At 38.7% G+C, this 57,671-nt stretch carries 57 protein-coding genes and 2 tRNA genes (1 of these 59 running past the window's edge); 24 read left to right on the top strand and 35 right to left on the bottom strand.

What is annotated here, in order from left to right; all coding sequences use genetic code 11:
• From fbpC to ACWIT3_RS06285, 5 genes are all read right to left on the bottom strand, one after another.
• On the bottom strand, positions 1-83 hold the 5' end (the start) of the coding sequence (fbpC, locus tag ACWIT3_RS06305; RefSeq protein WP_457161917.1) for a ferric ABC transporter ATP-binding protein. It extends 967 nt beyond the left edge of the window; only the first 83 of its 1,050 coding nucleotides appear in the window; its start codon is at positions 81-83; its stop codon lies off the left edge, out of view.
• Positions 84-100: 17 nt separating this feature from the next.
• Complete coding sequence (locus ACWIT3_RS06300; protein WP_457161916.1) at positions 101-2,158, bottom strand: ABC transporter permease; 2,058 nt, start codon at positions 2,156-2,158, stop codon at positions 101-103.
• Between the two features lie 169 nt (positions 2,159-2,327).
• Positions 2,328-3,362, bottom strand: a complete 1,035-nt coding sequence (locus ACWIT3_RS06295) for an ABC transporter substrate-binding protein (RefSeq protein WP_457161915.1) — start codon at positions 3,360-3,362, stop codon at positions 2,328-2,330.
• Between the two features lie 12 nt (positions 3,363-3,374).
• Positions 3,375-4,397 (bottom strand): ABC transporter substrate-binding protein, encoded by a 1,023-nt coding sequence (locus ACWIT3_RS06290; protein ID WP_457161914.1) that lies wholly within the window; start codon positions 4,395-4,397, stop codon positions 3,375-3,377.
• A 22-nt stretch (positions 4,398-4,419) separates the two neighbouring features.
• Entirely contained in the window at positions 4,420-5,457 is a 1,038-nt protein-coding gene (locus ACWIT3_RS06285; RefSeq protein ID WP_457161913.1) for an ABC transporter substrate-binding protein, read from the bottom strand.
• A gap of 250 nt (positions 5,458-5,707) precedes the next feature.
• Here ACWIT3_RS06285 and udk point away from each other — a divergent pair, with 250 nt between their 5' ends.
• The 5 genes from udk (at position 5,708) to ACWIT3_RS06260 (ending at position 9,893) form a co-directional block, all read left to right on the top strand.
• The gene (udk, locus tag ACWIT3_RS06280) at positions 5,708-6,358 is read left to right on the top strand and encodes a uridine kinase (RefSeq protein ID WP_457161912.1); all 651 of its coding nucleotides are present in this window, start codon (positions 5,708-5,710) and stop codon (positions 6,356-6,358) included.
• A gap of 21 nt (positions 6,359-6,379) precedes the next feature.
• A complete protein-coding gene (gene dcd / locus ACWIT3_RS06275; protein ID WP_046338807.1) occupies positions 6,380-6,964 on the top strand; it encodes a dCTP deaminase in 585 nt (194 codons plus the stop codon).
• Position 6,965: 1 nt separating this feature from the next.
• Positions 6,966-8,180: a hypothetical protein gene (locus ACWIT3_RS06270; protein WP_457161911.1), complete on the top strand. Its 1,215-nt coding sequence runs from the start codon at positions 6,966-6,968 to the stop codon at positions 8,178-8,180.
• Between the two features lie 3 nt (positions 8,181-8,183).
• Positions 8,184-9,368 (top strand): sugar transporter, encoded by a 1,185-nt coding sequence (locus tag ACWIT3_RS06265; protein ID WP_457161910.1) that lies wholly within the window; start codon positions 8,184-8,186, stop codon positions 9,366-9,368.
• A gap of 192 nt (positions 9,369-9,560) precedes the next feature.
• A complete protein-coding gene (locus ACWIT3_RS06260) occupies positions 9,561-9,893 on the top strand; it encodes a hypothetical protein (protein WP_457161909.1) in 333 nt (110 codons plus the stop codon).
• Positions 9,894-10,028: 135 nt separating this feature from the next.
• Here the strand turns inward: ACWIT3_RS06260 and ACWIT3_RS06255 are convergent, their stop codons facing one another.
• The 15 genes from ACWIT3_RS06255 to ACWIT3_RS06185 form a co-directional block, all read right to left on the bottom strand.
• Complete coding sequence (locus ACWIT3_RS06255; protein ID WP_457161908.1) at positions 10,029-12,230, bottom strand: DUF927 domain-containing protein; 2,202 nt, start codon at positions 12,228-12,230, stop codon at positions 10,029-10,031.
• Between the two features lie 11 nt (positions 12,231-12,241).
• Positions 12,242-12,553: a hypothetical protein gene (locus ACWIT3_RS06250; RefSeq protein ID WP_279895106.1), complete on the bottom strand. Its 312-nt coding sequence runs from the start codon at positions 12,551-12,553 to the stop codon at positions 12,242-12,244.
• Positions 12,553-12,762, bottom strand: coding sequence for a hypothetical protein (locus tag ACWIT3_RS06245; RefSeq protein ID WP_457161907.1), 210 nt, complete (start codon positions 12,760-12,762; stop codon positions 12,553-12,555). Before ACWIT3_RS06245 ends, ACWIT3_RS06250 begins: the two co-directional genes overlap by 1 nt.
• Positions 12,762-12,956 carry a hypothetical protein gene (locus ACWIT3_RS06240; protein WP_457161906.1) on the bottom strand — a complete coding sequence of 65 codons (195 nt, stop codon included), beginning with the start codon at positions 12,954-12,956 and terminating at the stop codon, positions 12,762-12,764. The genes ACWIT3_RS06245 and ACWIT3_RS06240 overlap by 1 nt, the downstream gene beginning before the upstream one ends.
• The gene (locus ACWIT3_RS06235; protein ID WP_457161905.1) at positions 12,950-13,273 is read right to left on the bottom strand and encodes a hypothetical protein; all 324 of its coding nucleotides are present in this window, start codon (positions 13,271-13,273) and stop codon (positions 12,950-12,952) included. Before ACWIT3_RS06235 ends, ACWIT3_RS06240 begins: the two co-directional genes overlap by 7 nt.
• On the bottom strand, positions 13,266-13,865 hold the full coding sequence (locus ACWIT3_RS06230) for a host cell division inhibitor Icd-like protein (protein ID WP_457162015.1): 600 nt from the start codon (positions 13,863-13,865) through the stop codon (positions 13,266-13,268). The genes ACWIT3_RS06235 and ACWIT3_RS06230 overlap by 8 nt, the downstream gene beginning before the upstream one ends.
• 64 nt (positions 13,866-13,929) lie before the next feature.
• Positions 13,930-14,160 carry a hypothetical protein gene (locus ACWIT3_RS06225; RefSeq protein ID WP_014667886.1) on the bottom strand — a complete coding sequence of 77 codons (231 nt, stop codon included), beginning with the start codon at positions 14,158-14,160 and terminating at the stop codon, positions 13,930-13,932.
• Between the two features lie 9 nt (positions 14,161-14,169).
• Entirely contained in the window at positions 14,170-14,364 is a 195-nt protein-coding gene (locus ACWIT3_RS06220) for a helix-turn-helix transcriptional regulator (protein ID WP_457161904.1), read from the bottom strand.
• A gap of 160 nt (positions 14,365-14,524) precedes the next feature.
• Entirely contained in the window at positions 14,525-15,631 is a 1,107-nt protein-coding gene (locus tag ACWIT3_RS06215) for a hypothetical protein (RefSeq protein WP_457161903.1), read from the bottom strand.
• Positions 15,632-15,663: 32 nt separating this feature from the next.
• On the bottom strand, positions 15,664-15,879 hold the full coding sequence (locus tag ACWIT3_RS06210) for a type II toxin-antitoxin system Phd/YefM family antitoxin (RefSeq protein ID WP_457161902.1): 216 nt from the start codon (positions 15,877-15,879) through the stop codon (positions 15,664-15,666).
• Positions 15,880-15,990: 111 nt separating this feature from the next.
• A complete protein-coding gene (locus ACWIT3_RS06205; RefSeq protein ID WP_457161901.1) occupies positions 15,991-16,980 on the bottom strand; it encodes a P2 family phage major capsid protein in 990 nt (329 codons plus the stop codon).
• Between the two features lie 9 nt (positions 16,981-16,989).
• Positions 16,990-17,658, bottom strand: a complete 669-nt coding sequence (locus tag ACWIT3_RS06200) for a hypothetical protein (RefSeq protein WP_457161900.1) — start codon at positions 17,656-17,658, stop codon at positions 16,990-16,992.
• A gap of 4 nt (positions 17,659-17,662) precedes the next feature.
• On the bottom strand, positions 17,663-17,869 hold the full coding sequence (locus ACWIT3_RS06195) for a helix-turn-helix transcriptional regulator (protein WP_457161899.1): 207 nt from the start codon (positions 17,867-17,869) through the stop codon (positions 17,663-17,665).
• A gap of 427 nt (positions 17,870-18,296) precedes the next feature.
• Positions 18,297-19,514: a tyrosine-type recombinase/integrase gene (locus ACWIT3_RS06190; RefSeq protein WP_457161898.1), complete on the bottom strand. Its 1,218-nt coding sequence runs from the start codon at positions 19,512-19,514 to the stop codon at positions 18,297-18,299.
• Between the two features lie 200 nt (positions 19,515-19,714).
• Positions 19,715-19,804, bottom strand: a tRNA-Ser gene (locus tag ACWIT3_RS06185).
• Between the two features lie 136 nt (positions 19,805-19,940).
• On the opposite strand from ACWIT3_RS06185, the gene dauA reads away from it, so the two are divergent.
• The 3 genes from dauA to ACWIT3_RS06170 all read left to right on the top strand — a co-directional run bounded on the left by dauA (position 19,941) and on the right by ACWIT3_RS06170 (position 23,094).
• Positions 19,941-21,683: a C4-dicarboxylic acid transporter DauA gene (dauA, locus tag ACWIT3_RS06180; protein WP_457161897.1), complete on the top strand. Its 1,743-nt coding sequence runs from the start codon at positions 19,941-19,943 to the stop codon at positions 21,681-21,683.
• A 13-nt stretch (positions 21,684-21,696) separates the two neighbouring features.
• Positions 21,697-22,338 (top strand): bifunctional 4-hydroxy-2-oxoglutarate aldolase/2-dehydro-3-deoxy-phosphogluconate aldolase, encoded by a 642-nt coding sequence (locus ACWIT3_RS06175; RefSeq protein ID WP_457161896.1) that lies wholly within the window; start codon positions 21,697-21,699, stop codon positions 22,336-22,338.
• A gap of 111 nt (positions 22,339-22,449) precedes the next feature.
• Positions 22,450-23,094: a tellurite resistance TerB family protein gene (locus ACWIT3_RS06170; protein ID WP_457161895.1), complete on the top strand. Its 645-nt coding sequence runs from the start codon at positions 22,450-22,452 to the stop codon at positions 23,092-23,094.
• 73 nt (positions 23,095-23,167) lie between these two features.
• On the opposite strand, the gene cysS is transcribed toward ACWIT3_RS06170, so the two are convergent.
• Entirely contained in the window at positions 23,168-24,547 is a 1,380-nt protein-coding gene (cysS, locus tag ACWIT3_RS06165; RefSeq protein WP_457161894.1) for a cysteine--tRNA ligase, read from the bottom strand.
• Positions 24,548-24,694: 147 nt separating this feature from the next.
• Between cysS and ACWIT3_RS06160 the strand changes: the two genes are divergently transcribed.
• From ACWIT3_RS06160 to ACWIT3_RS06150, 3 genes are all read left to right on the top strand, one after another.
• Entirely contained in the window at positions 24,695-25,204 is a 510-nt protein-coding gene (locus ACWIT3_RS06160; RefSeq protein WP_457161893.1) for a peptidylprolyl isomerase, read from the top strand.
• Between the two features lie 43 nt (positions 25,205-25,247).
• Positions 25,248-25,799, top strand: a complete 552-nt coding sequence (locus ACWIT3_RS06155) for a peptidylprolyl isomerase (RefSeq protein WP_457161892.1) — start codon at positions 25,248-25,250, stop codon at positions 25,797-25,799.
• Between the two features lie 64 nt (positions 25,800-25,863).
• A complete protein-coding gene (locus ACWIT3_RS06150) occupies positions 25,864-26,655 on the top strand; it encodes a TatD family hydrolase (protein WP_457161891.1) in 792 nt (263 codons plus the stop codon).
• 31 nt (positions 26,656-26,686) lie between these two features.
• Here the strand turns inward: ACWIT3_RS06150 and nrdG are convergent, their stop codons facing one another.
• The 7 genes from nrdG to ACWIT3_RS06115 form a co-directional block, all read right to left on the bottom strand.
• Complete coding sequence (gene nrdG / locus ACWIT3_RS06145) at positions 26,687-27,151, bottom strand: anaerobic ribonucleoside-triphosphate reductase-activating protein (protein WP_457161890.1); 465 nt, start codon at positions 27,149-27,151, stop codon at positions 26,687-26,689.
• A gap of 61 nt (positions 27,152-27,212) precedes the next feature.
• Positions 27,213-29,354: an anaerobic ribonucleoside-triphosphate reductase gene (nrdD, locus tag ACWIT3_RS06140; RefSeq protein WP_457161889.1), complete on the bottom strand. Its 2,142-nt coding sequence runs from the start codon at positions 29,352-29,354 to the stop codon at positions 27,213-27,215.
• Positions 29,355-29,650: 296 nt separating this feature from the next.
• Entirely contained in the window at positions 29,651-31,057 is a 1,407-nt protein-coding gene (locus ACWIT3_RS06135) for a cytochrome-c peroxidase (protein WP_457161888.1), read from the bottom strand.
• 200 nt (positions 31,058-31,257) lie between these two features.
• Positions 31,258-32,556, bottom strand: a complete 1,299-nt coding sequence (gene purA, locus ACWIT3_RS06130) for an adenylosuccinate synthase (RefSeq protein WP_457161887.1) — start codon at positions 32,554-32,556, stop codon at positions 31,258-31,260.
• 178 nt (positions 32,557-32,734) lie between these two features.
• Positions 32,735-34,087: a lysine-sensitive aspartokinase 3 gene (lysC, locus tag ACWIT3_RS06125; RefSeq protein WP_457161886.1), complete on the bottom strand. Its 1,353-nt coding sequence runs from the start codon at positions 34,085-34,087 to the stop codon at positions 32,735-32,737.
• Between the two features lie 129 nt (positions 34,088-34,216).
• Positions 34,217-35,479: a glutamate-5-semialdehyde dehydrogenase gene (gene proA / locus ACWIT3_RS06120; RefSeq protein WP_457161885.1), complete on the bottom strand. Its 1,263-nt coding sequence runs from the start codon at positions 35,477-35,479 to the stop codon at positions 34,217-34,219.
• Between the two features lie 15 nt (positions 35,480-35,494).
• Positions 35,495-36,175 (bottom strand): trimeric intracellular cation channel family protein, encoded by a 681-nt coding sequence (locus tag ACWIT3_RS06115; RefSeq protein ID WP_457161884.1) that lies wholly within the window; start codon positions 36,173-36,175, stop codon positions 35,495-35,497.
• Positions 36,176-36,306: 131 nt separating this feature from the next.
• On the opposite strand from ACWIT3_RS06115, the gene ACWIT3_RS06110 reads away from it, so the two are divergent.
• Positions 36,307-37,116 carry a hypothetical protein gene (locus tag ACWIT3_RS06110; RefSeq protein WP_457161883.1) on the top strand — a complete coding sequence of 270 codons (810 nt, stop codon included), beginning with the start codon at positions 36,307-36,309 and terminating at the stop codon, positions 37,114-37,116.
• Positions 37,117-37,188: 72 nt separating this feature from the next.
• Here ACWIT3_RS06110 and dcuC read toward each other — a convergent pair whose 3' ends face one another.
• From dcuC to fbp, 4 genes are all read right to left on the bottom strand, one after another.
• Entirely contained in the window at positions 37,189-38,583 is a 1,395-nt protein-coding gene (dcuC, locus tag ACWIT3_RS06105) for a C4-dicarboxylate transporter DcuC (protein WP_457161882.1), read from the bottom strand.
• A 12-nt stretch (positions 38,584-38,595) separates the two neighbouring features.
• Complete coding sequence (locus ACWIT3_RS06100; RefSeq protein WP_457161881.1) at positions 38,596-39,717, bottom strand: M20 family metallopeptidase; 1,122 nt, start codon at positions 39,715-39,717, stop codon at positions 38,596-38,598.
• A 287-nt stretch (positions 39,718-40,004) separates the two neighbouring features.
• Entirely contained in the window at positions 40,005-40,493 is a 489-nt protein-coding gene (locus ACWIT3_RS06095; protein WP_457161880.1) for a hypothetical protein, read from the bottom strand.
• Between the two features lie 122 nt (positions 40,494-40,615).
• Complete coding sequence (gene fbp / locus ACWIT3_RS06090) at positions 40,616-41,617, bottom strand: class 1 fructose-bisphosphatase (protein WP_457161879.1); 1,002 nt, start codon at positions 41,615-41,617, stop codon at positions 40,616-40,618.
• Positions 41,618-41,762: 145 nt separating this feature from the next.
• Between fbp and mpl the strand changes: the two genes are divergently transcribed.
• Positions 41,763-43,145 (top strand): UDP-N-acetylmuramate:L-alanyl-gamma-D-glutamyl-meso-diaminopimelate ligase, encoded by a 1,383-nt coding sequence (mpl, locus tag ACWIT3_RS06085; protein ID WP_457161878.1) that lies wholly within the window; start codon positions 41,763-41,765, stop codon positions 43,143-43,145.
• A gap of 159 nt (positions 43,146-43,304) precedes the next feature.
• Here the strand turns inward: mpl and ACWIT3_RS06080 are convergent.
• Positions 43,305-43,381 (bottom strand) — tRNA-Met (locus ACWIT3_RS06080).
• A gap of 236 nt (positions 43,382-43,617) precedes the next feature.
• Here ACWIT3_RS06080 and mltA point away from each other — a divergent pair.
• The 3 genes from mltA to znuA all read left to right on the top strand — a co-directional run bounded on the left by mltA (position 43,618) and on the right by znuA (position 46,658).
• The gene (gene mltA, locus ACWIT3_RS06075) at positions 43,618-44,712 is read left to right on the top strand and encodes a murein transglycosylase A (RefSeq protein WP_457161877.1); all 1,095 of its coding nucleotides are present in this window, start codon (positions 43,618-43,620) and stop codon (positions 44,710-44,712) included.
• Positions 44,712-45,473 carry a tRNA cyclic N6-threonylcarbamoyladenosine(37) synthase TcdA gene (gene tcdA, locus ACWIT3_RS06070; protein WP_457161876.1) on the top strand — a complete coding sequence of 254 codons (762 nt, stop codon included), beginning with the start codon at positions 44,712-44,714 and terminating at the stop codon, positions 45,471-45,473. Before mltA ends, tcdA begins: the two co-directional genes overlap by 1 nt.
• A 144-nt stretch (positions 45,474-45,617) precedes the next feature.
• Positions 45,618-46,658 (top strand): zinc ABC transporter substrate-binding protein ZnuA, encoded by a 1,041-nt coding sequence (gene znuA / locus ACWIT3_RS06065; RefSeq protein WP_457161875.1) that lies wholly within the window; start codon positions 45,618-45,620, stop codon positions 46,656-46,658.
• Positions 46,659-46,718: 60 nt separating this feature from the next.
• On the opposite strand, the gene ACWIT3_RS06060 is transcribed toward znuA, so the two are convergent.
• The gene (locus ACWIT3_RS06060; protein ID WP_457161874.1) at positions 46,719-48,548 is read right to left on the bottom strand and encodes an AMP-dependent synthetase/ligase; all 1,830 of its coding nucleotides are present in this window, start codon (positions 48,546-48,548) and stop codon (positions 46,719-46,721) included.
• Positions 48,549-48,800: 252 nt separating this feature from the next.
• On the opposite strand from ACWIT3_RS06060, the gene ACWIT3_RS06055 reads away from it, so the two are divergent.
• Positions 48,801-48,932 (top strand): entericidin A/B family lipoprotein, encoded by a 132-nt coding sequence (locus ACWIT3_RS06055; protein ID WP_457161873.1) that lies wholly within the window; start codon positions 48,801-48,803, stop codon positions 48,930-48,932.
• Positions 48,933-49,112: 180 nt separating this feature from the next.
• On the opposite strand, the gene gap is transcribed toward ACWIT3_RS06055, so the two are convergent.
• Complete coding sequence (gap, locus tag ACWIT3_RS06050) at positions 49,113-50,117, bottom strand: type I glyceraldehyde-3-phosphate dehydrogenase (protein WP_457161872.1); 1,005 nt, start codon at positions 50,115-50,117, stop codon at positions 49,113-49,115.
• Positions 50,118-50,362: 245 nt separating this feature from the next.
• On the opposite strand from gap, the gene msrB reads away from it, so the two are divergent.
• The 7 genes from msrB to murI all read left to right on the top strand — a co-directional run bounded on the left by msrB (position 50,363) and on the right by murI (position 57,390).
• Complete coding sequence (msrB, locus tag ACWIT3_RS06045; RefSeq protein WP_457161871.1) at positions 50,363-50,755, top strand: peptide-methionine (R)-S-oxide reductase MsrB; 393 nt, start codon at positions 50,363-50,365, stop codon at positions 50,753-50,755.
• Positions 50,756-50,853: 98 nt separating this feature from the next.
• Positions 50,854-51,480 carry a guanylate kinase gene (gene gmk / locus ACWIT3_RS06040; RefSeq protein ID WP_457161870.1) on the top strand — a complete coding sequence of 209 codons (627 nt, stop codon included), beginning with the start codon at positions 50,854-50,856 and terminating at the stop codon, positions 51,478-51,480.
• Positions 51,481-51,546: 66 nt separating this feature from the next.
• A complete protein-coding gene (rpoZ, locus tag ACWIT3_RS06035) occupies positions 51,547-51,816 on the top strand; it encodes a DNA-directed RNA polymerase subunit omega (protein WP_046338779.1) in 270 nt (89 codons plus the stop codon).
• A gap of 56 nt (positions 51,817-51,872) precedes the next feature.
• Positions 51,873-53,996: a bifunctional GTP diphosphokinase/guanosine-3',5'-bis pyrophosphate 3'-pyrophosphohydrolase gene (gene spoT / locus ACWIT3_RS06030; RefSeq protein WP_457161869.1), complete on the top strand. Its 2,124-nt coding sequence runs from the start codon at positions 51,873-51,875 to the stop codon at positions 53,994-53,996.
• On the top strand, positions 53,993-56,074 hold the full coding sequence (gene recG, locus ACWIT3_RS06025; protein ID WP_457161868.1) for an ATP-dependent DNA helicase RecG: 2,082 nt from the start codon (positions 53,993-53,995) through the stop codon (positions 56,072-56,074). Before spoT ends, recG begins: the two co-directional genes overlap by 4 nt.
• A complete protein-coding gene (locus ACWIT3_RS06020) occupies positions 56,067-56,588 on the top strand; it encodes a chorismate lyase (RefSeq protein WP_457161867.1) in 522 nt (173 codons plus the stop codon). Before recG ends, ACWIT3_RS06020 begins: the two co-directional genes overlap by 8 nt.
• Positions 56,581-57,390: a glutamate racemase gene (gene murI / locus ACWIT3_RS06015; protein WP_457161866.1), complete on the top strand. Its 810-nt coding sequence runs from the start codon at positions 56,581-56,583 to the stop codon at positions 57,388-57,390. The genes ACWIT3_RS06020 and murI overlap by 8 nt, the downstream gene beginning before the upstream one ends.
• Positions 57,391-57,671 lie beyond the last annotated feature (281 nt).

Raw genomic sequence — 57,671 nt, 5'->3', positions numbered from 1 at the left:
TTTAAATTTAAATTATCAATGACAACCGCTTTACCGAAAGCTTTTGTGATATTTTTTAATACTAAGAAATCATTGTTACTCATATTTTACTACCTATCAATTAATTCATTTTTTTCGCTTTAGAACGTGAAATACGTGTGTCACCTACAATCCAGTCGAAGAACAAAATGATTGCCATCATGACAACGATGAGGATTGAGCCATAAGCAATTGCAATACCATATTCGCCATCTTCTACTCGGTTCAAAATATAAGATGTTGCAACACGCGTATCGGCGGTCACTAAGAAGATAATCGCGCTGACCGTTGTCATTGAGCGGACGAAGCTGGTGACGAGCGCAGATAATAATGCAGGTTTTAGTAATGGGAAGACAATATACCAAATCGTTTTGAAAGAGCTTCCTTTTAAAGAGAGTGAAGCTTCATCAAGGGATTTATCTAATTGTCCTAATCCTGCAATCGCAGCACGCATCCCAACAGGCATATTCCGCATGACCATAGAGAGAATAATAATCATCGCAGTACCCGTTAAATAAATTGGCGCACTGTTAAATGCGATGATGTAGGATACCCCCGCCACTGTACCTGGCACAGCGAAACAAAGTAGTGTTAAGAATTCGAGTGTTTTCTTACCTTTAAATTCACGACGTACAGTGATGTAAGCAATTAGCAAACCGAATAGTGCGGTAACTGGCGCGGCACTGGCGGCAAAGATCACTGTTTGAATTAAGGATGGCCATGCACCATCGCTGAATCCTTGTCCAAATAAGATTTCATAATTTTTTAAGGTTAAAGTGTAATCTACCCCCCAGTTTACTGTAAAGCTACCGTAGAAAATACTACCGTAGAGGATGATGTTAAAGAGCGTCCAGAAGCCGAGGAAGAACACGATGAGTCCTTTTAACCCATTCGGGAGTTCTTGAACATCACCACGGTAGGATTTACCTGATACTGTTACGTAAGAGCGTTTACCGATCCAGAGATATTGGATGACAAAAATCGCCAAGGAGAACATTAATAGAATTGTCCCTAAAGTACTGGCTGACGCATAATCAAGTTGTGAACCCGCAATATAGAAGTAAATTTGTGTTGCAATCACGTCAAAACTTCCGCCCAAGACGAGTGGAGTACTGAAGTCCGCGAGTGATTGGATCACGACGACTAAGAACGAGTTGGCGAGAGCTGGTTTTAACAGTGGGAAAATAATATGGAAAAAGGCTTGGTAGCGATTTGAACGCAAGGTATAAGCCGCTTCTTCGATAGACGGATGGATCGATTTTAAAGCGCCTTCAAGAATCATAAAGGACATCGGTGTTAAGGCTAAAGTATGTGCAATGACAATACCCGTAAAACCATATAACCAGTTACTGCTAAAACCTAAATATTCGACTAAGAAAGCGGTCACATAGCCTGAACGTCCAAGCATCAAGGTTACCCCTAAACCGACAACGAAAGGTGGGGTAACAATAGGTAAGATCGAGAAGATTTTACCGATAAATGCGGTGCGTTTAGCAATCCGTGTTGTATAGAGTGCAAAAGCTAAACCAAAGATCGTAGAAAGCACCCCGACGACAGAGGAGACGGCGAGAGAGTTACTGACAACACGTAATACATAAGGCTGTTGCACAATATCAACGACTTGTTGCGGGGCAAATTTTCCATTATCAAAGAACATGGAAAGTAAGATCGCTAAGGTTGGATAGACGATAAAGAAGAAAATTGTCATCACGATAGCGATGAGAGAGGCGATGACAAATTTATCACCTTGCATAATTTTTAATTGTGCTAAGGCATTGGTTGCTAAGGCTAAGAGTGCGATCATCAGTACAATGACCGAATAGCCCATGCTGTATTTCGCCACGGTAGCAGAGACAAAAACAAATAAGAAAATCGTGGCTATCAGCCCTAATTCTATTTTTGCACGCTGTGTGTTTGATTGAGGTGCAAAAAACGTGAGGAAAGGAAAGGCGAGCATAGGCAGGAACCATGCCCAACTTAAGTTAATATTATACCACCCCATCGCTTCGATTAATTCATCGGAAGTGGAATCCCAAAGACCATAATCTAATGCTTTTGATGGGAGTAACGCAAAACCAAGTAAGGCGAGTAACACCCAAAGCAAAGGAGAATGAAACGAAAATAGTTTTTTCTGCTCCATAAAAAACCTCTAATTAAGCAGGAAGCTATCATTCAATCGTAAAACGACGCGATTGAATGATAACGTTATCAAATGATGTTGAATATATTACCAAATCGTTAGATAGAAAAACGTGTTTTATGATAAAAAAAACATCGCGTTAGTCTGATGACTGTAGTTATGTAATCAGCTATTTTGCTAATTTCACGTCATCTACCCATTTTTTAATTAAGCGTTTACGCTCATCTGAAGCACCATATTTATCGAAATCATAATCAATTAAATTAATGGATTTGAAATCGAGAGAATAAGGCGATTGTTTTGCTTCACTATTAGTGAGTATCTGGTGGGTTTCCCCTTTTTGCCAAGACAATTCTTGCGCTTCTTTCGATAATGCCCAATCTACGAAGCGTTTAGCATTGTCCAAGTTTCTAGCACCCTTGATGATACTCACCCCACCAATTTCATAGCCTGTTCCTTCGCATGGAACCACTAATTCTACTGGCGCACCTTTTTCTTTTTCGATGGAATGTTCATGTAAGAACCCTATACCGATGGATGCTTCTCCTCTTGCGGTATTACGTGTTGCAGTATTACCTGATTTAGTATATTGCGAGACGTTTTTATGTAACGCTTTTAAATACGTGAACGCTTTTTCTTCCCCCCAGAGTTGAATAAAAGTTGCAAGCGCAGTATACGCTGTACCAGAACTTTGTGGGTCTGCGGATTGAATTTCATTTTTTAGGCGAGGATCAGTGAGATCCTTCCAGCATTTTGGAACGGGAATGCCTAATTTTGCTAAACGCTCTGTATTGACACCAAAACCAAGTACGCCTAAATAAATGGCAGACGTATAGTTGCCTTTCATTTTAGCGGGGTCTTTCAGTTCATCAGGAATATATTGCAGATTAGGTGATTTATAAGGGGTCAGTAGCCCCATTTCTCCTGCTTGAGAGTGGGGATCTAATGTCCCACCATACCAAACATCGCCCTGAGGATTAGATTTTTCTGCATCAATACGTGCAAGAATACTGCCTGTGCCTGCACGGATATGGCTGACATTCACATCATATTTTTTACCAAATGCTTCGACTTCTTGTTCGCACATCGTATTTTGCGCACTACAATAAACCGTTAAACGACCTTCTGCTAACGCATGGTAAGAGGCGAATGCTCCACCCAGTAAAAGTGCGGTTGAAATCAAGGATGTTTTGACGTGTTTCATACTTGCTCCTCGCTATTTATTGAGTTTAATTTTATCGACCCATTTACCAATAAGGCGACTACGCATTTCATTAGAACCAAATTTATCAAAATCGTAATTAATTAAATTAAGATCTTTTGGATTGAGGGCATAAGGCGACGGTTGAGCATTTACGTTAGTTGGAACGTGGTGAGATTGTGCTTCTTTCCACGATAACTCTTGTGCTTCTTTAGACATGACCCAATCAGCAAAAAGCTGAGCATTTTCTAAGTTACGTGCGTTTTTGATGACACTGATTCCACCAAGCTCATAGCCTGTTCCTTCACAAGGCACAACCAATTCAATTGGGGCACCGTTTTCTTTTTCAAAAGAATAGTTTTGTAAGAAACCAATCCCAACAGTTGTTTCGGCACGTGCCGTATTACGTGATGGGGCTGTCCCTGCTTTTGGGTATTGTGAAATATGTGCATCTAATTTTTTTAAGTAATCAAATGCTTTCTCTTCTCCCCAAAGTTGCACAAAAGTAGCAATCGCCGTGTAGGCTGTACCTGAGCTTTGTGGATCCGCAATTTGAATTTCATTTTTTAAACGAGGATCAAGTAAATCGTTCCAGCATTTCGGCACATCTTGAATGCCAAGCTTTTTCAACCGCTCAGTATTCACCCCAAAACCTAATACGCCCATATAAACAATCGAACTATAGCCATTGCCGAGTTTTTGGAATTGTGGCATGACTTCTGTGAGTTTAGGTGACGTATAAGGGGTTAACAATCCTAATTCAATCGCCTGAAGATGCGTATCGAATGGACCACCATACCAGACATCTGCTTGAGGATTATTTTTTTCTGCTTCAATTTTGGCAAGAGTACTGCCAGAACTATTGCGAATAAAAGACGTTTTGACATCATATTTTTGCGCAAAACCTTGTACTGCCTTTTCACACACAATATTTTGTGCACTGCAATAGACCACCAGTCGACCTTCCGCTATCGCCATATTACTGGCAGCGAATCCTGCCAGTAACATAGTAGATAGGGCAATGTGCGTTATTTTCATAAGACGCCCTCTTCAACTTACATTATTTTGATAATTTAATGCTTTCAACCCATTTGCTGATCAAACGTTTACGTTCTTCAGCCGCACCATATTTTTCAAAATCATAGTTAATGAGGTTTAACGTCGTTGGATCAAATGCGGTTGGCGATTGTTGTGCCGTGGTATTTGTTAAAATTTGTAAACTATTGCCTTTTTGCCATGCAAGCTCTTGACCTTCTTTTGATAACACCCAGTCAACAAAAAGTTTTGCATTGTCTAAGTTACGTGCACCTTTTAAGATACTTACCCCTCCTAATTCATAACCAGTACCTTCACATGGCACAATCATTTCAATTGGTGCGCCTTGTTGTTTTTGTAACGCATAGTCATGTAAGAAGCCGATACCAATTGTGGTTTCACCGCGAGCAGTGTTATTGGATGGAGTGATACCTGATTTAGTGTATTGAGAGATGTTTGGATGTAATTGTTTGAAATAATCAAACGCGGCATCTTCACCCCAAAGTTGAACAAAAGTAGCGATCGCGGTATATGCAGTACCAGAACTTTGTGGGTCCGCAATTTGAATTTCATTTTTCAAACGTGGGTCGGTGAGATCTTTCCAACATTTTGGAACCTCATTAATGCCGAGTTTTTTCAAACGTTCTGTATTGACACCAAAACCTAAAATACCCATATAAATAGCTGAAGTATAGTTACCTTTTATTTTCGCAGGGTCTTGGAAACGTGGCACAATTTGATCAACATTGGGTGAGCGATAAGCTTGTAATAAACCCAGTTCACCAGCTTGTGATTGTGGATCGAAAGTTCCGCCGTACCAAACGTCTGCTTGAGGATTATTTTTTTCTGCTTCAATTTTTGCAAAAGTACTGCCCGAACCATTGCGAATAAAAGATGTTTTCACATCATATTTTTCACCAAATGCTTTAATTTCTGCCTCACACATTTCGTTTGTCGCGCTACAATAAACAACGAGGCGCCCCTTTGCGATTGCTTGTGAAGTCATGAGTCCAGCAGTTAAAAGTGCGGTTGAAATAGCGAGAGAAAGTGTTTTGTATTTCATACTGAATACCTCTTAGTTGTAGATAAATAAATGAGCACAATATGTATTGTGTGTTAGGAAATCATCCTACCTTAAACCAATAGCGAATACCGTGAGAACTATCACAAAATAGAGATTCTTTATTTTAAACTCAAATAAATGGTGAAAAACCTCGCTTTCTAGCGTTAGCGTTTGAATTGTTGCTATTAAAATCGTATTTTTTTCTTTATAATTTGATGTTCAAATCAACAGCTTTTTTAGGTTATTTACTATGTTAAACTCATCCAATCAATCCTGTATTATTATCGCAATCGCTGGTGCTTCTGCCTCGGGGAAAAGTTTGATCGCCTCAACGGTTCACCGAGAACTTTGTGATGAGTTAGGCTGTGAAGAAATTGGTATTATTTCGGAAGATTCCTATTATAAAGATCAGAGCCACTTGGACATGGAGGAACGAATTAAGACCAATTATGACCATCCCAATTCCATGGACCGCAACTTATTAATTGAACATCTCAAAACCCTCAAATCTGGCCAACCTGTTGATATTCCTGTTTATAGTTACGTTGAACATACCCGAACGGGTGAAGTTATCCATTTTGAACCTAAAAAAGTGATCATTTTAGAAGGCATTTTGCTACTTACCGATGAAAAAGTACGTGATGAAGTCAGTGTTTCTGTGTTTGTTGATGCGCCGCTAGATATTTGTTTTATTCGTCGTTTACAGCGTGATATGAAAGAACGAGGTCGTAGTTTAGAATCTGTTGTAGAACAATATCGCAAAACGGTACGTCCTATGTTTTTACAATTCATTGAACCATCAAAACAGTATGCGGATATCGTGATTCCACGAGGTGGCAAAAACCGTATCGCAATTAATATGTTAAAAGCGCAAATTCGACAGCTTTTAGGAAAACGTTAATTTACAGAAAAGGAGCCTATAATGAGATTATGTGATACTGATATTGAGCGTTATTTAGATGATGGCATTATTGCGCTTACTCCTCGCCCAAGTAATGATAAAATTAATGGGGCGACAATTGATGTGCGCTTGGGAAATTCGTTCCGTGTTTTTCGTGAACATTCTGCGCCATATATTGATTTAAGTGGTCCGAAAGAAGAAGTCTCTGCACAGCTCGAGTCCGTCATGAGTGAAGAAATCTTGATTGATGATAAAGACGCGTTTTTTTTACATCCTGGTGAATTAGCGTTAGCAACAACATTAGAGTCAGTAAAATTGCCCGCGAATATTATCGGTTGGCTTGATGGTCGTTCCTCACTCGCACGTTTAGGGTTAATGGTGCATGTGACGGCTCATCGTATCGATCCAGGTTGGGAAGGTAAAATTGTCTTGGAATTTTTTAACTCAGGAAAATTACCATTAGCATTACGTCCGAATATGGTGATTGGGGCACTGAGCTTTGAAATTTTAAGCGGCACGGCAGCACGTCCTTACAGTAGCCGTAAAAACGCCAAATATAAAAACCAACAAAGTGCGGTTGCAAGCCGTATTGACGAGGATAAATAACATGTGGAAGAAAATCGCACTGGGCTTTGTAGCCTTGATTGTGGCGATTTTCGTCCTCCTTTTTTGGCAGATAAGCCGTGTTGAACAGGAATTGACTCAGCGGTTACACGATAATCATATTACGGCTCATCACATTTCCATGGCACTTTTCCCTCAGCCTGTTATGACTTTAACCAACGTGACATGGCAAGATTCTAAAGGGCGGTCTATTTTAGCAGAGAAAGTCGCTTTACATTTAGATATTGAGTCATTATTTCATCAACCAGCAAATTTTCAACAGCTCACTTTCCATGATGTCAACATTCGTACAGCTGCTCCTTCAGAGTCCGCATTGCATATCATTCATGGGCAGATTACAGGCGAATTTTTGATTCAACCTACTCGCATTACGTTCAAAAAAGCGAACTTAAGCGCTGAGTTTGGCTCCCCTCTTTTATTTGCTACACAACAAGTACAGCTCTCAGCACAAACAGGATGGTTCGAACAATTATCAGAAACAGATACACATATCCTGTTAGAGACTGTTAACTTAAATAATGAAATGTTGGCGAAGATTGAGGCAAGGCTAGTAGAACGACACAACCAGCAATTATTGTCGTTAAATGTGGACTATACTGAGCATCAGCCTTCATTACAGCTAGATGGAACATGGCAAACAGAAGGTCCACATCAGAAATCTTTAGTGTTTGAAGGGAAAAACATTGATGTTGCAAAAGGACAAAATATTCTTAATTTGCCTCACTTATTTGTTGGATATACCGATATAGCGGGGGAGTTAACCTGGTCAAATCACAAAGTCCAGGGAGGCAAAGTGAAATTAGCTATACCACAAGGGCAAGTAAAAGGAATGGACTTGATTGCGTTAAGTGCAAAATATTTACCGATTAATTATGATAAAGCGCAATTAAACTCGCAACAACTTACGACATCTTTTCAGAACTTACATGCTCATGTCAGTTGGGATAATGCGCAATTACACCTCCAACGTCTTGATTTTGACATTGATAAAGTCAATGTATCGGGTGAAGGGCATGTTAACCTTGCTGATTTACAATGTGATATTACGTTACGTGTTGGTTTAGTCGATCCAAAATATCACCAGTTTGCCTTACCTATTCATTTTTTTGATCATTGTGATTCCCCACAATATAAAATTGAATTGAATCAGCGTTTGCGTAATAAAATCAAAGATTTGCTCAAAGAAAAATTTAGGTAAGTTATGTTGCCCTTTCAAGCAGTGAGACAGCGCCAATTTGCACGAGTACTGGCTTTAGCTTTTGCTGGTTTCATTTTTAATACTACAGAGTTTATCCCTGTTGCATTGCTGTCTGATATTGCACAAAGTTTTATGATTTCAGTTTCTCAGACTGGTCTTATGATCACAGTCTATGCGTGGATTGTTTCTCTTATGTCATTACCATTTATGTTGTTAACGGCTAAGTTAGAACGTAAACGTCTTTTAATTCATTTATTGATGTTATTTATTGTGAGCCATGTCCTTTCTGTTGTGGCTTGGAATTTCTGGGTATTAGTTTTTGCTAGAGCAGGGGTAGCAATCGCACACTCTGTGTTTTGGGCAATTACCGTGTCTTTAGCTATCCGTGTTGCACCAAAAGATAAAAAAACACAAGCCGTTGGTTTAATTGCAATGGGCAGTGCGTTAGCGATGATTCTAGGGTTACCTTTGGGGCGTATGATTGGGCAATTTTTTGGCTGGCGAGCGACATTTGCAGTGATTGCATTGCTTGCTACCTGTATTCTAATTTTGTTTTACTTCCTACTTCCTCGTTTGCCAAGTAAAAATGCAGGTTCTTTAAAGAGTATACCGAGTTTATTTCAACGTCCTTTATTAATGGGGCTCTATGTACTTACTACGCTCGTCATTGCCGCACATTTTACGGCTTACAGTTATATTGAACCTTTTATGATAAATATGGCGCAGATGAGTGGTAGTATCGCAACAATAATGTTGTTTGTATTCGGTATCTCAGGGATTACAGCAAGCTTATTATTTAACCGTTATTATCACTCAGGTCCCATCCGATTTCTTCTCATTTCGATGAGTACGTTAGTTTTCACCTTACTGTTATTATACTTATCTCGCGTTTCTCTCTGGACCATGTTCCCCCTCATATTTCTCTGGGGAATTGGTATTGCTGGAATTGGCTTAGGGCTTCAAGTTCGAGTTCTGCATCTGGCACCTGATGCAACGGATGTTGCGATGGCAATATATTCGGGGATTTATAATATTGGTATTGGTGGTGGCGCTTTACTTGGTAATCAAGTGATGCAGCATTTAGGGCTAGAATACATCGGATTCATCGGCGCGGGTTTGGCTCTTGCCGGTATTTTTCTCTTTCTCGTTGTACAACGTCGATATGCTGGAATTGGATCTGCTCAGTAAGAAAAAGTGCGGTCAATTTTTTGATTTGAGGAAAGGATGGCGGTGAGAGAGAACTCTATAATGTTTTATAACGCTTTGAATTTGCTTGTTTTTATTTTTTCGTTTCTAGGCTTAGGGAACATCAAAGGAACAAGATAGAAAAAATAGTTAGCTTATCTTTAATTTGTCATTGCTAGTTTAGTCTAATTTATTATGGCTTATAGTACAAATTTTCGATTTTTAAGTGAATGGCATTCCAGTATGATCTTTGATTGCCATGATGAAATAAAAAATTTGTTTGTGCATAAATTTTTTAGGAATTTTAGGAATTTAGGAAGAATTGCCAAAAATCTTTTATTTTTCAAATTGTTATACGTTCCTAAAAATAGGAATTTTTTAGGAATTTTTAGGAAGAATTTTAGGAATTTTTTAGGAAGTCCAAAAACGGGAAAAATGAGAATAGGAAGAAATAGGGCTAAAATAGGAAGAAATGAGGTTAAAATAGGAAGAATTAAGCAAGAAATAGGAAGAATAATTTTTAGATAAGTTATTGAATAATAATATGTTTATATAATTTATTCCTAAAATTCCTATTATTATTTCACTTTCTAGAAGAAAAAAATATTTTTTTACCATAAAAAAAGCAAGGCTTTCACCTTGCTTACGTCTATTAATTTTTTATCATGAATCGAGAGATTCATTTTCTAACACTGGGATAATTTTATAAGCTCTGGCCGATCTCCCATCTATGGATTTTGGGATTTTTACTTGATACTCATAGCCTTTTTCATGCCTTCTAGGTTCTATTAAAATTCCCGCACTGCTTAAAACATTGAATACCATTGTTCTTGGATAATCCTTCGTTATTTCCCTAAATGTTTTGGGGTAAATGAAAAAGTATTCTTGCTCATTGCTACTGGTATTGGCTAATACTCTAATTCCTGCAATTTCATTGGGTTTTGTTCTGTGAGGGTTTTCAGGGTATTCAATGAATTTGCTTTCATAAGTTAAAAGCCAGTTTAATAAACTTTCTATAATTGTTGTTTCCTCTTTACTTTGTTCGCCAAAGTCTTCTTTCCAATTGAGAAAATTTTTCAAAATAGCGTTGGCGTTTTCTTCCTCTGTCCATTGAGTTAAGTGCTTGGCAAGCTGCAAAGCGGTTTCAAGTGCTGCAAAACGGTCAGTTGCGACTCGTTGCACTTGTCCACTCATATTTTCAGTAAGGTTTAACCATTTTTTGCGGGTTTCGTTATAAACCTCTTTTACCTTTTCTTTGTTATTGGCAAGAAAATAAATCCATTCTCTGCCAACGGCTCCGTAGTGTTCTAATACCTTTTCATTTAAGTGATCAGCGTGTGCCTTATTATTGCTAAATTGATGCAATTCTTTTGCCTCCATTAAAGGAATATTTAGCAATCGCACTAATTGCCCTGCGTGGACTTTTACGCCTTGCAATCTTAATTGTGTTTCTAAATCCTTTTCCCCTGTTGAAAGTGCGGCAACTTTCCAACGGTTAATTTCTCTATTGCCCCCTTCTTTTTTCCCTTGAATTTTCCCCGTTTCATTGAATAAGTCATAGGCGATAGACTCCAGATTTCTTGCATCTTTAGCCTGTCCTATTTCATCTAATGTTAAAAATCCGTCATTGCGTGCGGCCGCCTCATTTTTAACGCCTACCGCAGTTGCACTCCAGCTTAATTTTAATTTATCGGGGTTCCCGTAAATACTATTGGCAATATGTAGGGTGGTGCTTTTCCCTTTTGAGCTTTCCGCAAATAAATGTACCCCAAAGGAATCACGCCCTAAAATTGAAAGCATCGGTGCGACAAGTGCAACGGCTACACCTAGCATCATTGAATAGTTATTGCGTACATTATTTGCGATCTCTTTTTGCCAGCTTTCAAGTGTTCCTCTTACTGTATAACCTTGTGCGCTGCCGCTTTTATTTGTGAAATAAATCGGCTTGGTTGGTTCACCTAGTATTTCACCATTTGGCAATAAATACGCTCCATTTTGCCAGCCTGTTAAGCTAGTAACAGTCCATTTGGTTGAATGGTTGCCATTAAAATGGAAATGCTCCGCTAATTTAGCTGTTAAGCCCGTTCCTTGTGTCATTTTTAATCCTTTGGCTTTCAGTTGTTTCCAGCCTGTTTCACTGCCAAAATCGGCTAAAGGTACTGCCTCAATATTTGGGATTTTTTCCCCTTCATTTTGCCATTGGAAAATATAGTAGTATTCCCCGTTTGAGTTTTTACCTTCCCCCACTAGCTGAATATCATTACAGATCCATTTTTCCATCTCTCGTAAAATTTCGCCTGTTTGATTATCTAATTTAGGGGTTACATAAAATAAGCCTTTCATATCGCCTACTTCACGATAATCAACGTAGGGACTAGTTTTTGGTGCATTCGCGGTTTCTGCTAGTCTAGCTATTTCTTCTTCATCTTTACGGCTTTGTTCATCTTCTCTTAGTTGGGTTAATTTGTGGGTTAGATTGTATTTTTCTTGTCCTAGTTCATCGCAAAAAATTAAGGTTTTTATTTGGCTATTATTCGCTAGGTTGAGTAAGATGCCTTTTTCTTGAGGAACAGTTAATTCCCCAAAGATACAACATTTAAAAATAGAGTGATTATCTTCCGCTAATTTCAATTTTGATAATTCACCTAGTTGAGTAGGGCCTAAAATAATTGGCTTATAATTTGGTTCTGCTTGGATAGCTTGTCTTAATAAGTCCCATTCTTCACTTTTTCCTTTTTTCTGTCCTATTCCCCACGCATTCCACGCTTTATCGCCAATAAGTGCGATAATTTCACTATATGGGGCTTTGTCTTGTTCTGATAAGTGCGGTGCATTTTTTAATTTTTTTGTTGTTCCGTTCATCATATTCTTGCCTTTTATTTGTGGGTATTATTTCTATTTTTAAAATAGTTAATTATTTCACTTGAGCGGTATTTTTTAGGACTTCTTGGCTTTGGATTGCCTATTGATTTTGGAAAATCTTGCAAGTGAATTAATTGTTGCACTACATAGTGATATGAGCATTTTGCATAGGCTGCAACGTCCTTTGTTGTCCAGATTTCATCTTGAAGATTGTTTTGCTGTTGCTCGAGGGCGGTTATCCGCCCCTCTAATTGGTTGAGTTTTTGCAAAATATCTTCAGGCGCATTAGCTTGTGCGTTGGTTGTTTTTGGGGTTTGGTTATCCATTATTTTTGCCCTCTTTCTTGCAAAATGCCTTGATAAATTCCATTGGGGTAAGTTTTCCGCACGAAAGGCGGTAGTTTAGCTCTGCTTTTTTTCACACTAGGTTTACTGCTTTGGTTTCTTTCTTGTCTGCCTATTCTGTTTCGATTAATCACTTTTTCCACAGGAAGGCCTTGAGCGACTTGTAAAATAAATAAAGATAATTTGCTCATTATTTCCCCCTATTTTTCCGTCTTGCTTGTTTTTGGCGTCGCTGTGCGTTTTTTTTCTTTTTAGCTTGGCGTTGTTGCGTGATTTTTTCTTCAGCGTAACGATAGCTAGGCAACATTAAGTGCATTTGCTCTGGTGTTGAGGCAAAAAACTCAATGATTGTGCCATTAGGTAGGGTGATGCGTTCAGTTAGCATTTTTTACCCCCTTTGATTTCTGTGATTTTTTCAAGAGTTTGAATAAGTGGATAATTGGCATTATGTGCATATACATCGGATAGGTTTTTATCTATCCATTGTTTAATAGGGGTATTTTTTAATTCTAGAAAGAGTGCGTGATAGCACACACTTAAGAAAGCAAGGCGATTAATTAAACCTTGTGGGGTGTTGTCATCAGGGTTATAGGCTGGAATATTAAAATGCATTAATAAGTCATCAATAAGCTGTAATGTGTGGCTTTGTGTTCTTTCTTGTGCATTTTTTGTAATTAGGATTGATTGAGTTGAATTACGCATAAACGCCCCCTTTAACTGTTAAAGTGCGGTCATTTTTTGCGGTATTTGGTAGGCGACCTAGTGAGATTAAAACATAATCACGGGCTAAATAAGCTCTCGCTTGGGTTTCGTTATCGGCAAGAATACGGATTTGTTCTGCTTTGGTTTGGTCGTAGTGTTGGCGTGATATGCCTAGAAATTGGTAGATCATTTCTGCGGTTTCCTTTGTTTGTTTTTTCAAAGTTACCGCTAAAGTTCTCAGGCTTTGGGCGGTAACGTGCAACGGGCTGAGAAACTGCATACAAAGGAATACAGCAAAGGGCGAACCTTTCCCGCCACACGCTACCATAGGGCATAGTCTATCATAAGATAGATCTATTTTAGGTGTGTGTGATTTACGCATAAAAAAACACGCTAAAAGGGGCGTGTTATTATCCGCCTTTGTAAAATTCGAGTTCTCAGGCTCGGCTTTAGATTTTGCTAAAGCGTATTTAATATAGTTTATTGTCGTTTCTGTTGTCAATAAAAAAGACTGAAAATTTTTACCGCACTTTGTGAAAATGTTGCAATCCGTTTCGATTGGCGTTAGATTGGCTTTGTTCTTGTTTATCATCATATTTTAAAATATTTCCTGTTTGGTATTTGTTCTGCCCACTTGAGAAAGTGGGCTTTTCTTTTTATAGGTCTTGTTCCGTCATCTTGTTTTTCTCAAACACGCTATTTTTTATTTCATGGTTTGTTTTCCAGTTTGCCGTTTGTGTTTCTGTGATTTCGCCCATAAACTTCCCTTTAAAGTTGCCGCAATTTGCACAAAATAACAGTGCTGTGACGGTTGTGGGTGTTGGTCTTTCCGATGTTCGGATATGCAATTTACCGTTGCATAACGGGCAGTTGATTTTTAGGCCCATGCTTCCCCCTTATTGATTCATTTTCGCTTGAATATAGGCGTGAATCTCTGCCGCTTTATAGCGGTTCAATCGTCCTATCTTGATTGGTTTTGGAAAGTCGCCTTTAGCTACTGCCTCATAAATAAATTGGCGTGATACGTCCAGCATTTTGCATACTGTATCAGTTGAATAAAAAAAGGTTGGTTCTGTGGTGTGTTGTTCCATAGTTTCCCCTGTTGGATATGTATAGCGTTTGTCTTGGCTTGTAAGCCATTGTCTTGTTTGTCAGGGGGGATTATGGATATATTTTTGAAGAGAAAAAATGGAAATAAAAAAGCTAAAATCGAAAAGTGTTTTTTCCATTTTAGCTTGTTGATTTTATTAATTAAATTTCTATTTCGTAGTCTGGAAGTTCTATTGTTTTTCCACTGTGACGGGTAATTTCTATTCCGTCTATAGCTAATTTAGCTTTTACTTTATCTACATAATGCCGATTGGTAAAAAACATTTTCTTATCAATGAAATAAGTTTTTTCCATCTTACTCATTACGCTATTGACAATTGTATAGACCCCTATTTCTGGGTATTTGATAATGAGCTTAATCGCATTATTTATAACGATTTCTTCATAGTATTTTTTCGGTTTTAGTTGCGTTTTTTCGATTGTTTTTTGTGCTTTTTGGGTTGTTTTTTGTATTTTTTGGGGCGTTTGGCTGTCTATTTTATTGATTTCTCTTGTCGGATTTTTCCACTCCTCGATATAACTCTCAATACTTGATAAACTGCGTATTTTTACCCTATCTTTCATAAAGAGATCGAGTTCCTCATTTTGTATAAATATGGAATCCTTATCTAATTTTATTATATTGTTAAAATTTTTATCTATTCCATTAAAGCAAATTCCTAATCCATTTGTATTTTTACAGTGTCTAGAAAATCTTAATATTATTTTATCTGTTGTTATATAAAAATTAGAATCATCTAGAAATAACTCATTATAATTTAAAAAGTCTATTGCAAAAAATCCCTTTGCTTTTTCTATATTGGTTTTGATTATTATATTTTTATTATTTAAAATAGCACGCTTTGGCTTTGTTTGATCTAAGTTTATTTCATTGTCATATTCATCATATTCATCATATTCATCATTAGAAAAAAGGTTAGAGTAGTTAAAGTTATCTTTTATTGTTAAAACAGCATTTTCATATTGATATCTGTGAATGTCAGGGTTGATTGAGAATCCTCTAATCTCTAAGCATAAAATATTTTTTATAGTGTTATCGATATTAACTCCCTTGATAGATAAGTGATAGTTATCAAACTGATCTATATTAAAATCAATATTTATTAGTAATTCAAAATAACCTTGTCCAGCATAGTGTAATATATCTTCAGGGGTTACAGTGTCATTATATTCTTTGCTTAATTTATCTGATGCTTGTTTCAAGTTATACCATTTTCTAGGCGGCAATTTCATTTTTCCTGTCATCATATTTCCTTAAAAATAAAGTTATTAAATATAATTTATTGATTGTTTAGTTTGTTCATTTCATCTTTTTTAGCGAGTTCTTGGAAGTATTCAAACATAGCGGGGGTTACACAATAGAAAGCAGGCTCATTGCGGTTTAGAATTGCCATTACACCACTTTTGGCAGTGCCTGTTTGTACTGTTCCCATTGGGTCTCTTTTTAAGTCGGTGATACTTGCAACGGTATTTGTTAATACTTGATGAATTGCCATAATTGTCCCTTTTCTTTTGTTTCTTATTGGTGCTATTAATAGCACTCTAAAAAGTTTTAGGCAATAAAAAAGGGCTATTTCTAGCCCTAAACTACCTAATGAATGTTTGCGTTAATCTGTGATTTGAATGTTATCCAGTAGTGCCACACAATCATAATTTTCAACAATAAAATCTAAACTCACAGAAAAATAATGCTCGAGGCGGTCTTTACGTGGGTTGGTTTCTAGCATTCTTCTAATCGTGCCTGTATGCACATAAAGAGAAAGATTATCAATGCGAGTGATTAAGATGCTGTTTTCTGGCATATAAGGCACGTTAAACGCTTTTAAGCCGCCAATTAGCTTTTGTGAAATAGTCACTTGTGCGGTTTTTTCGGTGCTTAAGTTGTCATATTCAATGACTACGGGATAATCTGCCAAGACGTTACGCCCGCAAATTGCCACTAGGTCGCCATGCATTTTATGCGGGTTCTCGATTTTGGCTAGTCCAGCTTTGATCAGTGCATTAAGGTTTTTATATTGTTGACCTTCTCCCACATTTGCCCCATTGATCACTGCACTTGCTTTTTTCTCTTTAATTTGTTGTAACCAGCCTTTTTTTACATCTTCAGCAAGTTTATTTTCTGCGGGGTTTGATGTTGTTTCGGTCGTGCGTTTTTTGCCGTTAAAGCCCACCATTAAAAGAGATAGTAAGGTTTGCTTGTCTAAATACCCTTCTAACTCTTGATTAAAATCGTTATCAAGATAGCTCGCTAGGCTGTCTAGCTTTGGATAGGATACGCAACTATCAACATCGATTTGCTCACAAGAAAATACTTGGAATGGTTGTATATAGGCTTTGTCGGGTTGGCGTTCTTCTTGGTCTGTATCTGTTGTGCTAGGCATCGGGATTTGAATGCCTAATGTTTTACCTTCTGCAATTCTTGATTTAATTACATTAATTAGCCCAAAAAAACTATTTTTCTTTAAGTTAGCAAAGAATTGTTTTTCTTGTTTAGGATCTAGATTATAAACGACTAAATCGCCATTATTATCCAGTTTTAATGAGTTCGATAGATGTTGAATATATGCTCTATATTTACTTGCGGTTAAGTTTTCCATATTGCCACCTTATAAATTGTGAATTAATTTTTGAAAGCCTTTAGGGGTATTATCAAAGCTTTCTTGATGTTTTTTGATTGGGCTTTTGATTTCATCTTTATGAATAAAGCGAGGAATTGAATATTGTTCATCAATAGTAAAATCTGTATTGATTGCTTGCTTAATTTGCTTAGTGATAAATGTTTTTACTTTGTCTTCCGTTGATTCGTCAGAATAAAGGGAAGGGGTGAATTGATCGCTTAACTCGAGATAGCAATAAATTTCGCTTATTTTCTCTTTATTTTGTGCAATCAGTTGTTCTAATGCTGTTATTGCTTGAGGGTAAATAATTGCACTTCGCATTGTTTTTAATTGGTTAAAAGTAAAGAAAATCTTTTCTTTTTGTGCATCAATTTTGCAATCTAATTCTTCAATAGTGGCTTGATAATATTCTAAGCGAGCTTTTAAGCCGGCATTCTCTTGCTTTAACTCAATGAAAGTTTCCATTGATAAACCATTTTGCTGCGTGAGGCTTTCCTTTGATTTTTTTATCAATTCTTCAATCTCATTATGCAAGGCTTGGATCACACTCTCGGCTTTCTGCTTTTCTGCTATTAAATCATCTAAGCTTTGTTTTTCCTGTAAATAAATGTTTTTTTGTTGGGTAAATTCGGTGATTTGTTGATTGATTTCTGTCATTGGTTCATTCCTTTCGGTTTTGTTGTATTTTGCTTGCTATCCAGTTGTCAATTTCACTTTCTAGCCACGCTGTACGATGAATGCCTAAATTAATTGGGCGAGGAAATAGCCCTTTTTGAATTTGTGAATAAATTGCGGTTTTTTTTAAACTGGTGCGGTTTATCACTTCCTCTAGGCTAATAAAACGTTCTTTTTTGTTTAACTCATTCACATATAAGCCCCTTTTTTATCTTTTTTTCCGTAGTTGTTCGTAACCGTTCTTATTGGTTCGGTTTAAGCATATAAAAGAGGCGTTTTCGTGTCATTTTGTTGCGGTTGTATAAGCTAAATTCACAAAAAAGAGGCAATACAAGGCTAAAAAATAGGGGACATAGTGGGATTGGTGAAAAGTGCGGTGCTTTTGGGGAAAATTTAGGGAATTATACGGTTAAAAATGGTTGCGTTATTTTGCGTTTTTGTGCGTTGGTTTGCGTAGTAAGAACGCATTTTAAAAAATATGTTCGCCCCATACCGTGTTTAGTTCCAAGCGAGGTGAATATTTGCGTTAAAAGCGACAACTTTAGCGTGCAGGCGTGGCGAGGCTTTGACTGCGATTTTTCAAAAGAAAAAAAAGCGAACAAGTCGCTTTTTAATCAGGTTTAGTTATGTTTACACCGTTCTACATAATCGCCCCACTTCTGCATAGCATCACGTCGCAAGGCGAGATAATCTGAACGGTTATAAGTACGGCTAACTTTATCTCCAGCAACGTGAGCAAGGCAAGCCTCTGCAACAAAATGATCTATGCCTATATCCGTTAAATAGGTTCTAGCGGTTGCCCTTATACCGTGAGAAGTAAACTTGCCTTTATATGAGCCGTTATCTATTCGCTTTATTCCACAGTTGGCTGTTGATCTGCTGCAATATTGTTTACTGTCAGTACGGTGTGGGAAAAGGAAGCTTGAACGCCCAGAGTTTAGCTTTTTAATTTCTTTTAATAATTCCAGTGCTTGAAAAGATAAAGGAACAGAATGTGGTTTCTTCTTATCTCTTTCTCCTTTCATTTTATAGGCTGGGATATTCCAAAGGGCGTTTTCCAAATCGATTTCATGCCATTCCGCCATCACTGCCTCTATTGGTCTAACCATTGTTAAAAGTTGCCATTCTATTAATAGTTTTGTCATTGGAAGCAAGCTAGATTTTGTTAATAACCGCATAAAAACAGGTAATTCAGAATAGTGAATTGCTGGCTGATTTCTATTAAATGGTTTTCTAAATTCGCCTTTTAACGCTGCAATAGGGTTGTATTTTAAATAACCTAATAAAACGGCTCTATCTAATATATTGATAAAATACCGCACTACCTTCCTTACAGTGTCGGGGTGATCTAAATAAACATTCTCAAAATATTGAATGACTGATCTAATATCTAAGTCAGATAAGCGAACCTTGCCAAATTGTGGGAATAGCCACCTTTCCAATCTAGCCCATAAATCTTTGAAAGTATCAGGTAGTACTTCCATTTGTTTTTTTGTTTTCCAAATGTCAGCCATTTCCCTTACAGTCAATGACAGTAATTCTTCTTTTTTGGCTTGCTGTTCTGCATATTCAAAAGGGTCTAATTTTTCGGCTAACAGTGAATTAAACTCTCGGGCTTGTTCCCTTGCTTTCAAAAGAGATAAAAAGGGGTAGTGACCTAGAGTTTTTTTTATGCGTTTTTTAGTTGTTGGGTGTGAATAAATAAATCGCCAAATTTTAGAATTTGTAGGCGTAACCATTAAATAAAGATTATAGCCGTCAGCTTTTAAGTATTCCTTTGCTTGTGGTTTTAGGCTTTTGATTTGTGTGTCATTTAAGGGTTTGATTGATTTTGCCATTGTTAAAAATCTCTTATGAAAATAAGTAAAATATGGCTTATTGTTCCCTGTTTTTTGTCCCTAATTTAAGAGGGAACATCAAAGGAACAATAAACGACTACAATGACAAACATTTATTTACAAGGCGTACACAATGAAAAATGATAGTTTGTTGTTTTTCATTGGTTTTTTGACAAGACAAACGCTAATTTACAATTCACTGGCGGTGAGAGAGGGATTCGAACCCTCGATGCACTTTCGCACATACACGCTTTCCAGGCGTGCTCCTTCAACCACTCGGACATCTCACCATCTTGATAGGCTGTGCACTATAAAAATTTAACGTAGTTTAGTCAAGTATTTTTTGCGTTAGAGCATAAAAGTCATTCGTAATTTGCGATAAAATAAACCATGTTGTTTTTTTTTATTTTTAGGTCTTAATTTATTATGTTAAAGAAATGGTTTCTCAGCAAAAATGTCTTTTTAGCCGTTAAGCCTTTTAGTGCATTAAAAGATAGCTTTCGTGCGGGCTATACACGTCGTTCGCTCGTAAAAGACACGATTGCTGGATTGACAGTTGGTGTTATTGCGATCCCGTTATCAATGGCATTGGCAATTGCGAGTGGGGTGGCGCCTCAACATGGACTTTATACTGCGATTATTGCAGGGTTGATTATTGCGCTCACAGGGGGCTCTCGATTTAATGTTTCGGGACCAACTGCTGCCTTTGTTGTCATTTTATATCCCGTCACCCAACAATTTGGATTAGGCGGGTTGCTTATGGCAACACTCTTGTCGGGTGTCATTCTCGTGTTAATGGCACTATTTCGTTTAGGTCGTTTGATTGAATATATACCTTTACCTGTAACGCTGGGTTTTACCTGCGGTATTGGGGTTGTGATCGCGACTTTGCAAATTAAAGATTTTTTAGGCTTGAGTATTGTGGCGATGCCTGCGCATTATCTTGAAAAAGTTCAAACGATTGCGACCGCACTTCCGACAATTAACTGGGCGGATGCAAGTGTTGGGATTGTCACTTTATTCGTGCTAACACAATGGAATAAGTTACGTTTAGCAATCCCAGGTCATCTACCTGCCGTAATGATTGCCACTGTTCTTTCTTTAGCGTTGATTGCTTTAGGGTACGATGTTGCGACCATCGGCTCAGCATTCCAATATACGTTATCGGATGGTTCGACTGGATTCGGGATCCCCAATGCACTGCCTGAATTGATGTTGCCATGGGCGATTCCAAATGCACAAGGTGAAGTCATTCAGTGGAATTTAGACACAATACAAGCGTTGTTGCCTGCCGCATTTTCTATGGCAGTACTCGGTGCTATTGAGTCGTTATTGTGCGCGGTCATTTTAGATAATATGACAGATACGAAACATCACTCGAATGATGAATTATTAGCTCAGGGATTAGGAAATATTGCCGCCCCTTTCTTGGGGGGAATCACGGCAACGGCGGCGATTGCACGTTCAGTCGCCAACGTAAAAGCGGGGGCAGTATCACCAATATCCAGTATGGTCCACGCGTTACTGGTCTTGTTTGCTTTGCTCTTTTTTGCTAGAGCGCTGTCTTATTTACCTCTTTCCTCCATGGCAGCGTTGCTCCTTATTGTTGCTTGGAATATGGCAAATGTTCCTCAAATCATTCAGCTGCTTCGTCGTTCTGGGCGTAATGAAATTGCGGTTTTACTCACTTGTTTAGTTTTAACTGTCATTTTTGATATGGTGATTGCGATTAGTGTCGGGGTATTATTAGCCAGCTTATTATTTATCCGTACGATTGCAGAAATGACCAAATCGATTGAAATGGCACATCCTGAAGATTTAAATGATGTGCTGGTATATCGTATTAGTGGACCATTATTTTTTGCTGCGGCAGATAATTTATTTGCTGATTTACATGATAAAACGGTACACACGGATCATGAGATTAAACATATCGTGCTGCAATGTGATGCGGTTACTGTATTAGATACAGGGGGGATTCATGCGTTAACACGTTTTGTGCAACATATGCTGCCACATCAACAGCTTTATCTATGTAATATGCAATTTCAGCCACTTCGTATGTTAGTTAAATCGAATACTGTCGCGGAAATTCAGAAAATTAATTTTGCATCAGATTTATCCGATGCGTTTCATAAAATTCGCGCTTTTGAGCAGCAAGAAGGATAGTCGAGGAGAAGAAATGTCTTATCATGCCATACCATTACTGGAAACATTGCGCCAATGCCGGCTTGTGCCAGTGATTGCACTAGATCAAGCAGAACATATTTTACCTTTAGCACGCATGTTAATGAAATGTGATTTGCCAGTGGCTGAAATTACCTTTCGTTCAGCTGCCGCTGAGCAAGCAATTCGTTTATTGAGAGAAAATCAGCCTGAGATGTTAATTGCAGCAGGGACAGTATTAACGGCAGAGCAAGTGTTACAAGCAAAAAATGCAGGGGCAGATTGTATCGTCACCCCTGGCTTTAATCCGAATATTGTGAAACGTTGTCAGGATCTTGGTTTGCCGATTATTCCTGGTGTGAATAATCCAATGTCGATTGAAGCCGCATTAGAAATGGGGATCGAAACAGTAAAATTCTTTCCCGCAGAAGCCTCGGGGGGCGTGAAGATGATTAAGGCATTATTAGGACCTTACTCAATGCTCAATCTCATGCCCACAGGCGGCGTGAACATCAAAAATATAAAAGAGTACCTTGCAATTCCTAATGTCATTGCCTGTGGTGGATCATGGTTTGTCGAAAAGGCGTTGATTCAAGCACAAAATTGGCAAGAGATTGCTCGTCTGACTCAAGAAACTGTCATGTTGACACGTACTTAGACGCAAAGAAAATGGGGTGGATTGTTTTATTTCTCGCGGGGCGGGGAATTTTTTTGCTTTAAACTTGTCCAATATTATCCTTATTCACATTGATTATGAAGGAAAGCAAGTATGAATTTTAATCGTATTTTAAATGAAGTATTAGGAACGGTAACAAAATCCACCGAAAAGCTTAATAAGCCAAGCCAGAATACCGCGGATACCATCACAAAACTAGGTGGCGGTGCAGCATTAGCAGGAATATTGTCAATGGTATTAGGTCGAAGTGGTGGCGCAAAATTAACGAAACTTGGATCATTGGCTGCCTTGGGAAGTATTGCTTATCAAGCTTACCAAGCTTATCAGCAAAAACAGATAACGCCGTCTTCTTCTGAACAAAGTGTATCAGCAGCACACTTTGAAGCAACACAACAAGCGGAGGAAACGGGCGCAATTATTTTACGTACGATGATTGCGGCAGCAGCATCAGATGGCCTGATTGATGATAAAGAAAGCGCATTGATTGCAGAAGAAGGGGGGAATGACCCAGCATTACAACAGTGGTTAGCACAAGAAATGGCACATCCTATCACCATCACTGAGATTGCCAAAATTGTCGGTGATGATACTGCATTGGCAACACAAGTTTATCTTGCTGCGCGTATGGTTTGCCAAGAATTAACACGAAAAGAAATCGTGTTCTTATCACAGTTAGCGACAGCCTTACATTTAGAAGAGGCATTAGTCGAGCAATTAGAAAAGCAAGCTGGTTTTTAAGCGTGGTTTGCTCAGAGAATAAATAAAATATGGCAAGGTTGTTGACCTTGCCATATTGGTATTGAGAGTCTGTTTAGACTTTACGCCATGTTGTACCATTTGCGCTGTCTTCTAATACAATCCCCATTTCTGTCAGTTGATTGCGTGCCGCGTCTGCCGTTGCCCAATCTTTAGCGGCGCGTGCATCATTACGTTGTTTAATTAATGCTTCAATGCGTTCTACATCTTCTTCATTTGAACCTGCTTGTAAAAAAGCTTCAGGATCTTGATACAATAACCCCAGTACGTCAGCCATTTCTCGTAAACGAGCAGCAAGTTCGTTGGCACGTGTCATGTTTTCTGTTTTGAGTTTATTGATTTCACGTGCTATTTCAAATAAGACAGAAATGGCGTTTGGGGTATTGAAATCGTCGTCCATCGCTTCTTTGAAGGCAGTTAGATACTGCTCACCACCAAGCGCAACTGCGGTAGGATCCGTTCCACGTAATGCCGTATACAAACGCTCTAATGCGCCATGTGCTAGATTCAGGTTTTCATCGCTGTAATTTAATTGACTACGATAGTGTGCGCTAAGTAAGAAATAACGTACGCTTTCTGCATCATAATGTTGTAATACATCACGAAGTGTAAAGAAATTACCGAGCGATTTTGACATTTTTTCTTTGTCTACCATGATCATGCCAGAATGAATCCAATAGTTGACGTAGTTGTTACCATGAGCACAGCAAGATTGTGCAATTTCATTTTCATGATGAGGGAACATCAAGTCAGAACCGCCCCCGTGAATATCAAAATGTTCTCCTAATTCTTTGTAATTCATCGCAGAGCATTCGATATGCCAACCTGGGCGACCTGCTCCCCAAGGGGATGACCAGCTTGGTTCCTCTGGTTTTGACATTTTCCAGAGAACAAAATCCATTGGATTTTTCTTAATATCCACAATTTCAACCCGTGCACCAGCTTGTAATTGTTCTAAATTTTGGCGAGATAATTTACCGTATTGCTGAAAACTTTCGACATCAAACATCACATCGCCATTTTCTGCGACATAAGCATGCCCACGCTCAATGAGTTTTTGTACGATCGTAATGATTTCAGGAATATGGTGGGTAGCACGGGGTTCTACATCAGGACGCAAAACATGAAGTGCATCAAAATCTTTGTACATTTCAAGCACCATGCGATCGACCAATTGCTCACAGCTTTCTTTATTTTCTAATGCGCGTTTGATGATTTTGTCATCTACATCGGTAATGTTACGGACATAAGTTAACTCATAGCCTAAATAACGAAGGTAACGAGCGATGACATCAAAACAAACGAAAGTACGTCCATGCCCAACATGGCATAAATCGTAGACAGTAATACCACACACATACATGCCGACTTTATTATCATGAATCGGTTTAAAGATTTCTTTTTCTCTCGTCAGCGTATTGAAAATTTTTAGCATCAGTTTGTTCTCTTATTCTTTTTAATATTGTTAAAAATGACGGCATCATCAAAAGGGGCTGTTCTGCTGTCTAGAATTGTCACTTTATAGCATTTCTAGCACTTTTATGGAATAATAAATGCTTTGAAATTTGCGAGGATAAGGGCAATGATTACATTACACACTAACTTGGGTGACATCAAAATTGAATTAAATCATGAAAAAGCACCCATTACAGCAGAAAACTTTTTAAACTACTGTCAAAGTGGTTTTTATAATAACACAATTTTTCACCGTGTTATCGATGGATTTATGATTCAAGGTGGGGGGATGGAAGCGGGGATGCGTGAGAAAAATACGCGTGCCCCTATCCAAAATGAAGCCAATAATGGACTCAGTAATACGCGTGGTACCATTGCGATGGCGAGAACATCTGACCCACATTCTGCAACGGCACAATTTTTTATTAATGTCGCAGACAATACTTTTTTAGATCATCGTTCAAAAGAGTTATTCGGTAAAAAAGTCGTACAAGAATGGGGATATGCTGTATTTGGTGAAGTGGTTGAAGGCATGGAGGTGGTTGATAAAATTAAGGGCGTTGCGACAGGAAATAAAGGTTTCCACCAAGACGTACCAAAAGAAGATGTTGTGATTACTTCTGTGACCGTTGCATAATACGATTCCCCTCATTTGAGGGGAATTTTCTAGGAAAAAGAAAATGAGTAAATTTTTGACCGCACTTTTTATCGCTTTCGTTGCCGTGGGAGCACAAGCAAAACAGGTGATTTTGCATACTAATTTCGGCGCAATTAAAATTGCCTTGGCACAAGACAAGGCGCCTATTTCGAGTCAGAACTTCCTTGAATATAGCCAAGCAGGTTTTTATGACGGTACTATTTTTCATCGTGTTATTAATGGGTTTATGGTGCAAGCGGGTGGATTTGATCGTGAGATGAAACAAAAGAAAGCCCATTCACCGATTAAAAATGAAGCTAACAATGGATTGAAAAATTTACGTGGTACCGTTGCGATGGCACGTACTTCTGATCCCCATTCAGCAACATCTCAATTTTTTATTAATACCGTTGATAATGCGTTTTTAGATTTTAGTGCTGAAACTGCGCAAGGTTGGGGCTATGCTGTCTTTGGTCAGGTGATTGAAGGCATGGATGTGGTTGACAAAATCAGTCAAGTTGAAACAGGGCGTTCAGGTTTTCATCGTGATGTGCCAAAACAACCTGTCGTCATTCAATCCGTGTCAGTAGAATAAGCGGCAGCTTACATGAACTGCTTAAACAGCCTGTTTGATTGGCTGTTTTTTATTAGGAATCGCGATGGCATTTTTTGATACCCATACTCATTTAGATTATTTGCAGCGTGATACGCAAATCCCGCTAGAACAATTGCTAGCACAGGCTTTGCAGGTCGGTGTGAATAAAATTTTGCTGGTTGCGGTATTAGCTAAAGATTTTGAAACGATTGAGAACATGGTGGCTGCCTACCCTAAACAGCTGTACTATGGATTAGGGTTGCACCCCTTGTATATTGAACAACATTCTCAACAGGATCTTGATGTCTTGGCAAGTAAATTGACTAATCACAATCCAAATTGTACTGCCATTGCCGAAATTGGATTAGAACGTGGTGTTGCTGAGTTGCTAACTGATGCACTTTGGCATAAGCAGTGTCAGTTTCTAGAAACACAACTGTATTTAGCACAACAACATGATTTACCTGTCAATTTACATTCTCGTCGTGCTCATGAACATTTATTCTCTTTTCTAAAACGTATTCGATTAACGCGATGTGGTGTGATACATGGTTTTTCTGGGAGTTACGAGCAAGCTAAACGCTTCGTAGATTTAGGCTATAAAATTGGTGTCGGTGGCACGATTACTTATCAACGCGCAAACAAAACCCGTGATACGATTCGTCGATTACCCTTGGATTGTTTAGTATTAGAAACAGATTCTCCCGATATGCCTGTATTTAGCTTTCAAGGACAAGCCAACCGCCCTGAACGTGTGGTTAATATCTTCCAACATCTATGTCAATTAAGATCAGAAACACCAGAAAAAATTGAAGAAACAATTTGGCTGCAAAGTATCAAGCTTTTTGCTTCTTAGCCATTTTGTAATCCACTTTATAAGATCTGGTTTATTTAAATCGATAAATCATTTGATTTGATGAACCGCGCCAAGCTAGGCTGGGATCTGCCTTGTCCTGTTCAAACTTACCATCAATCAAGACATCAATATACGGCAAAATTTGACGCTGTATGGCATTCAGTTCTTGTAATTGGTAACCTGTCCAGACCCACAGATCTTTGTCTGGACAGGCTTGTTTCAATCGTTTAACAAAAGGGAGTAGAGTAGACAGATTATCAGGGTGAAGGGGATCGCCCCCTGTTAGCGTCAGTCCTTGACGTTTAATTCGAGTGTCTTTTAGGTCTCGTAAAATTTGTTCTTCCATGAGTAAGTCAAATGGGCGACCTGCATGAAAGGACCAGCTTTTTTTGTTGTAACAGCCTCGACAAGCATGCGTACAGCCACTGACAAACAAGGTACAGCGTGTCCCCTCACCATTCACAATATCAGTAGGATAATATTGAATATAGTTCATTTTATTGACTTGCTATCTCACTTAATACCATCAACATGATTGATTGTCTGTTCTTGCTAGGTTACAAATGTTTCACGCGTCGTTTGACTTCTTCTTGTTTACCCGCATTAAATGGTCTGGCATCAGGACTACCAAGGTACCCGCAAACACGACGTGTCACTGAGACTTTTTCACTGTCATGATTGCCACATTTTGGACAAGTAAAACCTTTACTGGTACAGTCAAATTCCCCCGTGAAACCACATTCATAACACTCATCAATAGGGGTATTCGTGCCATAGTATGGAACTCGATCATAGCTATAGTCCCACACGTCTTCCAATGCTTTCAAATTGTGCTGGATATTCGGGTATTCACCATAGCAAATGAAACCGCCATTAGCTAATGGGGGATAAGGCTGTTCAAAATCGATTTTGTCGTATGGATTGACTTTTTTCTCGACATCTAAATGATAGCTATTGGTGTAATAACCTTTATCCGTGACCCCTGGGATAACGCCAAATTGTTTGGTATCTAAGCGGCAGAAGCGATCACATAAGTTTTCACTTGGTGTGGAATAAAGGCTAAAAGCGTAACCTGTTTCAGCTTTCCATTGTTGTACTGCATGATTGAGGTATTGCACAATTTCAATCCCTTTTTGACGCAACTGTTCATCATCATAAATATGTTTATTTCCATATAAGGCATTGATTGTTTCATGAATACCAATATAGCCTAATGAAATCGATGCTCGTCCATTTTTAAAAATCGGTGCGATATTATCATTTGCTTTTAAACGTACACCACATGCACCTTCCATATAAAGAATTGGGGCGACGCGTGCTTTAGTATTTTCCAAGCGTGCGATTCGAGTCATTAACGCTTTTTTTGCAATTGCAAGGCGCTGATCTAAAATATGGTAAAATGTAACCGCACTTTGTTCAGGCTGCCGACGTGTCGCCTCAATCGCAATTCGTGGTAAGTTCAAACTCACTACGCCAAGATTGTTACGTCCATCATGTTGTTCTTCTCCCTTTTCGATATAGACACCGAGAAAACTGCGGCACCCCATTGGTGCTTTGAATGAGCCTGTCACCTTAACTACTTGTTCATAGTTGAGAATATCTGGGTACATGCGTTTGGAGGCGCATTCTAAAGCCAGTTGCTTAATGCTGTAGTTGGGGTCTGTTGGAGATTGATTGACCCCTTTTTTAATCGTGAACACTAATTTCGGGAAAACTGGGGTTTTATGATTTTTCCCTAGACCACGTAAACGATTTTTTAAAATAGCACGTTGGATTAATTGTGCTTGCCAGCTCGTACCAAGTCCAAAGCCAAATGTCACAAAAGGCGTTTGACCATTTGATGTGTGCAATGTATTGACTTCATATTCTAAGGATTGAAAGGCATCGAAACACTCTTTTTCAATCAACGCGTTAGCATAGCTCTCGGCGTCAGGTACTTGCCATTGTGCTGCGATTTTGAGGTGTTTTTCATAGCTGAGTTGGACATAAGGCGCTAAGACCTCATCAATGCGATTAATTGTGGTACCGCCATAAATATGGCTTGCGACTTGAGCAATGATCTGGGCGGTCACGGCAGCTGCAGTGGTAATCGATTTAGGCGGCTCAATTTCCGCATTCCCCATTTTAAACCCATGATTTAACATGCCCTTTAAATCAACGAGCATACAGTTAAACATTGGAAAAAAAGGGGCATAATCAAGATCATGGTAATGAATTTCCCCTTTTTCATGTGCCTCTACGACATCTTTAGGCAAGATATAGCGTTTAGCATAATGTTTCGCCACAATTCCCGCTAACAAATCACGTTGTGTCGGAATGACTTTAGCATCTTTATTGGCATTTTCATTTAACAGCTCAATGTTACTTTGTTGAATTAGCCCCTCAATTTCTTTTGTTAAAAGGCTACGTTTTTCACGAGCAAGATCACGATCATGGCGATATTCAATATAAGCACGTGCAATTTCAGGATATTGGCTTGACATCAAATGATTTTCTACAATGGTTTGGATATGGCTAATATCAATTTCTTTTTGGTAATGAGTAAAAATATGCTCAAATACGTGTTGTCCAATCTGGTGGCAGTAACGTTCATCATCGATATTGACTGCTTGTGCTGCTTTTTTTATCGCATTGATAATTCGCTGGATTTCAAAATTTGCCCGTGAACCATCGCGTTTAATAACCAAGAAAGTTGACATAATGTTTACCCCATTTTCCTGTGACCTAAAGAACGAAGGTACTATATATAGGAGTAATTTTATTTTCAACCACAATATATTGTGGTTTTTGTTATTTTTTGGTTAAAAATGAGGAGGATTAAGGAGATTACTCTTTGGTTTTATTAATAAAATGCTGAAACTCATTTGATAATTATTCTCAAATATATTTTATCAAAATGTGATCTAGATCAAAGAATAGATGAGGGGATGCTAAGAAAGAAAACCAGCCTGAGAGCGTGCTCTCGGGCTGGTTTAAAAGGAAATACACGATCGGATTATTTTGCTTCAAGTGTTAATGGTTTACCTTGATATTCACCTGTTAAGCTTTCTAAGAAAGCGGTGATATCCGCAATATCTTGTTTCGGTAAGTCTTTACCACTTTGATAATGTAACATGATACGTACAGCTTCTTGCAAGTCGCTAGTTCTCGCATCGTGCATATAAGGCGCAGTTAATGCAATATTACGTAATGTTGGTACTTTAAACTTATGCATATCAGCAGGGTCTTGCGTATGTGCGAAGCGACCTTGATCGGCATCTGTTAATGGTGTTCCTCTTGCAGCAAAATAGTCATCAAATAGACCCATATATTCAAAAGATTGTCCACCCATTGCTACACCCACATGGCATGTATCGCATTTGTTTGCTTTAAATAATTCATAACCACGCACTTGTTGCGGCGTCAATGCATTTTTATCCCCTTTAAGATAGCGGTCAAATGCACTATTTGGGGTGATTAAGGTTTTCTCAAATTCAGCGATCGCGTGGGTTATTGTCGCTTCATTGATTTCAGGGTAAACAGCTAAAAATTGTTGCTTAAAGTGCTCGTCTTGTTCGAGTTTCGCCACAATTTCATCCCAGTTTTTAGAGCCCATTTCAACAGGGTTGAGTGGTGGACCACCTGCTTGTGCAGCAAGATCCTGAGCACGACCATCCCAGAATTGTAAGATATTAAATGCAGCGTTATAGACGGTTGGTGCATTAATGCCACCTTTTAATCCATCAATCCCCACAGAGACAGCCAAACCATCTGTTCCACCAAGCTTAAGTTGATGGCAAGTATGGCATTGGATAGTGCCATCGCCAGATAAACGCCCATCGTGGTATAACATATTACCTAAAGCCACTTTTAATGGATCCGTATCGAGTTTATCTGGAATTGGTTGTACAAGACGATTTGGATCCGTTCCCTCTGTATTGGCGGGTAAGAAGTGCGCTTGACGTTCTTTTCTAATCCAATTTAAGACTGTGGCTTTTTCTTCTGCGTCAGGACGAGAGCCCCAATGCACATGAATAAATTTTGAAATTGGCATTTCATCGTTGCTTAATACTTGTTCCAATTTCGCTAAACTCACTTCGGATACTTTACTTGGATCTTTTAAGCCATCCAAAATATCATTGAGCAAGAATACACGTGTACCTTTTTGAATATCCTCTTGCATAATTTTATCTGCAATAGGGAAATTTGCATAGAAAGGCAATTCGGCGTTAGAAGTATGGCAATATTGACAACCATTATCATAGAAGACTTTAGCGACTTTTTGTGCTTCTCCTGATAACTGTGTTTGTGCTAACAAGGTTTCAGCTTGCTCTTTATCATAAACATGAACATAGCCCACCGTTCCTAAAAAACCTGCTGTTGCTAATGCAATGGCAGATAAGAATATTGTTTTAATTTTCATAGATAAGCACTCCTCTCATCACTGTGCGTGCTTATATTAGCATCACAAAGTGTAAGGAAATATTGATCTGGAATAAGAAATTTAATTTGCTTAATCTATTGAATCAATCAGTTTTCCCAATTGAAAAAAGAAGAAGAGGAGAAAAAATGGAAAGTAAAGATGACTTTCCATTTCTGAATATTTTCAATGAGTTGAATGTATTATGCTTGGAATGGATCACGTAAGATCATGGTTTCGACACGATCTGGACCCGTTGAAAGAATATCTACTGGAACACCAGTGACTTCTTCAATACGTTTTACATAATTACGGCATGCTTCAGGGAGCTGAGCAACATCAGTAACCCCGAACGTATTTTCTTTCCAACCTGGCATAGTTTCATAAATTGGTTCAACACCTTCCCAGTCTTTTGCGGCAAGTGGCGCATATTCAACGATATCACCATTTGGCATTTTGTAAGCGACGCAGATTTTGACTTCATCGAAACCATCTAATACATCCAGTTTTGTCATACAAAAACCTGAAATGGAGTTTAATTGGATCGCACGGCGAATCGCGACGGCATCAAACCAGCCACAGCGACGTGGACGTCCTGTCACTGCACCAAATTCATTTCCTTTACGTGCAATTTCTGCACCGACTTCATCAAATAATTCTGTTGTGAATGGACCGCCACCGACGCGTGTACAGTAAGCTTTTATAATACCTAATACATAGTCAAGGTTGCGTGGACCAAAACCCGCACCTGTCGCTACACCACCCGCTGTCGTATTTGAGCTAGTGACAAATGGATAAGTGCCATGGTCGATATCTAACATTGTACCTTGTGCACCTTCAAATAAAATATTGTCGCCATTTAAACGTGCTTGGTCTAAGATGGTGGTTACGTCAGCAACCATACCTGTAATGATATCTGCAACAGCCATGACATCATCTAACGTTTTTTGGAAATCAACAGGCTCAGCTTTATAGTAATGCACTAATTGGAAGTTATAGTAGTCTAAAAGGTTTTTTAATTTTTCAGCGAAAGCAGCGCGATCAAAGAGGTCTCCCACGCGTAAGCCACGACGTGCAACTTTGTCTTCATAAGCAGGACCAATACCACGCCCCGTTGTCCCAATTTTGTTTTTACCGAGTGCGGCTTCACGAGCATGGTCCATCGCAACATGATAAGGAAGAATTAATGGGCATGCTTCTGAAATTAATAAACGTTCACGTACATGAATACCACGACTTTCAAGCTCCCCCATTTCTTGCATGAGTGCGGCTGGTGAGAGGACAACACCGTTGCCGATTAAGCAGGTCACATTCTCACGTAAAATACCAGATGGAATTAAACGAAGTACGGTCTTTTCACCATTGATAATTAAGGTGTGACCTGCATTGTGTCCTCCCTGATAACGCACCACGTATTTGACGCGATCAGTGAGTAAATCAACAATTTTTCCTTTACCTTCGTCGCCCCACTGTGCACCTAAGATAACAACACTTTTTCCCATAGTATTTTCCGCCTTTAAGCCTAGTCTATAAATAAAATGAACAACGGATTACTTTACTATTTTCTGACGCTAATCTCAATGCTATTTACGTTTTTATTTGGTGATTCATAAATGGAAGGAGAAAAGAAAAGTGCGGTTAAAATATGGATTCTTTTTTAACCGCACTTTGATGGTTAAGTTATTCAAATAGTGCTTGGTGCAGGGCTGAAACAATATCATCAGCATTGTTATTATGGACTAATATACAAATATTATTCGTACTTGCGCCGTAACAAATAGAACGGATATTATAATTTTCTAGGGTATCGAAAATACGTTTGGCAATGCCAGAAGAAGTATGCAATTCATTGCCAATTAATGCCACTAATGATAAATCGCTATCAATTTTTACGCTACAAAGTTTGCTTAATTCATCAATCAGCTCGGCAGAAAGTAAGCTTGTACCAGATGAGGCAGAGCCTGTTTTATCTAAGGTTAAAGCAATGCTCACTTCTGATGTAGTGACAACATCGACAGAGATTTTATATTTTGCCAAAATAGTAAAAACTTTCGCTAAAAAGCCTTGAGCATGTAGCATATTTAAGCTTGATAATGTTAAAAGCGTTTGATCTCGACGTAATGCAATGGCGCGAAATGTCGGTCTTGGCTGAGGATCACGTGTTACCCATGTGCCACCAGCTTCTGGCGCTTTACTTGACCCAACATAAACAGGGATATTGCTGCGTACTGCAGGGAGTAGTGTTGCGGGATGTAATACTTTTGCACCAAATGTCGCCATTTCCGCGGCCTCTGAAAAACTCATGGTATCGATGCGTTTTGCGGCAGGGACGATACGCGGATCGGTAGTATAGATCCCTGCCACATCAGTCCAAATTAACACATCTTTAGCATGTAGTACTTCAGCAAGTAAAGCAGCTGAATAGTCGCTGCCACCGCGTCCTAATGTTGTAGTTTTCCCTTGCGGATCACGTCCAATGAATCCTTGTGTGATAATCAACTCACCGCGATCAATCAGAGGTTTTAGCATCTGGTCACTGTTTTTTTGTGTTTTTTCATCATCGGGAATGGCTTTACCAAAATGACTGTCCGTGGCAATGATTGTTCGCACATCTACCCATGTTGCTGAAGTATTTAATTCTCGTAAGATTTCGACAAAAATCAGAGAGGACATCATTTCACCTTGGCTAATTAATTCATCTGTCAGTGCCAATGAGGTTGCTAAGCTAGCGGCTTCTGCAAGTGATTCAATATTCGCAAGGAGTTTTTCAATTTTGGGGCGGACTTCGCGGTCATCTTTTAATTCATTAAGAATATTTTCTTGAATTTGACGGACTTCATTAAGGCGTTTTGCCCGTTCGTGACTATCACAACCATTGGCGAGCGCAACCAACAAATTGGTGACACCCGCTGAAGCGGATAGGACAACAACACGCGTGTTCGGATCATGAATGACAATTTTAGCGGATGCTCGCATCGCAGCATAATTCGCAACGCTTGTTCCGCCAAATTTTGCAATAGAGAGGTGAGACATGAGTGGCTCCTTTCAAATTATTGTTATGATGTTGTGTGAAATGAAACAAATAACGATTTATAAAAAAATTGTCAAATAAATTCTGTAAAAATGTATTTGATAAGATGAACGTCTCCCATTTTTATGTGATTAGCTTCTTGAGGTGTAGTCTCCCGTACAAACCCATTTATAAGTCGTTAACGCCTCTAAGCCCATCGGACCACGTGCATGCAGTTTTTGGGTGCTAACCGCTACTTCGGCGCCTAAGCCAAATTGTCCACCATCCGTAAAGCGCGTACTTGCATTGATATAGACTGCCGCAGAATCTACTTGTTTGACGAATTGTTGTGCAAGTTGTTGTGAACGAGTTAAGATGCCATCAGAATGTTGGCTGCCATATTCACGAATATGTTCAACAGCTTCAGCTAAGTCTTCGACAATGACCACATTTAAGTCATAAGTAAGCCATTCTTGACGTAATTGTGATTCTTGTAGCGGTTCCACATTGGCATGCACCGCTTGCAAGAGAGAAAGTGCGGTAGGATCTGCATGGAATTTGACAGGTTTGCTGTGTAATTGCGCTGCAAGTTTAGGTAAAAAGTGCGCTGCAATAGTGCGTTGTACTAATAGCGTTTCTAACGTGTTACACGTGCTCGGACGTTGAGTTTTCGCATTGTCAATTAGCGGTAACGCTTTGTCTAGATCCGCACTTTCTTCAACAAACAAATGACACACACCAATTCCTCCAACAATCACGGGAATTGTTGAATGTTGTTTACATAGTTCGTGTAAGCTCGCGCCTCCGCGAGGAATGATCATATCGACATAACGATCTAATTTAAGTAATGCCATCACTAACGCGCGATCAGGATCCGTAATGGCTTGTACCGCATATTGTGGGAGACCTGATTGCGCCAGTGCTTGTTGGATAACCTCAACTAAGATTTTGTTAGAGTGCTGTGTTTCTTTACCTCCACGTAAAATCACGGCATTTCCAGTTTTTAAGCATAGGGTGGCGACATCGATTGTGACGTTTGGACGTGCCTCATAAATGGTACCGATTACTCCAATTGGCACTCGAATGCGTTCTATTTTCAGCCCACTGTCTAGTACCCCACCATCTATCATTTTCCCAACAGGATCGGGGAGAGTCATCACATGGCGGACATCGTTTGCGATGCTGATTAGGCGTGCTTTAGTAAGCAATAAACGATCAAGAATTGCTTCAGATAAACCTTGTTGTTTTGCTGCAGTAATATCTTTTTGGTTCGCAGCAAGAATGGCATCGGCTTGTATTTCAAGTTGGTCTGCAATCGCTTGTAGAGCATTATTTTTTTGTTGTTGAGAAAGCTGTGATAACACAAAAGCTGCATGCTTTGCTTGTTTTCCCATTTTTTCTAAATCGAGACTCATTGTGTTTATTCCTTATTATTTCTTCCATTTTGTTTTTTGCGGTAATTTATCATGGTTATCCTGTTTTGAGAGCGTTTGTTCTTGGTAGTCAAACACTGGCAGTCCCCATTCAAAATAAATGGCTAATAATCGAGCGATAAAGCCACTAATTAATGTGATAATAATGACGAGGTTTTGATCGAGGTTGAGGTGTTGTAGACCAATATAAATACTGGTAGCAATTAACGCAATGCTTGCATAGAGTTCTTTTTGAAAAACCAATGGGATACGATTACACAATAAGTCGCGTAATACCCCACCGAATGCACCAGTAATAATGGCGGCAATCGTTGCGATCGTAAAGCCATGTCCCATATCTAACGCAATTTGTGCGCCAATTATGGAAAAAACGATTAAACCTAATGCATCAAGGACCAAGAAAACGGTATGAAAATAACGCATGAATCGACGAATAAAGGGAACGATAAAGACAGTGAGAACGGCAGCACCCGCGACAATGAGAAAATATTCAGGATTTTTTACCCAGCCAAGCGGGTAGTGCCCTAATAAGACATCGCGCACTGAGCCGCCACCAATTGCTGTCATTGATGCAATGATGATTACGCCGAAAATATCCATTTTTTCACGCCCTGCAGCCAGTGCGCCAGTAATCGCTTCAGCGGTAATACCAATAATATATAAAACACTTAACAGCATAGTTGTCCTTAAAGTGCGATTCAAAATGGCATTATTTTAGAGGGGAATCGACTAAAAGAATAGGAAATTTTGACCGCCGTTTTGAATTCTTGCATAATTGGCAAATTCATTTTCTTGAGGTTAGGTTCATTATGTCAGAACAAAAACAGTCCCCTTTTTTAACCGCACTTTTTTCGCTTTTACCAATCGTCTTGTTGTTAGGCATTGATTTTTTTGCGTTATTTTTACAAACTCAAGCTAAAGCCATTTCTCATCTTGGTTTTGCAGTATTAGTCGCACAACTGATTTGTCTATTAGTTTTCTCTAAAGGGCAAATTTGTCCAGGTCAACGTTCACGTTTACGCCGAGTTAATGGGTATTTTGCGTTATTTTGGGGAGTATGGTTTTTCATCAGTGTATTCTCTAATTATCATTTGATCTTCACTGATATGATCAGTTTATGTGGTATCGCATTAGTTCTCGGCGCTTGGCATCAACCACAAGATATACAATTAAGACGGTCTATGTTGATCATGGCGAGTATCATTGGTGTCTTGGGTTGTGTGTGTTATTTGTTGATGTTTATCGAAATACCGCGGGTTTCTGTGGCGCAATATAATCTTTTTGCACAGGGATTAGTGGGGCTGATTCTAGCGAATCTTGCTTTAGTGATATCACGTAATCGGCTGCAAGGTTTAATTGCATTATTCCCTTTATTGATGTTAGTCACATTATTGCTGAATGCAGTTAGTACATTGGGTTTATTATTTTATCTATTAAATTCGGTGAGTTATGTGAATGAATTCGCTTGGCTTCTGTATTTTGTCTTACATCTTGTTATTGCTGGTGTAATAGGCTTGCATATCTTTAAACAATGGACATTGGGTTACCAAACTTTGTTCTTTTTATTGTTTCTTTCCGCCTCATTGCCATTATGGGCGAACTTTGCTTATATTGTTTGATTTTAAATCAATTGAGCTGTCAACAAAAACGGGCGCCAATCCACGCCCGTTTTTTTGATCTTCCTATCTTATTTAATGATAGAGAATGAAGGTACCGAAGAAAACAGTCATTAAAGCAAATGCCATTGGCAGTGCCGTACGCTTAATTAAGTCAAATGGTGACACGTTAGCGACACCTGAAACGGCGACAATTACTGCGGTAATCGGTGACATACTTCGTGCGATACCTGCCACTAATTGCATCGGTAAGACCATTAAGACTGGTGAAATACCTAATCCCGTAGCCACTTTAGGAGCAAGGGCAGCAAAGGCAAAGAACGGCGCGTTACCTGAACCCATGACGATAGCGGAGAGTGCAATGATTAACACCATGACTAACGTCATCGAGAAGACACCGAAGCCAACAGTTTGAGCGCTTGAAATAATCGTATCAATAGCGCCTACTGCGGTTAAGCCTTTCGCAAAAGTTTCACCTGCGACAATTAAAGTTACGACTGCCGCAAATTGTTTGCCCATACCATCGAAGAACACTTGCATTTCAGCAAAGACCTGTTTCACGTCTTTTTTTCTGACAAATTCAAATAACATGGCGATAAACAAGCTGATGATCATCGCCGTTGCAACGTTCATTTTGATACTGCTGATCAGCAATTTGCTGAAAGTTAAAATAAGGACAAGGGGGAGGAGCGGTAATAAAATGTAAAGAGTTGGGATTGGTTGGGTGGACTCGTTTTTGTTTTCCACTTTTGTGTCTGTCTCTGTACCATTATCCATGACACTTCCACCACCAGTTAAAGCTTGTTTTTTATCAAACCATTTTTGTACAAAGAAATGGGAAGTGGCAATGACAAGCATAGTGATAATTGCTAATTTAAGTTGGTATCCAACAAAATACTCAGCAATATCAATGTTAGCTGTTTTGGCCGCGAGTACTGCGTTACCTGACGCAGGTCCTAAGTCTAAACAAGCTGTCGTTGCAATGAGGGCAGCGGCGCCTTCTCTGCTGACCCCAAGATTGACGAGAATAGGGAAGATTGTCAGCATGAGTAAAAGCCCAAGTCCAGAAGCACTAGGAATAAACACATTGAGAATTTGTCCGATGATATACGCTAATGCAAGGACTAAGTAAGGAGCTTTAATAGCATTTAATGGTTTAACTGCAACATTGACGAGTGCTTCGCTGGCACCAATTTTATCCATATAACGAGCGAAGCCCCCGACTGCCATGATCATTAAACCAAGATCGGCAGCACGAGTACTGAATAAGTTTTTGATAAATTCAAAAATATCGAAACCGACCCAACCCGTTGATTTATTTGCAGGTAATATTTCTCCAAGTCCGAATAGTACCGCAAAGCACATTAAAATAATCCCGCCACAGAGTAAAACAAATTGGGCTTTATATTTTTTTACGATCAGGTAGCCAACAAGAAGAGTGACCACTAATCCTAGTAAAAGTCCTAACATAAGTATTCTCCTTTATTTTTGGGTACAATATTTCACGACTTCACTGACTAACTTTATTCTTGGTTCAATCGAATCAATGTTGAGGTACTCATCTGGGCTGTGCCATTTTCCTCCACTTGGTCCCATTCCATCAATCACTACCGCGCCAAGTGCGGCAAAAAAATTACCATCAGAGCCACCAGCAGTGGATTCCCATTCTGCTTTGATACCAAGCTTGTTTTTAATTTCATCTACTGCCGCACAGAATTTCAAGCCTGCTTCTGTACGACGCCAAGGTGGACGAGTAATCCCACCTGATACTTTGATTTTGACGCGTTCTTCGGTGACAGTATCATGGAGCGCATAAATAACTTGATTTAACCGTTCACTTTCTTCAATGGAGGTAAAACGGCAATCAATCTGTGTTTTAACATAATCAGGGACTGTATTAGGTGTGGTACCACCTTCTACAGTACCAATATTCATTGTTGTGCCTTTTTCTGGTGCAGTACTATTCAGCAAGTCTTGTGCAATACGAATAAACGCATTAATCGCGTTTGCACCATTTTGAGGGTCTACTGCAGAATGGGCAGATTTACCTAAAAATTCAATCACATACTTACCGATACCTTTTCGCTCATTTACCAGATTACCATTAATTCGTGCGGCTTCGAGAATAATGGCATAGCGGGTTTTTCGCGCAAATTGTTCTAATAATGGACGGGAATAAATAGAACTGATTTCTTCGTCAGGATTGAATAACACACATACTTTGGCATGTTGTAACGCTTTTTCTTCCGTCAGCGTTTTACACGCATAAAACCCAGCAAGCAAGCCTGCTTTCATATCTGCAATGCCAGGACCAAAGGCTTTATCACCTTCAATTTTGAATGGTCTTTCCCTGACAGTACCAGTTTTAAACACGGTATCCATATGACCAGATAAAACAACATCGAATTCATCAGATAACGTGTTTTTACAAACTAATGCAGATCCGACTTTTTCATCTAGAAAATGTTCTTCGACTATCCAACCAATAGATTGAAATTTTTGTTTAAAAAAGGCGACAACTTTTGATTTACCAACAGGATCGTAGCTATAGCTATCGATATTGACGAGAGATTCAAGATCTTTAAGAAATGAATTTAATAACATAGACTTTTCCTTCTTACATATGACTTCAACCAAATCAAATTAAAAAGCAAACAGCACAATATTACTTAACCTAAATACTTACATATTGTTCGTAGAAATAGCAATTTAATCTGAAAGGAAATAATGATATTTGTGGGAAGGATCACATAAATTTAGCAAACTGACATCAGTTTATGATGAGAAAGGGGATAAAAGGAAGAAAAGGAAGAAAAGGAAATACGTTAACCTGTTTAATGAAATAATGTGAAGATAGCTATTTGAATGTTTTGATGTTTTATTGAGCTTTTTTATCTGGATACAGTAATTTTACTCCCATCATCAAAAATAATTTCTTTAGCAATAATCGTGACTTGAATTGGATTTTTAGGATTTAGCACAAGTGGCCTATTTTTTTGTGGAATACTACTGATTGGAACGGTTTTTGCAATGGTCTGATAGCTCCTTGGGGCAAGAGAAGACTCAAAAAAAATTGGTAAATCATGCGTATATAGAAAATTAGAATCAAGAATATAAACGCTATTCCATAAGATTGTTTTGATCGATTTATCACTTAAATTCTCGACACGATACGTCATTGCCGCTAGATCATGATTGTTATCCTGAGTGATATAGCGTTGAGCAGGCGTAATACGCACGGTTTCATTAAATTGTTTGATCGATTGTAGTTCTTCTTGGCTTTGTCCTGTTGTTATTGCTGAAACGTTTTTTTCACAACTCCATAGTAAAAATGGCGGTAATGTAAGAGCTCCCAGAATTAAAAGTTGTTTGACGTTCACAGCGACCTTTCCTAAAGTTAAATGAAATACTAAAATTTTAAGGTTATTTTTTGTGCTGCTTATGATAGGGAATGAAAGATAGCCCGTCAAATTAATCACGGGCTCTTTTAATTACTTTACATTCAACTGAATTCAGCCATAAAATCTTGCGCTTTCTTGACCATTTCTTTGGAACCAATGAAAAGTGGTACACGTTGGTGCAATGCGCTTGGTTTGATGTCTAAAATGCGTTGATGTCCATCTGTGGCTAACCCACCAGCTTGTTCTGCAAGAAATGCCATTGGATTTCCTTCATAGAGTAAACGTAATTTACCATTTGGATAATTGGTTGCGCTCGGGTAAATGTAAATTCCGCCTTTGAGCATATTACGATGGAAATCAGACACTAATGAACCGATGTAACGTGAAGTATAAGGACGACTTGTAGCTTTGTCTTCTTCTTGACAATATTTAATGTATTTTTTCACACCATCAGGGAATTTGAGGTATTGCCCTTCGTTGATAGAGTAAATTTTACCATTTGATGGGATTTGAATATTCTCATGAGACAAGCAGAATACGCCTAAAGAAGGATCGTAAGTAAAACCGTTTACGCCATTTCCTGTGGTATACACTAACATGGTGGAAGAGCCATACACGATGTAGCCAGCAGCTACTTGGCGATGACCTGGTTGCATAAAATCTTCAAGTGTAACAGGGGTACCAATTGGTGAAACACGGCGATAAATTGAGAAAATGGTTCCGACTGCAACGTTCACATCAATGTTTGAAGAACCGTCAAGTGGATCCGTTAAAATCACATATTTTGCATTGCGTCCACGTTCTGTATCAAAAGCAACGAAGTTTTCCTCTTCTTCTGACGCAAAACCTGCGACTTCTTCACGGCTAATCAAGGCTTGTTTCATTGTGTTATGAGCGAATAAGTCTAGCTTCATTTGAGTTTCGCCTTGCACGTTTTCTGTACCTGATGCACCCAAAATATTATTTGTTAACCCTGCTTTATTGATGTCACGGTGAATGACTTTAGCGACTAAACGAATTGAAGAGAGAATCCCACTTAGCTCACCTTTCGCATTCGGATATTCAGCTTGTTTTTCAACAATAAATTGACCCAACGTTTTCATAATTTTTGTCCTTGCTATTAATAAATTTTACTCATGTAATGAGTTGATTTATTATAGCAACCTTAGGTTTTTCATAAAAAAGTCGAATGTGAACAATGTGATCTTCGACACACTTTTATGACAATTTTTTTATTGAGATCGTAAAATGACAGCAAAACATATTCACATTCTAGGCATCTGCGGCACCTTTATGGGTGGCGTTGCGATTATTGCGAAACAATTGGGTTATAACGTAACGGGGTCAGACACGAATGTTTACCCTCCAATGAGTACGTTTTTACAAGAAAGTGGCATTGAGATTATTCCACATTTTGAGGCAACGCAGTTACAGCCTGCACCCGACATGGTGATTATTGGTAATGCTATGAAACGCGGTAATCCTTGTGTTGAATATGTATTAGAAAATAATCTTCCTTATACATCTGGTCCACAATGGTTACATGATCATTTATTACGTGAACGCTGGGTGTTTGCGGTTTCTGGAACCCACGGTAAAACAACGACAACTGGTATGTTAAGTTGGATTTTAGATAAGTGCGGCTTAAAACCTGGCTTTTTGATTGGGGGGATTTCGGGTAATTTCGGAACGTCAGCGCGTTTAGGGGAAAGTCAATATTTTGTGATTGAAGCGGATGAATATGATACGGCGTTTTTTGATAAGCGTTCAAAGTTTGTTCACTATAATCCGAAAACCTTAATTATTAATAATATTGGTTTTGATCATGCTGATATTTTTGATGATTTAAACGCAATTCAACGTCAATTCCACCATATGATTCGCACGATGTCAGCAAGCGGTTGTATCTTGTCAGTGGCAGATGAGCAAAGTGTGAAAACGACACTTGAAATGGGCTGTTGGTCACATCAGCAGTTTTTAGGGCAAGATCAAGAATGGTTTGCGCAGCGTATTACAAATGATTGTACCCAGTTTGCGGTATTCCACCATGGCGAGCAGGTGGCACAAGTACAGTGGAATGTTGTGGGACAGCACAATATGCATAATGCGTTGATGGCAATTGCTGCTGCTCATCATGCTGGCGTCTCTATTCAAGATGCTTGTGCTGCATTATCTACTTTTATGAGTCCAAAACGCCGTTTAGAAGTAAAAGGTGAAGTAAACGGCGTGACAGTATACGATGATTTTGCACATCATCCAGCTGAAATTTTAGCAACATTAACCGCACTTCGCGACAAAGTTGGAGGGGGCGTACGTATTTTGGCGGTACTGGAACCGCGTTCGAATACGATGAAAATGGGGGTTCATAAGGATGAAATTGCGCCAGCCTTAGGACGAGCGGACAGCGTATTCCTATTTCAACCCGAAAATATTGGGTGGGAAGTTGTTGATATCGCTAATCAATGTGTACAGTCAGTGATGTGGAGCGTGAATTTAGATAAATTAGTGGAGGCAATTGTGGCTGAAGCGAAGCCCTCAGATCATATTTTAGTGATGTCAAATGGCAGTTTTGGCGGTATTCATCAAAAATTACTGGAGCAACTAGCGTTAAAATCAGAAGAAGTCGGTTGATGATATTGCTCAAATCAGCATCGTAAATCACATAAGAAGATGTAAAGGACTGGAATAGTGAGAACTAAGTCAGTCCTTTTTTATTGTTCATTGTTCTATGATGGTTCGGTGTCGCATAAAAAAAGCCACATGTATCAATACATATGGCTTCTAGGAATCTGGTTGCGGGGGCTGGATTTGAACCAACGACCTTCGGGTTATGAGCCCGACGAGCTACCAAGCTGCTCCACCCCGCGTCTGTGGAGGCGTAATATACTCGCTTCAGAATTTATTGCAATAAAAAAATTAATTCACGTGTTCTGTTTGTTACAAAATTGAACAATTAGATTGTTTTTTGTTCCATTTGCTTCACATCAAATGAATTGAGGTCACAGGACGAGAACAAATAAAATATTGTGTCTAGGCTGTCTTTTTCCCCTAATTTCTGATAGCGTATGCGCTTTTATGTAGTCGTGGTTATTTAGGAATCAAAATGATGTATCAGCTAAAATATTTAGTTAAAGTGAGCGCACTATTCAGTGTCATGTTACTTGCTGCTTGCTCCTCTAATACGAGTGGAGGAGGACATGATAAAGCCGATCCGCAAAAATTTGGTGCAAAATATACGGGGCGTGCTTATCAACAAACAACATTGAATGCGGTTTCACGTGTTGAAAATCAAAGTTCCGTGATGAATCAAGGCGATTTTTTAACGCAAGTGTCGAATGTAAGAAATTATTCCACCAAATTAGTCAATCAATTTGATCATAACTATGTCAAAGTCACCAATTGGGTATTAGCGGGAGCAGATGTGAGTCAGCTTGCAGGCTTTGGTATTCAAACGCAATTGATGAAAGGATTTGATGGTTATCAAAATGTTCTTATGACAGGATATTATTCTCCCGTTATTCACGCCCGTCGTACACAACAAGGTAAATATAATCAACCAATTTATGCGATGCCAAAACATAAGCGTGTGAGTCGCGCGCAAGTGTATGCTGGGGCATTAGATAAAAAAGGGTTAGCACTTGCATATAGTGATTCTATGCTGGATAACTTTTTATTAGGTGTTCAGGGCAGTGGATACGTCGATTTTGGAGAGGGTGAGTTAAATTATTTTGCTTATGCAGGACAAAACGGTTTTCCTTATACCAGTGTCGGTCGTTTATTAGTAGAAGATGGTGAGATTGCTAAAGAAAAAATGTCCATTAAAGCCATTCGCGATTGGGCAAAAGCTAATCCTTCTCGCTTACAGGCTCTATTAGAGCGAAATGAGTCTTATGTGTTTTTTAAGAATGATCCGTATGGCAAAGTGAAAGGGGCTGCGGGGGTACCATTAGTGCCGATGGCATCGGTCGCAGCTGACCGTAATGTGATCCCGTTAGGGAGCATATTATTAGTGGAAGTGCCACAAATTGATTCACAGGGTAATTGGACAGGTGAACATCAATTACATTTAATGATTGCTCTAGATGTGGGAGGGGCAGTAAAAGGACATCACTTTGATTTATATCGGGGAATCGGTGATGAAGCAGGTCATATTGCTGGCTTGTCAAAACATTATGGCAGAGTGTGGGTATTGCAATAATGGAACGAGTGGATAATTATGAACAACGCTTTGGTGGAATTGGACGCCTATATGGTGCTGAGGCATTGTCACGCTTAAAACAGGCGCATGTATGTGTTGTTGGTATTGGAGGTGTCGGGTCATGGTGTGTTGAGGCATTGGCACGCTCTGGTATAGGGAAGCTGACATTAATTGATATGGATGATATTTGTGTCACCAATATTAACCGTCAAATTCACGCGCTATCAGGCAATATTGGGCAACTCAAAACGGAAGCAATGAAAGCACGCGTTGCGTTAATTAATCCAGAATGCCAAGTTAACATTATTGATGACTTTATTTCAGCAGAAAATCTTTCGGACTATCTGTTACGAAATTATGATTATGTGATTGATGCGATTGATAGTGTTAAAACCAAAGCGGCACTGATTGCGTTCTGTAAACGTAATAAAATCAAATTGATCACAGTTGGTGGTGCGGGTGGACAAACAGATCCTACTCAGATCCAAATTGCCGATTTGAGCAAGACAATTCAAGATCCACTTGCCTCAAAAGTGCGCTCACTTTTACGTAAAGAATATCATTTCAGTCAAAATCCGAAACGAAAATTTGGTGTCGATTGTGTTTTTTCGACACAACCTCTTATCTTTCCTAAAACTGATGGCGCTTGTGAAGTATCGGCGAGCATGAATTGTGCGAATGGGTTTGGTGCTGCAACGATGATTACAGCCACCTTTGGCTTTTTTGCTGTTTCACGTGTGATTGATAAATTACTGCGTTAAGACAAATCAGGATAAAAAGCGAAGTGAATTCGCTTTTTTAATAAAAACTTATTTTTCAGGTAAAAAAAAGATAGCAATTTAAAACGAAAAAGAGTAGGCTTAGTCGTCTAATTTTTGATAATTATTCTTAATAAGGTACGGTATATGTCGATTTTACGAAATACATTACAAAAAACTGCATTAGCGGCGGCACTTGCGTCAGTCTCTGCGCTAGCCAGTGCACAGATTGTTACTTCAATTAAACCACTTGGTTTTATTGCATCTTCTATCGCCGATGGCATTACTGAGACAGAAGTGCTTGTTCCAGCAGGTGCCTCACCACATGATTACAGCTTAAAACCATCAGATATTCAGAAATTGCAATCTGCAGAACTCATTGTGTGGGTGGGGGAAGATGTGGATGCATTTTTAGATAAGACACTGCGCCCGATGCCATTTAAGAAAGTACTCAGCATTGCAGATTTTGCTGAAATTGGTGAGTTTTTAGAAGGCGAGGAGCATGATCATGACCACAAACACGATCATGACCACAAACACGATCATGACCACAAACACGATCACGACCACAAACATGAGCATGACCACAAACACGATCACGACCACAAACACGATCATGACCACAAACATGACCACGACCATAAACATGCTCATGGACATGACCATGATCACAGTACAAACTGGCATGTTTGGTATTCACCGGATATCAGCAAAATTGTTGCATCACGCCTAGCCTCTCGTTTGAATGAGCTTTATCCAGAGAAAAAAGAGAAGATTGCACAAAATTTAGCAGAATTTAACCGCACTTTAGATGAGCAAAGTGAGAAAATTAAACAGCAGTTGATGCCAGTTAAAGATAAAGGTTTCTACGTTTTCCATGATGCTTATAGTTATTTCAATGAGGCTTATGATCTAAAACAAACAGGCTATTTTACGATTAATCCATTAGTTGCTCCGGGTGCAAAAACATTGGCAAAAATTAAAGCAGAAATTAAAGAGCATAAAGTCAATTGTTTATTTGCTGAACCACAATTTACACCAAAAGTGATTGAAGGATTAAGTAAAGGTACGGGGGTTCATGTTGGACGTTTAGATCCAATGGGAGAAACAGTGAAACTGGGCTTGAACTCTTATGCAAACTTTTTACAATATACGGCAGATAGTTACTTCTCTTGTTTGAATAAATAAACGGTAGTCACAGTTATCGTAAGAGAAACAAAAGGGCTTCAATTTTGAAGCCCTTCTTTTTTACTCTTTGCTGTCTTTTTTGTTTGTATAATCTTTATACATTTCCTCAATTTGTGTTTTATAACGTTCCACAATAACCTTGCGTCTCAGTTTTAGCGTCGGCGTAATTTCTTCCATTTTTGTGGTGAACGCTTGTGGTAACAGCGTAAATTTTTTTATTTGTTCAAAACTAGGCAGCTCTTTTTGTAACTCATTAATTCGTTGCTCAAACATTTTGATAATCTCAGAATGTTTAATGAGCTCCATACGATCATGATATTTAATATTGAGTTGTTTAGCATATTCTTCAAGACTAGTAAAACAAGGCACAATTAATGCGGATACATACTTTTTCGCATCTGCGATCACTGCAATTTGTTCAATGAATTTATCTTTGCCTACTTTCGTTTCAATATATTGTGGTGCAATATATTTGCCATTTGACGTTTTCATTAATTCTTTAATGCGATCAGTAATATAGAGATTGCCTTTTTCATCAATCTTACCAGCATCGCCTGTCTTTAAAAATCCTTCTTCGGTAAATGCTTCTGCAGTTTCTTGCGGTTTTTTATAATAACCGCGCATCACCATTCCACCACGTACTAGAATTTCATCATTTTCACCGATTTTTACCTCTGCGCCAGGCATCAGGGTACCAATCGAATTCGGCTCGAAATTGTTATCTTCCCAGCAAGACACGGTGGCAGTTGTTTCCGTCATACCATAACCGAGTTTGATATTAATCCCGATACTGTGGAAGAATAATCCTATAGTAGGTTCAAGTTTTGCACCTCCACAAGGCATCATTTTGATGCGTCCGCCGAGCAATTGGCGTAACTTAGACAGCACTAATTTATCCGCAAGCGCATATTTTTTGCGTAGGATAAATGGAATTGGTTTTTTCTGGCTTGCTAATTCAAAACGTTTTTGTCCAACCGAAATTGCCCAGTTAAAAATTGCACGACGTATAAATGGCGCTTTTTGTACTTTGTCCCATACTGCAGTGTAAATTTTTTCATAAAAACGGGGGACCGCACACATTAAAGTCGGGCGAACTTCAGTGAGTGCTTCCCTGACTTTATTGGTATCTTCAAGATAGCAGTTAACAGCACCACGATGGAGTACATAAGCCACCCAAGCACGTTCAAAAATATGAGAAAATGGTAAAAATGAAAGGGAGACATCGTACTGGTTAACATTTAAGGTTTCAAATGCTGTGTCATGGGCTGCTAATTGATGAGCAAGATTCGCATAGTCAAGCATCACCCCTTTGGGTTCCCCTGTTGTGCCAGATGTATAAATTAAAGTGAATAAATCAGTCAGCGTTTTACTGGCTAAACGATTTTGTAGCATACTTGATTGCTGTTCAGAACCTTCAGCAAGAAAAGCTTGCCATGTATACGCTTTAGGGTGACCTTTTAAATCGATGCTGTCTTTCATTGCAACAATTTTTTGTAATTGAGGGCAGTTACCTAATACATCTAGCGCACAGTTGTACTCTTCCTGATCACCAACAAATACGATTTTTACATCAGCATTATTTAGAATATATTCCACTTGTTTAGCCGCACTGGTAGCATAAATGGGCACAACAATTGCACGGATTTGCATAGTACCAATATCAGCAATCGTCCAGCGAGGCATATTATGGGAGAAAATAGCGATTTTATCTTGTATATCAATCTGATTAGCTAATAACGCATAAGAGAAAGTATCAATGTCTTGTTGAAATTGTTTCCAGCTTATATCTTTCCAGCCCGTTTCAGTATGATAACGTAATGCAGTTTCATTTGATAAATGTTCAGATTGTTCACGAATGCGATTCACAAAATGTAGATTCAAATTACTCATGGTGTCCTTGATTCATTATAGTATGATTTAATCTATCTAAGCTTACACTTGTTAGCTAGAATAAACTAGTTATTTTTACTGAAATTATGCTTAATAAGTTAGAAATTGATTTCTTTTTTCATTAAGGACTCGTTCTTCATAAAATCAGCAAATATGTATGAGGCATTTTGTGTTTTGCTAAAAATAGTATAGGATGAGATAGAGCTGTATTGATTGAGCTCATTTAATTACTGACCAATAGAGGAACATTCTATGAAAAAAATCGTGGCTATTTTATTATCAGCAGCATTCGTTTTATCTTTAACTGCTTGTGAAACAACCAAAGGGGTGGGTAAAGATATCCAAAAAGCAGGTGAGAAATTAGAAAAAGTCGTCGGTAATTAACGGCGTATCTTATGATGTGTTTACACTACGTGATGAGTGCGGATTGTAGTACACATTTTATAATAAGTAAGAATATATCAGTAGCTGAGCAGATACAAATAAGCTCAGCTTTTTATTTTTATACATAAAAAAATAGCCTCTTGTTTTGCAAGAGGCTATGAAAATGTAGGCAATTAAAGATTAGCCTTTATAGTTGTGAACTAATGCAACTAAGTCTAATACTTTGTTTGAATAACCTGTTTCGTTATCATACCAAGACACTAATTTCACAAAAGTATCTGTTAAAGCGATACCTGCTGCTGCATCAAATACAGATGTTAATGTGCAACCGTTGAAGTCTGTAGAAACGACTGCATCTTCAGTGTAACCTAAAACGCCTTTCATTTCGTTTTCAGAAGCACGTTTGATTTCTGCACAGATTTCAGCGTAAGTTGCTGGTTTTTCTAAGTTAACAGTTAAGTCAACAACAGATACGTTTGGAGTAGGAACACGGAAAGCCATACCAGTTAATTTACCATTTAATGCTGGTAATACTTTACCTACTGCTTTCGCTGCACCAGTTGATGAAGGGATAATGTTTTGTGCCGCACCGCGACCACCACGCCAGTCTTTTGCTGATGGACCGTCAACAGTTTTTTGAGTTGCTGTTGTTGCGTGAACAGTTGTCATTAAACCGTCTTTAATTCCGAATTTTTCGTGAATTACTTTCGCTAATGGCGCTAAGCAGTTTGTTGTACAAGAAGCGTTAGAAACGATGTCTTGTCCTGCGTATTTATCAAAGTTCACACCGTTAACGAACATTGGTGTTGCATCTTTAGATGGCCCCGTTAATACAACTTTTTTCGCACCCGCAGTAATATGTTTGCGTGCTGTTGCGTCATCTAAGAATAGCCCTGTTGCTTCAACCGCAACATCTACGCCTAATGCACCCCAGTTTAAGTTTGCAGGATCACGTTCAGAAGTTACACGGATTGCTTTACCGTTCACTACTAAGTTACCATCTTTTACTTCAACAGTACCATCGAAACGACCATGAGTTGAATCGTATTTAAGCATATACGCCATATATTCAACATCGATTAAGTCGTTGATACCGACAACTTCGATGTCATCACGATGTTGTGCTGCACGGAATACGATACGACCGATACGGCCAAAGCCGTTGATACCAATTTTAATTGCCATAAGATTTTCACCTATATTTAAAGTTAAACAAAACTGTTACATAGAACAAAAATGGAATGTTTCACTTTTGTTTTTGTCGAGAAGATTATAGCACGGTTTTTTTTTAGTTGTGAAACAAGAGCATGGTGAAAACAACAGCAGATAAACTTTTTGTGATCTAGGTCAAAATAATAAAAAAAGCCACTTGTGTCATGCTATTCTATTTTTTAAAACAAACTGTTAGTCCATTTTTTAGGGAGAATTGAATGAAAAAGAGAGAAGAGATGACAGAGATGCAAGTACATATTTGTTTAAATCAGGGCACTGAACGTCCATTTTCAGGGCGTTTATTAAATGAAAATAAAAAGGGACTTTATCGCTGTGTCTTGTGTCATTCCCCACTTTTTATTTCAGATACAAAATTTGATGCAGGCTGCGGTTGGCCAAGTTTTTTTGAGGCGATTTCACCTGATGCGATCCGTTATCTAGATGATTATAAATTAGCGAGACCACGTGTTGAAATTCGTTGTGGTCAGTGTGATGCCCATTTAGGACATGTCTTCGAAGATGGACCAGAGCCAACAGGATTGCGCTATTGTGTTAATTCTGTATCCATGGCATTTGAAGATTTAGAAACAGGCGACTTGATTGAAGGATAATGTTGAAAAAAAGTCACTCGATGTCTTATTTTTAGCTGATTTTGCGGAGAATTGTCGGCATAATAAGAAGACATTATTTATTAATAAAGGAACGCATCATGGCTCAAGGTAATTTATATATTCTTTCTGCACCGAGCGGCGCAGGAAAATCTTCATTAATTTCTGCATTATTAAACCAACAGAATAACAAGAACATGATGGTGTCAGTTTCTCATACAACAAGATCGCCTCGTCCTGGTGAAAGTCATGGTGTACACTATTATTTTGTTTCCGTTGAGGAGTTTGAATCATTAATCGCGCAAGACTTGTTCCTTGAATATGCGAGAGTATTTGGCGGTAACTATTACGGGACATCATTACCTGCAATTGAAGAAAATTTAGCAAAAGGTATTGATGTATTTTTAGACATTGACTGGCAAGGTGCACAACAAATTCGCCAAAAAGTACCCAATGTAAAAAGTATCTTCATTTTACCGCCCTCCTTACCTGAATTAGAGCAACGTTTGATTGGGCGTGGTCAAGACAGTCAAGAAGTTATTGCAACACGTATGTCAAAAGCTATTGAAGAAATTTCACACTATAATGAGTACGACTATGTGATTGTGAATGATGTGTTTGAACAGGCATTAGAAGATCTGAAATCGATTCTTCGTGCAGAGCGTTTAACCTTATCACATCAAGAAAAACAAAATCAGCGGTTGATTGAACAATTACTAGCAAAATAACCAGTATTTTAGTATCATATCACCCCTTTTTTTAATTATTTTATGACAAATGAGATGGAGTAATATATGGCTCGTGTAACAGTGCAAGATGCGGTAGAGAAAATTGGTAACCGTTTTGATTTAATTTTAACCGCAGCACGTCGTGCAAGACAATTACAGTTGCATTTACGTGAACCGCTAGTCCCAGAAGATAATGATAAGCCGACAGTGATTGCTTTGCGTGAAATTGAAAAGGGATTAATCAATAACGATATTATGAATGCTCAAGAGCGTTATGATGCGCTTGAAAGAGAAAGTAACGAATTACACGCGGTTTCTTTATTGTCTAATCAATAGAAGTGCGGTTTGTTTTTACGATATTTTAATCAGTTAACGTTAAGTTAGGTGTCCCTTTGTATCTTTTTGAAAGTTTAAATCGCATTATTGAGGCGTATTTACCCCCAGAACAGATCGAATTAGTGAAACGTGCCTACGTGATTGCACGCGATGCACATGAAGGACAGTCTCGTTCTAGTGGGGAGCCTTATATCACTCATCCTGTTGCGGTAGCATCCATTATTGCTGAAATGCGTTTAGATCATGAGGCTATTATGGCGGCATTGTTGCATGATGTCATTGAAGATACACCTTATACAGAAGAACAACTGGAAGCCGAGTTCGGTGCGAGTGTAGCGGAAATTGTTGAAGGCGTGTCAAAACTGGATAAGCTAAAATTCCGTACTCGCAAAGAGGCCGCTGCAGAAAATTTTCGTAAAATGATTCTCGCCATGACACGTGATATACGTGTTGTCTTAATTAAATTAGCGGATAGAACGCATAATATGCGCACTTTAGGGGCATTGCGACCTGATAAGCGCCGTCGTATTGCGAAAGAAACCTTAGAAATTTATAGTCCTTTGGCACATCGTCTTGGTATTGAGCACATCAAAAATGAATTAGAGGACTTAGGCTTTGAAGCAATGCATCCTCAACGTTATGCTGTTTTACAAAAAGTGATCCAAGTTGCTCGTGGTAATCGTAAAGATATGATCCAACGGATTACGAATGAGATCAAAGGACGTTTAGAAGACGTTGGGATTGAAGCGCGCGTTTTTGGGCGAGAAAAGCATTTATATGCCATTTACCAAAAAATGAAACTCAAAGATCAACAGTTTCATTCTATTATGGATATTTATGCTTTCCGTGCGGTTGTCAATGATGTGGACACATGTTATCGCGTGTTGGGACAAATGCACGGTTTGTATAAGCCACGTCCAGGTCGTGTAAAAGATTACATTGCAGTACCTAAAGCTAACGGTTATCAATCACTACATACCTCTATGATTGGTCCACATGGTGTGCCTGTCGAAGTACAAATTCGTACTGAAGAAATGGATCAGATGGCAGAAATGGGAGTAGCTGCGCATTGGGCCTATAAAGAAGGCGGTAAAAACGATAGTACAACTGTACAGATTCGAGCACAACGCTGGTTACAAAGTTTAATTGAGTTACAACAGAGTGTCGGTAACTCGTTTGAATTTATTGAAAGTGTGAAATCAGAATTCTTTCCAAAAGAAATTTATGTTTTCACACCTAAAGGGCGTATTGTCGAGTTGCCAGTTGGTGCGACCCCAGTTGATTTTGCCTATGCTGTCCATACTGATATTGGTCATAGTTGTATTGCCGCAAATGTAGATCGTAAATCCTATCCATTATCTCAAGCACTGACATCTGGTCAAACGGTCGATATTATTACTTTGCCTAATTCACAACCTAGTGCAGGTTGGTTAAATTTTGTAGTAACAGCAAAAGCGCGTACAAATATTCGCCATTTTCTTAAAAACCTGCGTGGCGGTGAAGCCATGACATTAGGGAAACGTCAATTGACACGCGCGCTTGCACCAATGAAATTGGACGAGCTTGATCAAACTCGCATACAAAATTTATTAAATGAATTAAAATTAGACAGTTTTGATGACTTACTAATGGAAATTGGTTTAGGTAATCAAATGAGCGCTGTCATTGCTTATCGTTTGCTTGGTGAGGCGATTGAAATTGACACTGATGGCGATGTCAATAATAACAAAGATCATTTTGAGATTAAAAGTGCGGGTGGGTTATTAACCACATTTGCACAATGTTGTCATCCTATTCCAGGTGATCCAATCGTTGCTTATGCGAGCTCAGGTAAAGGATTAGTGATTCATCATGAATCCTGTGCGAATTTAAAAAATCGCAAAGAAAATCCTGAACATTACATGTCAGTAGAATGGGAACAAAGCGATAATATGATCGACTTTGAGGCCGAGTTGAGAATTGAACTGATCAACCAACAAGGTGCGTTGCCAAATTTAACTACAACAATCTCATCATTAGACAGTAACATCCAAAGTATTTGGACGGAAGAACAAGAAGGGCGTTTATATCAAATCGTGGTTTTATTAACGGTTAAAGATACGAAACACTTAGCAAATATTATCCGTAAAATCAAAGCAATCCCTGGTTTTGTTAATATTGAACGTAATATCAATAAATGACAACTCAACTTCTTGATGCAGTCCCCTTGACAACTCTTTCTGGTGTGGGGGCTGCAATCGCTGAAAAATTAAGTCGGATTGGGATCAACAATCTTCAAGACTTACTTTTCCATTTACCTATTCGTTATGAAGACCGTACACGTATTACATCTATTATCGATTTGCGTCCTGAGTCGTATGCCACGATTGAAGGCATCGTACAAACTTGTGAAGTACAATTCGGGAAGCGTCCTATTTTAAATGTTTCTCTCTCTGATGGTTCCTCTAAACTAATGTTACGCTTTTTCAATTTCAATGCGGGAATGAAAAATAGCTTGCAACCAGGAGCACGTGTTAAAGCATTTGGTGAAATTAAGCGTGGGCGTTTCATGGCGGAAATTCACCATCCAGAATACCAAATTATTCGTGATAATATCCCTTTAGTTTTAGAAGAAAATTTGACACCAATTTACTCTACAACTGAAGGGTTAAAACAAAATACATTACGAAAATTAACGGATCAAGCGTTAGCATTGCTTGAAAATATGCAAATTACTGAAATTTTGACAGATGAATTTAATCCTCATCCCTTTAGTTTAAAAGAGGCGATTCGTTTTTTACATCGCCCTCCTCCAGATATTTCAGTAGAGTCGTTAGAAAAGGGAACGCATCCTGCTCAACAGCGCCTTATTTTTGAAGAATTGCTCGCTCATAATCTTGCGATGCAAAAAGTGCGGTTAGGGACGCAACAGTTTCAGGCATATCCACTTCACTACCAAAGTGATGTAAAACAACACTTTTTAGCACAATTACCTTTTCAACCCACTCATGCACAAATGCGAGTCACACAAGATATCGAGCGAGATCTTTCACATACTTTTCCTATGATGCGTTTAGTGCAAGGGGATGTGGGGTCAGGCAAAACATTAGTCGCCGCATTAGCTGCGCTTTTAGCTATTGATAATCACAAACAAGTGGCATTAATGGCTCCAACTGAGATTTTAGCAGAACAGCATGCGACGAATTTCCGTCGTTGGTTAGAGCCATTAGGCATTGAAGTAGGTTGGTTGGCTGGCAAAGTGAAAGGGAAAGCGCGTCAGGCAGCGTTAGAAAATATTCGGACAGGAAAAGTACAGATGGTGGTTGGAACCCATGCACTTTTTCAAGAAGAAGTCGAATTTGCTGACTTAGCATTAGTAATTGTGGATGAACAACATCGTTTCGGTGTACACCAGCGTTTAATGCTACGTGAAAAAGGGAAAAAAGCAGAGATATACCCTCATCAATTAATTATGACTGCGACACCGATTCCGAGAACTTTAGCAATGACTGTTTATGCGGATTTGGATACGTCAATTATTGATGAACTTCCGCCTGGGAGAACTCCGATTACTACGGTAGCAATTTCGGAAGAACGGCGCGCTGAAGTGATTGCTCGTGTTAATCGTGCATGCGTGAATGAAAAAAGACAAGCCTATTGGGTGTGTACATTAATTGATGAGTCGGAGGTACTTGAGGCTCAAGCTGCTGAGGCCATTGCAGAAGATCTCCGTAAAATTTTACCGCACTTACGAATTGGCTTAGTTCATGGCAGAATGAAACCAAGCGAGAAACACGAGATCATGACTGCATTTAAACAAGCTGAGATTGACTTATTAGTTGCTACAACAGTCATTGAAGTTGGAGTTGATGTTCCTAATGCCAGCCTTATGATTATCGAAAATGCGGAACGTTTAGGTTTATCACAATTACATCAATTAAGAGGGCGAGTAGGGCGAGGTAGCACGGCATCATTTTGTGTGTTGATGTATAAATCACCACTAGGCAAAGTATCTCAAAAACGTTTGCAAGTGTTACGTGATACACAAGATGGCTTTCTTATTTCTGAGAAAGATCTCGAAATTAGAGGGCCTGGCGAAGTGCTAGGGACAAAACAAACGGGGATTGCTGAATTTAAAGTCGCGAATTTAATGCGCGATCGTAAAATGATCCCAATCGTACAACATTATGCACGAAAGCTGATCATCGCTCATCCTGATATTGCAATGACGCTAATTAAGCGCTGGCTTCATAACAAAGAAATTTATTCAAATGCTTAATTATTCTAAATTATTACAGGAGGCAAATTGGCTGCCTTCTGATGAGGCAGAAATCAGTAAACTTTCAGAGAGCAAGCAATCTTGGTTACGCTTGTCTTCCTCCTTAACTGAACAATTAAAATTGCACTTTGGGAACGTACAGATCTCCGTCATCTTTGAAGGCTGGGTGACTGATATCTCTGTGACAGAAAAACAACTTTTCCAATTTGAAAAACAGTTTTGGTGTAGAGAAGTGTTATTACATACCGATAAGAAAACTCTTGTTTTCGCGCGAACACTTATCCCCGAACGTGTATTATCTGAATATACAGAGTTACAAACATTAGGTAATACGGCACTTGGAGAGTGGTTATTTCGTCAAACCAATCGTATTCGAAAAAGCTTGCAATGGACAAAAATGCCTCAAACCAACCATTATGCAAGGCGTGCATTAGTTGAAATTAATCACTATCCGATTATGGTTGCTGAATTATTTCTTGATAACCAAATATTTATAAAGGAAGAACATGACTAAACCAGCTCAGCCCACCATTCTTTTATTTGATTCAGGTGTGGGTGGATTAAGTGTTTATAAAGAAGTGAGAGAATTATTACCTCATTGCCATTATCTCTATTGTTTTGATAATGCCTTTTTCCCTTACTCTGAAAAAAGTGAACAAGCCATTATCCAACGCACTTTATCTATTTGTAATAAAATAGATCAGATGTTTCCTTTGGATTTGATTGTTATCGCGTGTAATACTGCGAGTACAATTGTCTTACCAGCGCTACGTGAGCGTTTTTCTATTCCCATTGTTGGTACAGTACCCGCGATTAAACCTGCAGCTAACATATCAGAAACCAAACATATCGGTTTACTTGCGACCAAAGGAACCGTGAAACGTACTTATGTTAATGAGTTAATCAATCGCTATGCGAATCACTGTATTGTAGAAAGAATTGGTAGTACTAAATTAGTTGAAATTGCGGAACAAAAACTGCACGGAAAAGTCGTGGATATTACACAACTAAAGCGAGAGCTGGAACCTTGGCAATCACTCCCTCAATTAGATACAGTTGTTCTTGGATGTACACATTTCCCATTAATAAAAGATGAAATAGCTCATTGCTTGCCACAAGTAACATATTTTTTGGACGCTGGAAAAGCAATTGCTGCCCGTGTTAAATCGTTGTTGTTAGATATTGAAGTGCGGTCAAAAACAGTAGAAAAAAATTTAATCTTCTGTACTGAATCATTTGAGGATGAAGTACAGTTCGAAACAATCATGCAATCTTGGGGCTTTGAGGAGTTACATCATTTAGCTGTAAATGCATAAAAAGACAGCACCGCGAATTATTGTGTTGATTGAAAAGTATAAAAAATAATCTTTTGCGAAAAAAATTACAAAAAAGTGTAAAAAAGGGGTTGCACGAGATTTATTTTTGCCTATAATACGCCGCACACAACGACGCGACGTTGTAGAGAAGAGATTACAAAATCGCGTCGTTTTTCTTTGTTCTTTAACAATCTAACAGACAATCTGTGTGGGCACTTGTTGATTGATTTCATGTTGAAAAATTTTAATGATTGAAGTCTTAATAGGTGCTTAAACTAGAA

This window comes from Pasteurella sp. P03HT, from assembly GCF_054052285.1.
This window is presented reverse-complemented; position numbering and strand designations above follow the sequence as displayed.

Coding starts and splice junctions, on each gene's coding strand:
- ACWIT3_RS06170 (WP_457161895.1), top strand. CDS start 22,450: ATGAATTTTAATCGTATTTTAAATGAAGTATTAGGAACGGTAACAAAA.
- recG (WP_457161868.1), top strand. CDS start 53,993: ATGACAACTCAACTTCTTGATGCAGTCCCCTTGACAACTCTTTCTGGT.
- ACWIT3_RS06100 (WP_457161881.1), bottom strand. CDS start 39,717: ATGTTATTAAATTCATTTCTTAAAGATCTTGAATCTCTCGTCAATATC.
- ACWIT3_RS06115 (WP_457161884.1), bottom strand. CDS start 36,175: ATGCTGTTAAGTGTTTTATATATTATTGGTATTACCGCTGAAGCGATT.
- fbp (WP_457161879.1), bottom strand. CDS start 41,617: ATGAAAACGTTGGGTCAATTTATTGTTGAAAAACAAGCTGAATATCCG.
- ACWIT3_RS06060 (WP_457161874.1), bottom strand. CDS start 48,548: ATGAGTAATTTGAATCTACATTTTGTGAATCGCATTCGTGAACAATCT.
- ACWIT3_RS06160 (WP_457161893.1), top strand. CDS start 24,695: ATGATTACATTACACACTAACTTGGGTGACATCAAAATTGAATTAAAT.
- ACWIT3_RS06295 (WP_457161915.1), bottom strand. CDS start 3,362: ATGAAACACGTCAAAACATCCTTGATTTCAACCGCACTTTTACTGGGT.
- dauA (WP_457161897.1), top strand. CDS start 19,941: ATGTTAAAGAAATGGTTTCTCAGCAAAAATGTCTTTTTAGCCGTTAAG.
- lysC (WP_457161886.1), bottom strand. CDS start 34,087: ATGTCTCACCTCTCTATTGCAAAATTTGGCGGAACAAGCGTTGCGAAT.
- mpl (WP_457161878.1), top strand. CDS start 41,763: ATGACAGCAAAACATATTCACATTCTAGGCATCTGCGGCACCTTTATG.
- rpoZ (WP_046338779.1), top strand. CDS start 51,547: ATGGCTCGTGTAACAGTGCAAGATGCGGTAGAGAAAATTGGTAACCGT.
- dcuC (WP_457161882.1), bottom strand. CDS start 38,583: ATGTTAGGACTTTTACTAGGATTAGTGGTCACTCTTCTTGTTGGCTAC.
- dcd (WP_046338807.1), top strand. CDS start 6,380: ATGAGATTATGTGATACTGATATTGAGCGTTATTTAGATGATGGCATT.
- cysS (WP_457161894.1), bottom strand. CDS start 24,547: ATGCTAAAAATTTTCAATACGCTGACGAGAGAAAAAGAAATCTTTAAA.
- ACWIT3_RS06055 (WP_457161873.1), top strand. CDS start 48,801: ATGAAAAAAATCGTGGCTATTTTATTATCAGCAGCATTCGTTTTATCT.
- ACWIT3_RS06020 (WP_457161867.1), top strand. CDS start 56,067: ATGCTTAATTATTCTAAATTATTACAGGAGGCAAATTGGCTGCCTTCT.
- nrdD (WP_457161889.1), bottom strand. CDS start 29,354: ATGTCAACTTTCTTGGTTATTAAACGCGATGGTTCACGGGCAAATTTT.
- ACWIT3_RS06260 (WP_457161909.1), top strand. CDS start 9,561: ATGGCTTATAGTACAAATTTTCGATTTTTAAGTGAATGGCATTCCAGT.
- ACWIT3_RS06290 (WP_457161914.1), bottom strand. CDS start 4,397: ATGAAAATAACGCACATTGCCCTATCTACTATGTTACTGGCAGGATTC.
- proA (WP_457161885.1), bottom strand. CDS start 35,479: ATGAGTCTCGATTTAGAAAAAATGGGAAAACAAGCAAAGCATGCAGCT.
- murI (WP_457161866.1), top strand. CDS start 56,581: ATGACTAAACCAGCTCAGCCCACCATTCTTTTATTTGATTCAGGTGTG.
- ACWIT3_RS06220 (WP_457161904.1), bottom strand. CDS start 14,364: ATGGAACAACACACCACAGAACCAACCTTTTTTTATTCAACTGATACA.
- ACWIT3_RS06250 (WP_279895106.1), bottom strand. CDS start 12,553: ATGGATAACCAAACCCCAAAAACAACCAACGCACAAGCTAATGCGCCT.
- ACWIT3_RS06285 (WP_457161913.1), bottom strand. CDS start 5,457: ATGAAATACAAAACACTTTCTCTCGCTATTTCAACCGCACTTTTAACT.
- ACWIT3_RS06215 (WP_457161903.1), bottom strand. CDS start 15,631: ATGATGACAGGAAAAATGAAATTGCCGCCTAGAAAATGGTATAACTTG.
- ACWIT3_RS06235 (WP_457161905.1), bottom strand. CDS start 13,273: ATGCGTAATTCAACTCAATCAATCCTAATTACAAAAAATGCACAAGAA.
- nrdG (WP_457161890.1), bottom strand. CDS start 27,151: ATGAACTATATTCAATATTATCCTACTGATATTGTGAATGGTGAGGGG.
- mltA (WP_457161877.1), top strand. CDS start 43,618: ATGATGTATCAGCTAAAATATTTAGTTAAAGTGAGCGCACTATTCAGT.
- ACWIT3_RS06245 (WP_457161907.1), bottom strand. CDS start 12,762: ATGAGCAAATTATCTTTATTTATTTTACAAGTCGCTCAAGGCCTTCCT.
- ACWIT3_RS06150 (WP_457161891.1), top strand. CDS start 25,864: ATGGCATTTTTTGATACCCATACTCATTTAGATTATTTGCAGCGTGAT.
- ACWIT3_RS06265 (WP_457161910.1), top strand. CDS start 8,184: ATGTTGCCCTTTCAAGCAGTGAGACAGCGCCAATTTGCACGAGTACTG.
- udk (WP_457161912.1), top strand. CDS start 5,708: ATGTTAAACTCATCCAATCAATCCTGTATTATTATCGCAATCGCTGGT.
- gmk (WP_457161870.1), top strand. CDS start 50,854: ATGGCTCAAGGTAATTTATATATTCTTTCTGCACCGAGCGGCGCAGGA.
- ACWIT3_RS06240 (WP_457161906.1), bottom strand. CDS start 12,956: ATGCTAACTGAACGCATCACCCTACCTAATGGCACAATCATTGAGTTT.
- tcdA (WP_457161876.1), top strand. CDS start 44,712: ATGGAACGAGTGGATAATTATGAACAACGCTTTGGTGGAATTGGACGC.
- ACWIT3_RS06200 (WP_457161900.1), bottom strand. CDS start 17,658: ATGACAGAAATCAATCAACAAATCACCGAATTTACCCAACAAAAAAAC.
- ACWIT3_RS06190 (WP_457161898.1), bottom strand. CDS start 19,514: ATGGCAAAATCAATCAAACCCTTAAATGACACACAAATCAAAAGCCTA.
- ACWIT3_RS06110 (WP_457161883.1), top strand. CDS start 36,307: ATGTCAGAACAAAAACAGTCCCCTTTTTTAACCGCACTTTTTTCGCTT.
- znuA (WP_457161875.1), top strand. CDS start 45,618: ATGTCGATTTTACGAAATACATTACAAAAAACTGCATTAGCGGCGGCA.
- ACWIT3_RS06135 (WP_457161888.1), bottom strand. CDS start 31,057: ATGAAAATTAAAACAATATTCTTATCTGCCATTGCATTAGCAACAGCA.
- ACWIT3_RS06225 (WP_014667886.1), bottom strand. CDS start 14,160: ATGGGCCTAAAAATCAACTGCCCGTTATGCAACGGTAAATTGCATATC.
- ACWIT3_RS06175 (WP_457161896.1), top strand. CDS start 21,697: ATGTCTTATCATGCCATACCATTACTGGAAACATTGCGCCAATGCCGG.
- ACWIT3_RS06300 (WP_457161916.1), bottom strand. CDS start 2,158: ATGGAGCAGAAAAAACTATTTTCGTTTCATTCTCCTTTGCTTTGGGTG.
- ACWIT3_RS06255 (WP_457161908.1), bottom strand. CDS start 12,230: ATGATGAACGGAACAACAAAAAAATTAAAAAATGCACCGCACTTATCA.
- ACWIT3_RS06205 (WP_457161901.1), bottom strand. CDS start 16,980: ATGGAAAACTTAACCGCAAGTAAATATAGAGCATATATTCAACATCTA.
- msrB (WP_457161871.1), top strand. CDS start 50,363: ATGAAAAAGAGAGAAGAGATGACAGAGATGCAAGTACATATTTGTTTA.
- ACWIT3_RS06230 (WP_457162015.1), bottom strand. CDS start 13,865: ATGATAAACAAGAACAAAGCCAATCTAACGCCAATCGAAACGGATTGC.
- ACWIT3_RS06210 (WP_457161902.1), bottom strand. CDS start 15,879: ATGGCAATTCATCAAGTATTAACAAATACCGTTGCAAGTATCACCGAC.
- purA (WP_457161887.1), bottom strand. CDS start 32,556: ATGGGAAAAAGTGTTGTTATCTTAGGTGCACAGTGGGGCGACGAAGGT.
- ACWIT3_RS06270 (WP_457161911.1), top strand. CDS start 6,966: ATGTGGAAGAAAATCGCACTGGGCTTTGTAGCCTTGATTGTGGCGATT.
- ACWIT3_RS06155 (WP_457161892.1), top strand. CDS start 25,248: ATGAGTAAATTTTTGACCGCACTTTTTATCGCTTTCGTTGCCGTGGGA.
- gap (WP_457161872.1), bottom strand. CDS start 50,117: ATGGCAATTAAAATTGGTATCAACGGCTTTGGCCGTATCGGTCGTATC.